57 protein-coding genes (2 of these 57 only partly in view) are annotated in these 57671 nt (G+C 48.0%); 19 read left to right on the top strand and 38 right to left on the bottom strand.

Annotation, left to right across the window (positions count from 1 at the left end; genetic code table 11):
- Nucleotides 1–885, bottom strand: the 5' portion of a protein-coding gene (locus BLW68_RS10425; RefSeq protein ID WP_092793017.1) for a cation efflux transmembrane domain-containing protein. It extends 12 nt beyond the left edge of the window; the window shows 885 of its 897 coding nt (coding positions 1–885); the start codon lies at nt 883–885; the stop codon falls past the left edge of the window.
- Nucleotides 886–980: 95 nt separating this feature from the next.
- Here BLW68_RS10425 and cadR (BLW68_RS10420) point away from each other — a divergent pair, with 95 nt between their 5' ends.
- Nucleotides 981–1388: a Cd(II)/Pb(II)-responsive transcriptional regulator gene (gene cadR, locus BLW68_RS10420; protein WP_004364961.1), complete on the top strand. Its 408-nt coding sequence runs from the start codon at nt 981–983 to the stop codon at nt 1386–1388.
- Nucleotides 1389–1469: 81 nt separating this feature from the next.
- Here the strand turns inward: cadR (BLW68_RS10420) and BLW68_RS10415 are convergent, their stop codons facing one another.
- From BLW68_RS10415 to BLW68_RS10380, 8 genes are all read right to left on the bottom strand, one after another.
- Nucleotides 1470–1727 (bottom strand): hypothetical protein, encoded by a 258-nt coding sequence (locus BLW68_RS10415; RefSeq protein ID WP_046556414.1) that lies wholly within the window; start codon nt 1725–1727, stop codon nt 1470–1472.
- Between the two features lie 121 nt (nt 1728–1848).
- Complete coding sequence (locus BLW68_RS21395) at nt 1849–2937, bottom strand: hypothetical protein (RefSeq protein ID WP_233079389.1); 1089 nt, start codon at nt 2935–2937, stop codon at nt 1849–1851.
- 22 nt (nt 2938–2959) lie between these two features.
- Nucleotides 2960–5935, bottom strand: a complete 2976-nt coding sequence (locus tag BLW68_RS10405; protein WP_092793015.1) for a Tn3 family transposase — start codon at nt 5933–5935, stop codon at nt 2960–2962.
- Nucleotides 5936–6076: 141 nt separating this feature from the next.
- Complete coding sequence (locus tag BLW68_RS10400) at nt 6077–6757, bottom strand: hypothetical protein (RefSeq protein WP_218141349.1); 681 nt, start codon at nt 6755–6757, stop codon at nt 6077–6079.
- A 61-nt stretch (nt 6758–6818) separates the two neighbouring features.
- Nucleotides 6819–7364, bottom strand: coding sequence for a hypothetical protein (locus BLW68_RS10395; RefSeq protein WP_046556411.1), 546 nt, complete (start codon nt 7362–7364; stop codon nt 6819–6821).
- Between the two features lie 9 nt (nt 7365–7373).
- The gene (locus BLW68_RS10390; RefSeq protein ID WP_092793012.1) at nt 7374–8624 is read right to left on the bottom strand and encodes a site-specific integrase; all 1251 of its coding nucleotides are present in this window, start codon (nt 8622–8624) and stop codon (nt 7374–7376) included.
- A 15-nt stretch (nt 8625–8639) separates the two neighbouring features.
- Complete coding sequence (locus tag BLW68_RS10385) at nt 8640–9158, bottom strand: GNAT family protein (RefSeq protein WP_092793010.1); 519 nt, start codon at nt 9156–9158, stop codon at nt 8640–8642.
- Nucleotides 9159–9434: a type II toxin-antitoxin system TacA family antitoxin gene (locus BLW68_RS10380; protein WP_046556408.1), complete on the bottom strand. Its 276-nt coding sequence runs from the start codon at nt 9432–9434 to the stop codon at nt 9159–9161.
- A gap of 267 nt (nt 9435–9701) precedes the next feature.
- On the opposite strand from BLW68_RS10380, the gene BLW68_RS10375 reads away from it, so the two are divergent.
- Nucleotides 9702–10877 carry a DNA-binding protein gene (locus BLW68_RS10375; protein WP_046556407.1) on the top strand — a complete coding sequence of 392 codons (1176 nt, stop codon included), beginning with the start codon at nt 9702–9704 and terminating at the stop codon, nt 10875–10877.
- Nucleotides 10878–10928: 51 nt separating this feature from the next.
- On the opposite strand, the gene BLW68_RS10370 is transcribed toward BLW68_RS10375, so the two are convergent.
- Nucleotides 10929–11486 (bottom strand): hypothetical protein, encoded by a 558-nt coding sequence (locus tag BLW68_RS10370; protein ID WP_052748956.1) that lies wholly within the window; start codon nt 11484–11486, stop codon nt 10929–10931.
- A complete protein-coding gene (locus tag BLW68_RS10365) occupies nt 11483–12205 on the bottom strand; it encodes an AHH domain-containing protein (protein ID WP_046556406.1) in 723 nt (240 codons plus the stop codon). Before BLW68_RS10365 ends, BLW68_RS10370 begins: the two co-directional genes overlap by 4 nt.
- Nucleotides 12206–12709: 504 nt before the next feature.
- Between BLW68_RS10365 and BLW68_RS21640 the strand changes: the two genes are divergently transcribed.
- From BLW68_RS21640 to BLW68_RS21385, 9 genes are all read left to right on the top strand, one after another.
- A complete protein-coding gene (locus tag BLW68_RS21640) occupies nt 12710–13078 on the top strand; it encodes a four-helix bundle copper-binding protein (RefSeq protein ID WP_324292073.1) in 369 nt (122 codons plus the stop codon).
- A gap of 602 nt (nt 13079–13680) precedes the next feature.
- On the top strand, nt 13681–14085 hold the full coding sequence (locus BLW68_RS20940) for a hypothetical protein (RefSeq protein ID WP_143039945.1): 405 nt from the start codon (nt 13681–13683) through the stop codon (nt 14083–14085).
- 108 nt (nt 14086–14193) lie between these two features.
- Complete coding sequence (locus BLW68_RS10350) at nt 14194–14508, top strand: hypothetical protein (protein ID WP_143039944.1); 315 nt, start codon at nt 14194–14196, stop codon at nt 14506–14508.
- A 56-nt stretch (nt 14509–14564) separates the two neighbouring features.
- Entirely contained in the window at nt 14565–15935 is a 1371-nt protein-coding gene (locus BLW68_RS10345; protein WP_177172208.1) for a TolC family protein, read from the top strand.
- Nucleotides 15936–15944: 9 nt separating this feature from the next.
- On the top strand, nt 15945–17360 hold the full coding sequence (locus BLW68_RS10340) for a multicopper oxidase family protein (protein ID WP_092793002.1): 1416 nt from the start codon (nt 15945–15947) through the stop codon (nt 17358–17360).
- A 16-nt stretch (nt 17361–17376) separates the two neighbouring features.
- Nucleotides 17377–17733, top strand: a complete 357-nt coding sequence (locus tag BLW68_RS10335; protein WP_092792999.1) for a copper-binding protein — start codon at nt 17377–17379, stop codon at nt 17731–17733.
- 12 nt (nt 17734–17745) lie between these two features.
- Nucleotides 17746–18540, top strand: coding sequence for a copper resistance protein CopC (locus tag BLW68_RS10330; RefSeq protein ID WP_052748954.1), 795 nt, complete (start codon nt 17746–17748; stop codon nt 18538–18540).
- A 241-nt stretch (nt 18541–18781) separates the two neighbouring features.
- Nucleotides 18782–19447 carry a CopD family protein gene (locus BLW68_RS10325; RefSeq protein ID WP_177172207.1) on the top strand — a complete coding sequence of 222 codons (666 nt, stop codon included), beginning with the start codon at nt 18782–18784 and terminating at the stop codon, nt 19445–19447.
- A gap of 386 nt (nt 19448–19833) precedes the next feature.
- Complete coding sequence (locus BLW68_RS21385; protein WP_324292075.1) at nt 19834–20124, top strand: DUF3703 domain-containing protein; 291 nt, start codon at nt 19834–19836, stop codon at nt 20122–20124.
- A 65-nt stretch (nt 20125–20189) separates the two neighbouring features.
- Here the strand turns inward: BLW68_RS21385 and BLW68_RS10315 are convergent, their stop codons facing one another.
- The 5 genes from BLW68_RS10315 to BLW68_RS10295 form a co-directional block, all read right to left on the bottom strand.
- Entirely contained in the window at nt 20190–23312 is a 3123-nt protein-coding gene (locus BLW68_RS10315) for an efflux RND transporter permease subunit (RefSeq protein WP_092792995.1), read from the bottom strand.
- 9 nt (nt 23313–23321) lie between these two features.
- Nucleotides 23322–24341 (bottom strand): efflux RND transporter periplasmic adaptor subunit, encoded by a 1020-nt coding sequence (locus BLW68_RS10310; RefSeq protein WP_092792993.1) that lies wholly within the window; start codon nt 24339–24341, stop codon nt 23322–23324.
- Between the two features lie 78 nt (nt 24342–24419).
- Complete coding sequence (locus BLW68_RS10305) at nt 24420–25664, bottom strand: TolC family protein (protein ID WP_092792992.1); 1245 nt, start codon at nt 25662–25664, stop codon at nt 24420–24422.
- 50 nt (nt 25665–25714) lie between these two features.
- Complete coding sequence (locus tag BLW68_RS10300; protein WP_092792990.1) at nt 25715–26080, bottom strand: cobalt transporter; 366 nt, start codon at nt 26078–26080, stop codon at nt 25715–25717.
- A gap of 53 nt (nt 26081–26133) precedes the next feature.
- Nucleotides 26134–27039: a cation efflux transmembrane domain-containing protein gene (locus tag BLW68_RS10295; RefSeq protein WP_092792988.1), complete on the bottom strand. Its 906-nt coding sequence runs from the start codon at nt 27037–27039 to the stop codon at nt 26134–26136.
- A gap of 76 nt (nt 27040–27115) precedes the next feature.
- Between BLW68_RS10295 and cadR (BLW68_RS10290) the strand changes: the two genes are divergently transcribed.
- Genes cadR (BLW68_RS10290) through BLW68_RS10280 form a run of 3 tightly spaced genes read left to right on the top strand, consistent with a single transcriptional unit; the run spans nt 27116 to nt 28794 of the window.
- Nucleotides 27116–27526: a Cd(II)/Pb(II)-responsive transcriptional regulator gene (cadR, locus tag BLW68_RS10290; RefSeq protein ID WP_425438500.1), complete on the top strand. Its 411-nt coding sequence runs from the start codon at nt 27116–27118 to the stop codon at nt 27524–27526.
- Nucleotides 27527–27557: 31 nt separating this feature from the next.
- Nucleotides 27558–28466, top strand: coding sequence for a cation diffusion facilitator family transporter (locus BLW68_RS10285; RefSeq protein ID WP_092792984.1), 909 nt, complete (start codon nt 27558–27560; stop codon nt 28464–28466).
- Nucleotides 28441–28794, top strand: coding sequence for a YnfA family protein (locus BLW68_RS10280; protein ID WP_049766853.1), 354 nt, complete (start codon nt 28441–28443; stop codon nt 28792–28794). The genes BLW68_RS10285 and BLW68_RS10280 overlap by 26 nt, the downstream gene beginning before the upstream one ends.
- On the opposite strand, the gene BLW68_RS10275 is transcribed toward BLW68_RS10280, so the two are convergent.
- The gene (locus BLW68_RS10275; protein ID WP_092792982.1) at nt 28775–29260 is read right to left on the bottom strand and encodes a peptidogalycan biosysnthesis protein; all 486 of its coding nucleotides are present in this window, start codon (nt 29258–29260) and stop codon (nt 28775–28777) included. The two genes, BLW68_RS10280 and BLW68_RS10275, sit on opposite strands and share 20 nt — an antisense overlap.
- A 147-nt stretch (nt 29261–29407) precedes the next feature.
- On the opposite strand from BLW68_RS10275, the gene yghU reads away from it, so the two are divergent.
- Complete coding sequence (gene yghU, locus BLW68_RS10270) at nt 29408–30247, top strand: glutathione-dependent disulfide-bond oxidoreductase (protein WP_092792981.1); 840 nt, start codon at nt 29408–29410, stop codon at nt 30245–30247.
- A gap of 61 nt (nt 30248–30308) precedes the next feature.
- Here the strand turns inward: yghU and BLW68_RS10265 are convergent, their stop codons facing one another.
- The 14 genes from BLW68_RS10265 to zwf form a co-directional block, all read right to left on the bottom strand.
- Nucleotides 30309–31130, bottom strand: a complete 822-nt coding sequence (locus BLW68_RS10265) for a MipA/OmpV family protein (protein ID WP_092792980.1) — start codon at nt 31128–31130, stop codon at nt 30309–30311.
- A gap of 67 nt (nt 31131–31197) precedes the next feature.
- Complete coding sequence (locus tag BLW68_RS10260; protein WP_092792979.1) at nt 31198–32496, bottom strand: ribonuclease J; 1299 nt, start codon at nt 32494–32496, stop codon at nt 31198–31200.
- Between the two features lie 202 nt (nt 32497–32698).
- On the bottom strand, nt 32699–33265 hold the full coding sequence (locus BLW68_RS10255; RefSeq protein ID WP_092792977.1) for a type 1 glutamine amidotransferase domain-containing protein: 567 nt from the start codon (nt 33263–33265) through the stop codon (nt 32699–32701).
- An 86-nt stretch (nt 33266–33351) separates the two neighbouring features.
- A complete protein-coding gene (locus tag BLW68_RS10250; RefSeq protein WP_143039942.1) occupies nt 33352–33810 on the bottom strand; it encodes an ATPase in 459 nt (152 codons plus the stop codon).
- A 93-nt stretch (nt 33811–33903) separates the two neighbouring features.
- Nucleotides 33904–35763 (bottom strand): DUF885 domain-containing protein, encoded by a 1860-nt coding sequence (locus BLW68_RS10245; protein ID WP_092792974.1) that lies wholly within the window; start codon nt 35761–35763, stop codon nt 33904–33906.
- Nucleotides 35764–35857: 94 nt separating this feature from the next.
- A complete protein-coding gene (locus BLW68_RS10240) occupies nt 35858–37552 on the bottom strand; it encodes an NAD-dependent malic enzyme (RefSeq protein ID WP_092792972.1) in 1695 nt (564 codons plus the stop codon).
- Nucleotides 37553–37608: 56 nt separating this feature from the next.
- Nucleotides 37609–38454, bottom strand: coding sequence for an HDOD domain-containing protein (locus BLW68_RS10235; RefSeq protein ID WP_092792970.1), 846 nt, complete (start codon nt 38452–38454; stop codon nt 37609–37611).
- Nucleotides 38455–38645: 191 nt separating this feature from the next.
- On the bottom strand, nt 38646–39113 hold the full coding sequence (locus BLW68_RS10230; RefSeq protein WP_092792968.1) for a Dps family protein: 468 nt from the start codon (nt 39111–39113) through the stop codon (nt 38646–38648).
- 188 nt (nt 39114–39301) lie between these two features.
- Nucleotides 39302–40894, bottom strand: coding sequence for an ABC-F family ATPase (locus BLW68_RS10225; RefSeq protein WP_092792966.1), 1593 nt, complete (start codon nt 40892–40894; stop codon nt 39302–39304).
- 161 nt (nt 40895–41055) lie between these two features.
- Nucleotides 41056–41703: a bifunctional 4-hydroxy-2-oxoglutarate aldolase/2-dehydro-3-deoxy-phosphogluconate aldolase gene (locus BLW68_RS10220; RefSeq protein ID WP_092792963.1), complete on the bottom strand. Its 648-nt coding sequence runs from the start codon at nt 41701–41703 to the stop codon at nt 41056–41058.
- Between the two features lies 1 nt (nt 41704).
- Complete coding sequence (locus tag BLW68_RS10215; protein WP_092792961.1) at nt 41705–42679, bottom strand: glucokinase; 975 nt, start codon at nt 42677–42679, stop codon at nt 41705–41707.
- On the bottom strand, nt 42672–44504 hold the full coding sequence (edd, locus tag BLW68_RS10210; protein ID WP_092792959.1) for a phosphogluconate dehydratase: 1833 nt from the start codon (nt 44502–44504) through the stop codon (nt 42672–42674). Before edd ends, BLW68_RS10215 begins: the two co-directional genes overlap by 8 nt.
- 9 nt (nt 44505–44513) lie before the next feature.
- The gene (gene pgl / locus BLW68_RS10205) at nt 44514–45206 is read right to left on the bottom strand and encodes a 6-phosphogluconolactonase (RefSeq protein WP_218141348.1); all 693 of its coding nucleotides are present in this window, start codon (nt 45204–45206) and stop codon (nt 44514–44516) included.
- Between the two features lie 3 nt (nt 45207–45209).
- Nucleotides 45210–46679, bottom strand: a complete 1470-nt coding sequence (gene zwf, locus BLW68_RS10200; RefSeq protein ID WP_092792955.1) for a glucose-6-phosphate dehydrogenase — start codon at nt 46677–46679, stop codon at nt 45210–45212.
- Between the two features lie 255 nt (nt 46680–46934).
- Between zwf and BLW68_RS10195 the strand changes: the two genes are divergently transcribed.
- Nucleotides 46935–47792, top strand: coding sequence for a MurR/RpiR family transcriptional regulator (locus BLW68_RS10195; RefSeq protein WP_068238042.1), 858 nt, complete (start codon nt 46935–46937; stop codon nt 47790–47792).
- Between the two features lie 134 nt (nt 47793–47926).
- Nucleotides 47927–49363, top strand: a complete 1437-nt coding sequence (gene pyk / locus BLW68_RS10190) for a pyruvate kinase (protein WP_092792953.1) — start codon at nt 47927–47929, stop codon at nt 49361–49363.
- A gap of 54 nt (nt 49364–49417) precedes the next feature.
- Here the strand turns inward: pyk and BLW68_RS10185 are convergent, their stop codons facing one another.
- Nucleotides 49418–50389: a DMT family transporter gene (locus tag BLW68_RS10185; protein ID WP_092792951.1), complete on the bottom strand. Its 972-nt coding sequence runs from the start codon at nt 50387–50389 to the stop codon at nt 49418–49420.
- 209 nt (nt 50390–50598) lie between these two features.
- Between BLW68_RS10185 and BLW68_RS10180 the strand changes: the two genes are divergently transcribed.
- Nucleotides 50599–51588: an ATP-dependent 6-phosphofructokinase gene (locus tag BLW68_RS10180; protein WP_092792949.1), complete on the top strand. Its 990-nt coding sequence runs from the start codon at nt 50599–50601 to the stop codon at nt 51586–51588.
- 20 nt (nt 51589–51608) lie between these two features.
- Here BLW68_RS10180 and BLW68_RS10175 read toward each other — a convergent pair whose 3' ends face one another.
- The 4 genes from BLW68_RS10175 to BLW68_RS10160 all read right to left on the bottom strand — a co-directional run bounded on the left by BLW68_RS10175 (nt 51609) and on the right by BLW68_RS10160 (nt 54561).
- Complete coding sequence (locus BLW68_RS10175; RefSeq protein ID WP_092792947.1) at nt 51609–52427, bottom strand: LytR/AlgR family response regulator transcription factor; 819 nt, start codon at nt 52425–52427, stop codon at nt 51609–51611.
- A complete protein-coding gene (locus tag BLW68_RS10170) occupies nt 52420–53502 on the bottom strand; it encodes a sensor histidine kinase (protein WP_092792944.1) in 1083 nt (360 codons plus the stop codon). The genes BLW68_RS10175 and BLW68_RS10170 overlap by 8 nt, the downstream gene beginning before the upstream one ends.
- A gap of 133 nt (nt 53503–53635) precedes the next feature.
- Nucleotides 53636–54034, bottom strand: coding sequence for an acyl-CoA thioesterase (locus tag BLW68_RS10165; RefSeq protein WP_092792941.1), 399 nt, complete (start codon nt 54032–54034; stop codon nt 53636–53638).
- A gap of 110 nt (nt 54035–54144) precedes the next feature.
- Nucleotides 54145–54561, bottom strand: a complete 417-nt coding sequence (locus BLW68_RS10160) for an HIT domain-containing protein (protein WP_425438499.1) — start codon at nt 54559–54561, stop codon at nt 54145–54147.
- Between the two features lie 35 nt (nt 54562–54596).
- Between BLW68_RS10160 and BLW68_RS10155 the strand changes: the two genes are divergently transcribed.
- Nucleotides 54597–56375, top strand: a complete 1779-nt coding sequence (locus tag BLW68_RS10155) for a M61 family metallopeptidase (protein ID WP_092792940.1) — start codon at nt 54597–54599, stop codon at nt 56373–56375.
- Here BLW68_RS10155 and BLW68_RS10150 read toward each other — a convergent pair.
- Nucleotides 56372–57184, bottom strand: coding sequence for a M23 family metallopeptidase (locus tag BLW68_RS10150; protein WP_092792938.1), 813 nt, complete (start codon nt 57182–57184; stop codon nt 56372–56374). The two genes, BLW68_RS10155 and BLW68_RS10150, sit on opposite strands and share 4 nt — an antisense overlap.
- Nucleotides 57147–57671 carry the 3' portion of a 6-carboxytetrahydropterin synthase gene (locus BLW68_RS10145; RefSeq protein ID WP_092792936.1) on the bottom strand. It continues 333 nt past the right edge of the window, so only the last 525 of its 858 coding nucleotides appear in the window; its start codon lies off the right edge, out of view — the gene reads right to left on this strand; it ends in the stop codon at nt 57147–57149. The genes BLW68_RS10150 and BLW68_RS10145 overlap by 38 nt, the downstream gene beginning before the upstream one ends.

The raw sequence follows: 57671 nt of genomic DNA, 5'->3' as shown, positions 1-57671 counted from the left end.
AGCCAGAATGCGTCTGGCACCGTTAAGTACAATGACCCCCGCGATGGTGCCGATAATTAGATCCGGATAATTGGAACCGGTCCACACGACCAGGGCGCCGGCGGTGATGACCCCCAGGTTGATCACCACGTCGTTGGCCGAAAATATCCAGCTTGCCTTCATATGAGCTCCGCCCCCTCGATGTTTGGATACCATCAGCAGACAGGCGGTATTGGCAATCAATGCGACGAATGCGATAGCCATCATCACCAGCGATTCAGGCTCACTACCGAATACAAAGCGCCTCACGACCTCTACGAGTACGCCAACAGCCAAAACCAGTTGGACCACACCAGCAACGTGCGCAACACGGACCTGCCTTTTCACGCTATGCCCAACCGCATAAAGAGCGAGTCCGTACACTGCCGCATCGGCAAAATTGTCCAGGGACTCTGCAATGAGGCCAGTTGACTGAGCCATCAGACCGGCAGTAATTTCCACCACGAACAGAAGTGCATTGATGCCGAGCAACCAGCGCAGGGTCCCGGATTCTTGCTCAGCAGAAGCTGCCGAAAACTCGGCGGCCTTGATGGTCTCCGGATTTGCAGCGACGGTTTCCTGAAGCGCGGCTCCTAGCCCCAAGGTCTTCAGTTTCGATGTGACGGGCTCGACCTCGCCGTCATGCACGACCTTCAGCCGGCGGTTCGACAAGTCGAAGGACAGTGCCCGAATCCCCTCAACGCCGTTCAGGGCCAGGCGAATCATGCGCTCTTCTGATGGACAGTCCATCTTCGGCACGGCATAAACACTGACCCATCTCCCTGGCGCCTCGGAGGAGGCCTGTATATCGGTATCCGCTGCGGACGTTGCATCACCGCCACAGGCGCCACCACAGGATTTGCTCATGATACGACTCCACTTGAACAATGTTGTGGTACCATTTTAAACTATAAAGCTACTATAAGGTCAATAGAGTAAAGAATCCGTTGGGGAGGAGGCTGATGCGCATTGGTCAGTTGGCGCAGTTGGTAGGGGTCGAAACACAGACGATCCGCTTCTATGAACAGCAGGGCTTGTTGCCGCCGCCTGATCGGCAGGACAACGGTTACCGTGTCTATACCGAGAAGCATGGTGAGGGGCTGGCCTTCATCCGTCGCTGCAGAATCCTGGGCCTGTCACTGGCTGAGATTCACGAACTACAGAGCTATCAGGACGACCCTCATCAGCCTTGTACCGCCGTCAACGCCTTGCTCGATGATCACATCTCTCATGTGCGGTCGCAGATAACCGCTCTGCAAGCGCTTGAGAAACAACTCGTTTCACTGAGAGCGAGTTGCAACGATGACCGGGAAGTTGAGGCGTGTGGGGTTCTTGCTGGAATTAGCGAAGGAAACATGCACCAGCAGTAGGTGAAGCATCAACCAGATAATCCGATGAGATGCCGGTCTGTCTCACTCTCATGCAAAGGTAAGATCAACCATTTAATCCGCTTACCCATGGTTTCTTGCTATAGTTACAAACTCTTTTATTACGGGATCCCAGTTATCCGGAGCGCCAAGCATTGTAGGAGTATCTAGCGCGTGCCGTCGTAACGCAGCCTCAAAAACTTTGATATCAAGTCCCGGACCAAAACGACTGTGCAAGTCATCCATGACACTGGCAAAGCGATTCTGATCCAGTTGGTGTCCGGTGTACCATGTTGGAATGCCTGCCCAAGGGGCTATTATGGCGTATACTTCATCTTCCATTTTTCTGTCCTTTTTGATTATTGCTATCACATAAATATATGACTATTAAGCTTTACATACTGTTTTAGCATATTTTATGTACTTAATCTTTGGTCGTTATTTTTCAGCCCAATTTACCGGATTAGCTAAAATAGCTGGCCATTGCCTCGAAGCCATGAATAACTTGGCAACCAAGCAGCTTTCCCAAATCAAGCTCTTCTGAGCTTATTAGATTTGCTAAGCGCCTGTCGGTTAGAAACACATCACAGATTGATAGCGCATCTGCTGCAACGGAAAAATCATTTAAATCCCCGCTTTTAAAGCGTCGGTTTGGATCTGTGCGTAGACTTCCATGCAAAGCACTCAACACTCGCAGTGTTGGAAAGGCTAAATAAAATGTATCCGACTGCCAGATTGCCATAATGTAACACGCCATTTCAGCCACAATTTTTGGTTCAATGGCCTGTCCTTCAATGTCTGCCCAGGCTTCAATACAGCCTTTTAGCTCCACAAAAATTGCCTGTTTTAGGGTGCCGACGTCGCCCTGATATTTGATTTTGGCTTCGTTGAGCGATGTAAGTCCGAGTTCATTATTCCATTTTTCGTCAGGTGCCGTCGCTGCCACTTTCAACTGCGCGGACATGGGCAATTCCGTCATCGCATCAAACCACGCCTTGTTAAAAGTGTTCTGGTCGATACTGGCAGTGACAAATGCAGGAAGCGTGGGGTAAGACAATTCCATCAGTTCCAGTGGACTGCATAAATAATCAGATGCGGCCTTGTGCACGTTCCATTGAGCTGAGGTGAGCTGCACCAGTTCTTCCCGGATCCGTTCATGTTGATGGACAATACAAAACCCGCTTGAGAACTCATCGACAAGGTCATTTAATAACGCTCGTGTTTCAGGGATGACCAGCGCATCTAACTCTACAAAGGTCGGAAAGGCGATGGGAAAGACATACTGACCCGAATGCGCTTTAGCGAAGAATGTCTCTGCGAACATGATCATGGCATCGGTCAATTTTGGTTTTTTGAGTTTATAATCAGCCAGGCATTTCCAGGCAAGTGTGTCGAGATACACCAGTTTTTTTCCTGAAATCATGTTGGCTTTTTGCTCTTGTATATACCGAATGTGTTTAGCAAGCGTTACATCCGGCGTCTGACGATGTTTCTCAATATGGTCTTGGAGCCGCTTAGACGCAAGCCGATGAAGTTCATGAAGTTCTGTCACTATTTTCACCTTCGCCAAACGTCTACTCAATGACTTTGACAGTAAAATCCAATGGTTCGGTTTTCCGGTTAATATCGATGTGATAATCCCCGTACCGATTAATATGAGATGTCCGGTAAGGTGACAAACCGGCCAACGTTTCTGGCGTAACCTCATGACCTGCTTCAGCCAGTTTCTTGAGGAGTTTTGTCATCTTTTCCGTGTTATACAGGATCACCATATTGGCAACAAGTTGATTATATTTCACTATTTTTTGCTGCTCGTGCCTAATATTCTCAGCAATGATCCCATCGTTGCCAAAAAATAACCATTTGGTGAAGTTATTGAAGGCTTCCGATTTGTTGGTTTCAGCATGGATGAGCTGACGAAGCTCGTGGTTATCAATGTAATTGAGCAAAAACATGGTTCTAATCAACCGTCCCAGCTCCCGAAACGCAAAGTACAACTTGTTCTTCCGGCTGAACGTCCCTAAGCGTTTGAGCAGTGTCGACGGTGTGATTCTGCCGAGTTTGATGGAGACAACTACCCGCAGCATATCTGGCAACCTGGCCTGGATCAGATCGAAATCAATAGAGCCTTTGAACAAGGCATCAATGTGCTGGTATTTCGTGTCTTTGCTTGGCCGGTATAAACTCAAATCCTGAATGTTTCGGATCCGGGGCATCAGTTTTATCCCCAATAAATGCGCCAATCCAAACACTGTGTAACTCTGGGATTGTGTATCACCATGCAGCGTATCCGGTTGAATGTCTGAATCGTTTTTCTGCACGATGTCCAGGATATGAACCCCTTCATAGGTACCACAAGGAATAAAATGGCTGAATAATGCAATGTAGGTGTCCGACACGTGATAATAACCTATACCGCCATAACCACCGTATCGGATATGAAATTCTGACATCAAATTCTGCTCATACAGCTCCCATTTAGTCCCATCTGCAGAGGCGTGTTTACCAGAGCCCCAATACTTCGGTAAATCAAACTGGTTGTATGCGTTGACGACTTTGGTCAACGCTTTTTCTAAGCGTTCTTCAGTGACATGGCGCAAGTTAAGCCAGGCAACTTGCTTCTGTGTAAAGCCTTTAACCGAGCGGGAAGTTTGAGCCGGCCCTAAATTACAACCGTAGCAAAACAGTGTGGTTAAAAAACGCTGCTCCGGAAATTCAATTTTCACTTGGTTGCCGGCAGCTGTGTGTATCAACTTGTGCAGTTCAAGCCAGTGCTCGCAGTCGGTCAGAATATCGACAATGCTCGAGGGCTCCATCCCATCGACAATCGCGGTGTCTAAGCGTTGGACGGCTGCGACAGGTCGTGCAGTATTGCTTTTCTTTAAACTAAGGCGTCCATCGATAAATTGGGCATGGCTATTACCAGGGAATGTGAGATCCACCGTCGTGGCCAACTCACTGAGCTCCTGCTGCAGTTCGGTGACAAATCGCTCAGCGTCATTAACGGGCTGTTCAACTTCCTGCGCATAGCGATCAATTTCCTGTTGGTACTCCTCCCAACTGACCAAATCCTCTCGGTAATCGTCATATTCCCTGGCGTGTACCACATGCAAATCCCCTGATTGAAGTTCTCGCCGGATCATAGAAAAGCACGCCAGTTCATATAGTTTGCGGTGATACAGTGCATTTCCTGCCACGTCACGTCTGATAATGTTTTGCCATTGCGGAGACAGAAGTGTAAGCAGATCGAGTTCATCCGATTGCAGTTGCGATACTGGCAGCATTTCTTTGTGACTGTTCCGCAGTGACTGTAGGTTGGCAATGAGTGAAATGGTGCTCTGATCGGTTGAGGTACTGCGAAGCTCCATGGCTTCCAGACACAAAAACAGCAAGGACCGTTTCTGATGATAAGGCTGCAGCATAAATGGTAAAAAACCATGGGCTACTGCCGCCAGATATTCCTGACACTTCGCCATTTGGGTGGTCAAGTCCGGTGAAAATGTTTTCTGAATAGCGTCAATTCGCTCTTCCGCGGTGCCTTCGCTACCAAACGCCGCCATGGCGTCAAAGTAACCACGAACGAGCGCTTCGCTTTCCTTTTGCCGGTTCAAAATATGCTGGTCGTAATTCTTTTTTGCGACACTCTCCAGTCCCCGCAGAATACGGATCATGATGTCTGCTACATCATCCAGTGCTTTCCCATGCTGACCCCGGATAAGGAGCACCGCTAACGCATAACGCTTTAGGGGCTTGAGTTCCCGCATATCTTTGGCGTCCAATGCACGGGCCTCCAGCATGAACTGACTCAGTTTGGTCGCGGGGAGGCGTATTTGTGGCATTTGCTCACTGAGCGATTTTAGCCAGGTCACATGCTGAATGTAGGAACGGATCTCTCTGGCGCTCGGCTTTTTGGGTTCTCGCTTTAACCGCTGCCAGGCGCTGTAACTTTCATTGACATCTTTGATCAGGAGTTGGTCCAACTCAGCTCTGGATTCCGGTCGCAACTCATCGTAAATGGCCCGGTAGTATTCAGTGTTCACCTCATTTCTGGCAGTTCTGGCTAAGCGCAGTAGACGAGTAAACCCCGGCAGCTCAAACCGGTGGTGGATCAGCTCCTCCAGCGAGACGTTGAGGATGTCATTAACGGCGTCTTTAACCAGTGCGGCACGCCTTGCCACCGTTTTCAACCATGCCCAATCAGCTTCCTGCAGCAATTTGACACCGACAAATTCGCGTATCTGCGCAAGATGTTTGGTTCTGGCTGTCGATTTAATATAGGCTGCCCAGTCCTTCGCAGAAGGCAGCGTAGTGATGCCTGTTAATTTTGCAAGGTATTTGATTAAGGTGTCTGGGCAGTCAAGGGGGGACACTACATACCCGAGCCGTTGCAGCGTTTTCAGTTGCACCAGAAACCCCAGTCGTTGGATGGGTTTTCTGATAGTACTGAGCCATTCCAGTTCGTAGTTGGTTGGTTGATACTGTTTGTTTAAGAGCTTGAGAGAAAAATTCGCCGGTAAGGTCGGGTATGCGGTTTGAGCAACTGTCGCCATTGATCATCCTTCACATCGTGCATCTCTTTTGGTGTCCAGAACAACATACCAGCGTATTAATTTCAATAGCGATTTCTTTGTTTATTTCAGTACATTAAATGAAATTAAATAGATGAAACTTAAATGGATGGCTACGTTGGATTATGGTTCATCTGCTGATACTCCTGCTCCAATACAGCCGTTTTCGAAGTTAACTTTGTCTATTGCTGAACATCTGTCTGCATTGGCTCTGAACAATTTGAAAAGGTCGTCTGCACTTAGAGCAAACTCTTGAATGGCAAAACGACCGTCAGACTGGAGCACATGAAAACGAACCTTCGTAGATGGCCCCGGTTTGTTTTGAGTGATATACGACATCATTTCAAGCGAGTGCTGATAAGAGCCTTGCTCATCTAAGAGCGGAATAATATCAAAGACGAGTAATTTATGCCCAGGTACCAGCAAGGCATCGTCGTCATTTCTCAGTTTCACTTTAGTGGCACCTGCTAATAAATCACTGCTGACCCATGCTCGGATCAGTGATGCAGGCGCGTCTCCCGTGTTTACAGCAGTCACACGAAGGGTCGTCCCATCAATAGAAGGCATAGTGAGTGAAGCCTCAGACTGAGGGGTATGAAAAATGCCATACAGTGATGGGATCACAATCCCAATAACAGAGATAAGTGCAGTGAGAAGCGCAAGTATCGTGCTAGAAAATGGGATAAAACTGAAGCAGTTTTGGTAAGAGCTGCATATCGAGCAAATTCGTGCGCCATGAGGGATTGGGTGACAGCAATGCTTACAGAGTACCTGTGATTTCTGCGTTGTTTCAGGATCAGTCATATTTTACCTCAGTCTTATGAAACGATTACCCTCTGAAAATGGATCGTCCTTGGCACCATGCTTACTTCTTGGTTTCTTCCGGCATGGACCACATTCCACCAGCAAAAGCCACAGAATCCTTAATCAGTAAAATCAGCTCTTTGCGATAGTTCGTTCCATCCAAATCAGCATATCGCAGTGTGATTTTCAATCGGGAATTGTATTTCCAAAACGATTGTTGATTCACTCCAGTAAACCCAAATGAATTCGACACAGACTTGCCGTTCAGCAACACCGGGATCTCGGCGTCCTCCTGAAAACATTTTTTGACATGAGTCCATGTGGACCCCGGCTTTTTCCCTGCATGGGGCCCAGGCTGAATGCATTGTTCAAGATCGGAGTCCTCGCAGTAAAGCCGCACATTCACCGCTGGCCGGTTGCCGGTGTTCACCACAATCAGATTATAGGCAATGAACGCTTCATCTTGAGCTGTCGCTGTTTCTATGCATGCGACCACTATTGGGCAATTACTGCGCAGCCAATTTCGATGAGATATCCAGAGCGCTAAGCAGGATATGCCAAAAGCCGCGCTCGAAAGACCAACCTTACCAACGTCCATCCAATCCATATTCACCTCTTAATCCCATTGCTGCCCAGTAGCTTGCTCTTTCAGTGTAATTTCGACCATGCATTGATGCGCTCTGGCGGCATCATGGAGCTGTAGTAACAGGTCATCCACTATGCCATCCAGTTCCTCGTGATCCCGCGCCTGCATCGTCAACAAATAACTCTCTTGCTGGCTTCCTTTACTCATGGCGTAAGGTTTCAGACAGTACCGTTCTATATGCTGTCGAGCGGCCGAGCTTCGTCCACGTTGATGGTAAGGCTGAAGGTGAAGCCGTAATTCCAGGACATGTGTCTTTAACTGATTTTGCACTTGGCTCGGTGCGGGTAGCGCCAAAGCTTGGTCAATTGCCTGTTGAGAGAAAGGATCGTTTGATTCCAGATAGCGCATCGCAGACTTTACATCGCGCCATCCGACGTGTTCCATGAGTTGCTTCAGGGACCACCCTTGTTGGTTAGCCCAGTTTGCAAAGCCCCGGCGCAGCGAATGGCTGCTATACAGTGCCGCGTCGTCCACCTGAGCTTGTTGCAAAAGGTGTCGAAGTAACGGAATGATGCTATCGGCGCGTAGGGACGACTCAGAGACCATGCCCCAGCGATTGACTGCGCGAAACAAAGGGCCGGCCGCTTGTTGCAGTAACACCAAATACTGCCGGCAGGCGTCGACCGGGCATAGCCGCTGCAACTCAGGTAATCGAAAAGCCTGGCCTTGATTGGTCCGGTCAGTCTTACTTCGCGGCAGATAGGCGATCATCCCTTCACCTGGCACGAACTCCAGATGTTCGATGTGAAGACGACTGAGCTCGTCACTGCGAAAGGCACGCCAGAATCCCATCAGCACCAAGGCTTTATCACGAACGGCTCTCAAGTGCTTGGCATAGTTTTCCGTCTGCTGGGCCTGCAGTGCTTGCTGATCCAGATAGCCAATTATCTGCTCAAGCACATTGAGTTGTAACGGTTTAGCTTGTTTGGCTTTATCCGGATGCAGTTCTCGGATCCCTTTTAAGACCTGACGAACCAACGGAGCTTTGGTGGGGTCGGCAAAGCCTTGGGCCTGATGCCAACTGGATAGCGCGGCCAGCCGCTGCTTTAAGGTCGTGATAGCCAGTGTATCGGCGTAATGCGCCAGGTAGCGGGCCAACTCCGTGGCGGTGGTCGGCAACACGCCCCCCCAGGCAACTTCAAAATGTTCGACCGCCGATTGATAACTACGCCGGGTATGTTCGCGTGTGGCAGCCTGTAAATAACGATCAACTTTACTCACCAGGCCACCTCCGTACTAAGACAGTTGTCGAATAGTGCCCATCGGCACAAACAATCGTTGCGGTTGGTCGGTCAGCGGCATAAACATGCCCATGTGCTGATAAAATCGTAGGGCCGCATCATCCAACACATCCAAGACTACGCCCAGGGCCGGTAAGCCCCGATCGGCCAGTTCAAGAGCTGTCCTCAGTGCCTGCACCAGTGTTTTAGCTCCTAGTTGCTGCCCCTGATAGTGAAAAGACACGCCCAGTCGAGCCAGCAGCACGACCGGCACCGGATACGCCGGCAGTGATTTATTCTGCGCAGGCAGCTCTTCCCGTGCCACCGTACTACTGGCCAGAGTATAATAGGCAGCGATCGGTAGTTTACCGTGTTCGGCCTGTTCGGTCAGTACCCAGGTCCGGCTCAAACCCAAACCGCTATTGCGCACTGCGTACCGGCTCAGGTAGTCATTAAGACTTGCTTTGCCACAATCAAACCCTTTTAAATCATGCAGGGCTGCATCCAGCAGCACAAATTCCGCTGCCAAGGCCAATTAAAACCCCTCATGGTCAAGTCGGGCTGCCGCCGCCTTTAAGCGAGCATGCGGCGTGGGTGGCGCTTCACATACCTGCATAAACTGATCAAACTGGGCTGACGTCAATTCAATGGCTGCCTGAGCCTGCAGGATCTGTGGGGCATTGTCACGAATAAGACGAACCATAAACTCCGTCAGGGATGCGCAGCCTGAAGCAGCTGCAGCGCGTTCTGCCAATTGCTTGGTTTCTGCATCCACCCGCATTTCGATCCGCTCTCGAAGTACTGTTGCCATGATATCCCCTCTGTACAAAAAAAGACCTGCACAGTATAGACCTGTACGGCATATTGCCGCAAGAAAAAGCGTGATAATGCCGGCTGTGTTTTGCCCGGTACCGCACGCCATTATGTATGGCCGAAAGGCTATTTGGAGCTCTGATCTGCCATTACCCCTGATAATGCCCTATTATCAGGAGTTAGATTAAGCTGGTTATTTGCAATTTGCGGATATCGTAATATTATGTAATTACACATTACGTAATATTACGATTAAGGGTAAACCATGGCCAGAGACGGGATCACCAAGCATCAGGTTCAGCAGGTTCGGAACGAGCTCATTGCGCAAGGACGCCACCCATCTGTCGAACTGGTCCGGTCGGAGTTAGGCACCGGGTCGAATACCACGATTTTGAAGTACTTGCGAGAGCTTGAAGTCGATGAGAAAGGACGTCTTGACAACCTTTCAGCGCTAAGTGACGAATTAGGCCAGTTCGTGGGGCATTTAGCACAGCGCCTCCAGGAAGAGGCCATGCAGCGCATTCAGACTACGGAAGAGCGGCATAACCTCGTCGTCGCAGAGCGCCAACGACAACTTGACGTGCTACGACAGGAATTGATGGCCATCAGTGAACATCGGGATAAATTGGAACACCAACACCGCGAAGCCTTAGCGCAGATAGAAGAACTGAAACATGCCCGTCATCAGGATGCGTTGCAGTTATCTTCTATTACTGCGGAAAATCGCCATCTAAGCGGCACAATCCAGGATAAAGACAAGCATATTCAGTCGCTGGAAGAGAAGCATACTCATGCCCGTCAGGCGCTTGAGCATTATCGTGAGTCTGTGAAAACGCAACGGGAACAAGAGCAGCACCGGCATGATCATCAGGTACAACAACTACAGGCTGAGTTACGATTAAGCCACCAAGCGTTGAGCGTTAAACAACAGGAATGTACAACCTTAAAAGCTCAAACACAGCAACAGTCGGCGGAGTTGCAACACGCCACACAGTCTGTCAGTAAGATTGAGCAACAATTATTGGGGATCCAGAACAGCCAACAACAAACGGAGCAAAAACTCTATCGTAAAGATACCGAGCTAAACAGATTGCAAAAGCAACACGAAGACTTGCAGCAACAGTATGCGGAAGCGGCGGCTAAAGTTGCCAGTTTGCAAGAAAAAGAGCAAACCTGGCTGCAGGAAAAAGCAGCCTTATCCGCTTCGCTCATTACCCAGCAGCAACTCTGGCAGACATTCTCCACCGTCAACGCCATTTCGACGCCGCCCCGATATGCCAAGGGTGAAGACGTCATTGTGATCGATGCTGAACATGCCTTATATGACCGCATTGGCCAGGTTGAGCGTTGCGTAAAAAAGAGGGACGGCTCTGTGAAATACTCAGTGAGTTTTGACGGCGAAACTTATACTTTACCAGACCGGATCCTGAGACTGGCATAATCTGACATTATCATTGCAACTGGCCGATAATGGCCAGCTGTAAATAATGCATCACAACACTAAAAACTGTTCAACCAAATTGGTATTAAAATTTACCCCACACACAGGCAGCTGAGTCATCGCTATCTTCAGACGGTCATCACAAAAAAGCGTTTTACATCCTTCCAGTGCAGATTTAAAAATGAACTTGTCAGCCAGCTTACTCTCATCAAAAACCAATTTCTCTAACTCAGTTTCATGAGAAATACACTCAGCCAAAGACTCTGCGCCAAGCGCTAAACAGTTAAATAACCACCAATCTTTACCATTCAAGTCAATAGGTAAAAACTCACCGTGCGACGATAACTCTGAGGATAACGACTCATAAGCCAAGGGACTCAACAGCAAGAAACTCCCCCAAAGCGAAACATCGCTGGGTTCATTTTTACTCTTGTATTTTTTATTGAAGCCACAACTGGGCTTCACCCATCTGTCCGCAATGCTCACGTTGGCGTTTGAAAGCCGTCTCACCAACTTGAAGTCTTTATCGCCAAGCATTTCAGCCATGCTCAGCACATCATAATCGATAACCTCGTGCGTGTTTTTAGGCGCTTCAATTCGGAATATCATGAATCACCTCCGGGCGTCGTCTCATCCACCGAAAAAACACCATACCTTAATTGCCGTTTTACGTCTTTTAGCCAGCCGACAAAAACATGATCAGGTACGTTATCATTCATAAATTTCCGTGATATCCAGCGCTCATACTCAGTGCAATGCAGTGATCTGTGGCCAGAGGCTTCAGGCGTAGCCCAATCATCAGGTTTGTTTTTTTCATAATTTCTCAACCACATACCGTTTAGCGGATCATGAATGCCAATGCCATACGAGTGCAGATTGAGACGACAAATCATCATTTGATACTGCAAGTATCGTCCTTTGCCTGGAATGATATGGTGGGCTTCATGGATCGGGCTGGGTTTGGGCTCACCGGCAGCAAACAGGTTTTTTCTCAATGTCTTTGTGGGGTGATGCTTTTCTCTGGCCAATTCTTCCTGAGACATCGTTGCACATGCGTCTCTATATGCCTGTAAATGTTCATGCAGTTTGACCTGAGCGCCAATTTTTCTGCGTTCTATACGCAGGTGCTGCTGGTCTCTTTCACATTTGGCAATCCGGGCTTTCTTTGCCTTTTCACATTCATTAGCGGGAGTGACTTTATTTCGTTCAATGTGAAATGCCCGAGCCTTAAGCTCATAATTATAAATAACCATTTCAAGGGGGCTTGGGTTCAAAGGGCGCTGCGGCATAGGCAAAGCCCGGAAATAGTGTGTGGTGGTCGGTTTCATCCTGAAGTTCACTCCCTCATATATTTCAACGATTATCGGTATTCTAATTTTAGACGGCTGCCATATCAATCATTTGTAAATTTATTCTTTACGTATATTTCACTTATTTCGGCAGATCATGGATAATAGGCACTTTCCAGTGCTGCCGGCTGGCAAATTTTCAATTAATGGACGATTGGTGATGGGCGATGTAATAACCGATGACTTTCAGTCTAATCGGTTCCACGTTTACGTATGAACTTATAAGATCCACAATGAAAATCTTACATATGCAGGTAATTTCTGCCAGCATTAAAACCGTTCTCTGGAGTATAAAACTGATCTTTCGGCGAGCTCGCTCTTTTTAACCGTCGCTTTATACGGGTAAAGGCAGAGCGGTATGCTACTTGCTTAAATTTCGTTCTACAAGAAAACGAGAGTTTGTTGTAGGAATTCACGGGCATTGGGTGCCGATATATTTACGCAAAGCGTTATTAAGGAGCTACTGAGAATCCCCGTGAATTGATGAAAAGTTATGTTTTGACTATTTTAAGGAGAAAACTCATGTCTCATGAAAAATACCGTAGTTGTATCGAAGCCTGCAACCGTTGCGCTGACGCCTGTGACCACTGTTCGACAGCTTGTCTCAAAGAGAGTAACGTAGCACAAATGGAGCGCTGCATACGTCTGGATATTGATTGTGCCGCGTTATGTCGGTTTGCCGCAGCCGCAATGGCTCGAGGCAGCGAATACGCCAGCGATATTTGTAGATTATGTGCGGAGCTTTGTGATGCCTGTGGCGAGGAATGCGGTAAACACGAAGCAAACCACTGCCAGGAGTGCGCTCAAGCTTGTCGTGATTGCGCAGAGGCTTGCCGAACAATGGCCGCGTAAGCTGTTGACTAGCCTTACCATGTCGTGGCTATAGTGATGTATCTAAAACGTATCTGTTATAAAGAAAAGGCTTCACAGTCTGAGAGGTTCCCGCAAGTTTTGTCCCAGCATAAAAGATACACTGCGGTTTTCAGCTTGAAGTAAGAGTACCGGATAACCTATTTTTTAAGGTTATCCGGAGTTCGCTCTGGTGAATTAACCTTGCCGCGATGTAACAGTTGCTGATTAGTCGGCGGAGCTTGATTGTTATAACTTAGAAGCTTAACCATCCCGCTTGCTCTGCCGCCGTGCCAATTAAATTCATGGCAAAAAAGCTAATGTGCCAATGAGCTAGTCGCGCGGCCAAGCTGGTTAATGATTGACCTGCTTAAATGTACTGCAGTTTTCACCTTGGCGTTAAGCACTTGTCGACGCTGCCCTAATTATTTCTCTTCCACTCTTACTGAGACAGATGTTCGATAGCACTAAATAGACAACAAGCTATGGATCTGTAATGTTAATTTACTTCTGATGGTTGACTGTTGATCCACTTGACTTAATCCGGTGTTTGAACTTTTATGCAAACTGACTTATCATATGTTAACTACAATTCTGGATTACGTATGCGCTCAGGTAATTTATTTATCATAGTACTTTGCTTGCTGTTTCTCCTTAAGGGAACTGGCCTGTATGCTATGGTTCATTGCCAAAGCCAGCAACATCACCAAAGCGCAATAACGTCAGATGCAATGACTGTTCAGGAGTCATTTGCCAATCATCACCACTCTTCACCAGATGCTAACAACACATCGCCAAACATGTCCGTAGATAACACCGTCGGTAATATATATGTAACCAGTGCCGAGCTTTGCGAAGCCTGTGACCATTGCTGCTCAATCCATTGCGTGTCGTTACCAGGGGTATCCGCAGCAGCTGAAGTACCTTGCCATGACAAAGTACTGCAAAACACCTATTTTCATACTACCGGTATTGTTTTACCACAAGAACGCCCACCAAAGACCGTGTAACCCTCTTAGTTCGACCTGGAATTACCGATGTAATGCTTGGCAAGCATGTTGGTTCGCTGACATTTTTCACCTATGCATCATGTAGTTAAATTTATTGAGGATATTTATATGTATAAGAGCATTGCCACCAAAGGGTTGGCGGTCGCTGGGCTTTGGCTATTCAGCATTTTTGCTACGAATAATGTGATAGCAAACGAGCCAACAATACCGGCGCCACTGCAAAATGATGACATGCAGACAGTATCACCTTATATGCCGGTTGCACCGCAGCAAATGAAGGTCCCGGTTGTCAGTAATTGGGCAGAAGTTAATCAACGTGTCCACGAAATTGGTGGCTGGATGTTTTATGCCTCTGAGGGGGCGATGGACCACGAGCATCATAAGCAGCCTGAGCCAAAAACTAACCATCACGAGGGCCACTGATTATGTCAATGCCTTCAAGAAAGCTCGCTAATACATCCTTAGTGAAGCTGGCTGTCGTGACAGCCATATTAGCCAGTTTAACAGCGTGTGCGGTTAATCCAGGCGACCCGATAAATACGGTGCAGGCTGAAATTGCTGCTATTAACCCAACGCCGTTGCAACGCATTGAAAATGACGAGCAACAGCAACAAATACAACAGCGGGTACAAGGGTTACTACTGCACCCTTTAACATTAGATACTGCGGTGGAAATCGCCGTACTTAATAACAAATCGTTGCAGGCGGAATTATTTGCCCTGGGGGTATCGGCTTCACAACTGCAACAAGCGTCACAACTACCCAACCCTGCCATTATGCTTACCCGCAATGTGTCTGATGGAAATTATTCAACCGAATTAGAGTTTGGTTTTAATATCCTGTCGCTGCTAACACTACCTAAAGTGCGCCAGTTAGAAACGAACCGATTTGAACAGGCACGTTTACTAAGCGCGCAGCGTATTGCCGGTATAATTGCGGATACCCGCCACGCCTATTGGAATGCCGTGGCCGCACAAGAGGTACTGCGTTATCTCGAGCAGGTGTATACCACTACGGAAGCCGGGGCTGAACTGGCAAAACGGATGCTGCAAGCTGGCAATTTCAGTAAATTAGATTACTTGCGTGAACAAGGTTTACTGACTGAAGCGACCTTGAATTTAGTCAAAGCACGACAGTTAGCTTACAACAGCAAGGCAACGCTACAACAACAGTTAGGGTTGTGGCAGGAGTCAGAGCGTTTGATCCTACCCGATCGTTTACCTGAAATTCCAGCAGAGCTGACCGAATGGCGCAGTGTAATCCAGGGAGGATTAGACCAACGGTTGGATATCAGACTCGCAAAATTAAAGCTGGAGCTTGTTGCGCAAAGTGCGGGCCTGACCAAAGCAACCCGGTTTATCAATGCGTTTGAATTAGAGGTAGGTGGCAATTTGCAGGATAGCTCTGAAAGAAGCTATAAAGCCGTGCTGGAGTTGCCTCTGTTCGATTGGGGAACCTATCGGGTAAAAAAAGCAGAGTATCAATATAAACAAGCCTTTAACGAAGCTTTTGCTACTGGCGTGTCGGCACGTTCAGAATTAACAACAAGCTATCACAACTACGCCTCAAGCCATGAGTTGGCGCGGCATTACAAGAATGCCATGTTGCCCATTCAGCAGCAAATCGCGGAGGAAAATCAGCTGCGTTACAACGGTATGTTTATCAGCGTGTTTGAGCTAATTGCTGATGCACGCAATCAAATTAACGCGGTTACTGGTTATGTCAATGCCACCCGGGATTATTGGTTGGCAAAGTCGCAATTAGATATGGTCATGATTGGTGTATCTGTCACCAAACAAGAGAGTACCGAACAGCAATCTGTTAGCACTGCGGCTGACGCCAGCCATTAAGGAGTCATTATGTTTTCTCGTCGTGAATTATTAAAAAGCATCGGAGCTCTTACGGCAGGCGTGGGTGTTGCTGCTGTCAGTCGAGCTGCATTGGCAGGGATCCCTGAAGTGGTCAGCCAGCACTCTGCCGATACGATGGCGCCCTTGTTACCGGCGTCTGGCCGGCCTTATAACCCTGTAGTTACGCTTAATGGCTGGACATTGCCCTGGCGGATGAACAATGGTGTTAAAGAGTTTCATCTGGTGGCTGAACCTGTAGTCAGGGAAATTGCGCCTGGGATGAAAGCGCATTTATGGGGTTACAACGGTCAATCACCAGGGCCGACCATTGAAGTGGTTGAAGGTGATAGAGTGAGGATTTTTGTCACCAATAAGCTGCCTGAGCATACCTCCATTCATTGGCATGGCCAGCGTTTACCGAATGGCATGGACGGCGTGGCGGGATTAAATCAACCCACTATTCCGGTGGGTAAAACCTATGTTTATGAGTTTATTGCCCGGCGCCCCGGCACCTTTATGTATCACCCTCATGCTGATGAAATGGTACAGATGGCCATGGGTATGATGGGATTCTGGGTAACTCATCCAAAAGATGCGCATCCACATATTGAAGAAGTGGACCGTGACTTTGTGTTTCTGCTCAATGCTTACGATATAGAACCCGGCGCCTATACGCCAAAAATCATGACTATGTTGGATTTTAACCTGTGGACCTTTAACAGCCGCGCCTTTCCGGGTATTGACCCATTGGTGGTGCGTAAAAACGACAAAGTGCGCATTCGCGTGGGTAACCTGACCATGACTAACCATCCTATTCACCTACATGGCCATGAGTTTACGGTAACTGGTACTGATGGCGGGCCAACGCCACCGGGTAGCCGTTGGCCGGAAGTCACCACCGATATTGCGGTTGGCCAAATGCGTCAAATTGAATTTATTGCTGATGAAGTGGGTGATTGGGCGTTTCACTGTCATAAGTCACATCATACGATGAACGCGATGGGCCACGATGTACCAACCATGATAGGCGTTGACCATCGCGGTATAACCAAAAAAATCCAGACTTTAGTGCCTGACTATATGGTAATGGGCGAACGCGGCATGGCCGACATGGCGGAAATGACCATGCCGTTACCTGACAACACTTTACCGATGATGACCGGTGACGGCCCTTTTGGCTCGGTAGAAATGGGCGGTATGTTCAGTGTACTTAAAGTGCGGGAAGATCAGGCGCCAAACGATTATTCAGACCCGGGTTGGTTTAAACATCCCGAGGGGACTGTTGCCCGGGAATGGACCGGCGATATTGCTAAGCCCAAGCGCTCTAAAGAGCATGGTGGCCAGCTAATGCCGCTGGAGCAACCCCAGGCGAAAGAGCTGGAAGTAAAAGTGCGTAAACCTCAAACCCATAACGGGCATAAATAGCAACGACAGGTGAATTATGAAATTAACAAAAATTAGTATGGTAATAGTATTAGCAGCATTAGCAGCATTAGCAATGCAATCTGCGGCGGCGCAGGAAACTCATTCTCATCAGCATAAAAGCGAAGAAGCTGCATCTGATGAGATGACGACAGCCACTATTCGTAAACTGGATATTGAATACGGCAAAATCACTCTAAAACATCAGACCATTAAAAACCTCGGCATGCCCCCTATGACCATGGTTTTTCAGATTGAAGATAAAACAATGTTGGAAGGCTTGGCTGAAGGCGACAGCGTGCGCTTTAAAGTGGAGAAAAAAGGTACTGCGTTGGTTATAACTACTATTGAAAAAATGCAGCACAGCGGACACTAAGGATATTAAATAATGAGAAATATTAGTTTCGCCAACAGCAGCATGATATTTTTTGCTGCACTATTGGCTTTAGTTATGCCCACAACAGGCTGGGCACATACCAGCCTGAAATCATCTGCTCCGGCGAATGGACAGACAGTTGCTGACCTAAGCCAGCTCAGCCTGGAGTTTGGTGCACCACTGCGCTTGATGAGTGTTTCGTTAACTGACGCTGCAGGTAAAAATATTGCACTGGAGTTTAAACGTTCAGTTACGGCTCAACCCCGTTTTGTAATACCCCTTAAAGCTACGTTGGCAGCGTCAACTTATAAGGTCACATGGATGGGCATGGGAGATGACGGTCATAAAATAGAGGAAGACTTTAGTTTTGTTGTCGACCCCAATTCCGCTTCCGGGGCAACAACTCAACCCGATGAACCAGCGGTCGTTCAGTTTAGCGGGTTGGAGCACCCCGCGGCTAAAGTGGTACAGGATTTCCATGCTGCACTAAAAGCCGGTGATACCGACGCGGTAGCACGGTTACTGGCCAGTGATGTGGTCATTTTTGAAGGGGGTGGCGTTGAGCGCTCAAGAGCCGAATATCAGAGCCATCATATGGCGGCAGATATGGCGTTTTTAAAAGAAATGTCAATTGAACCGCTGGAGCATCATGTGCAGGTGCAGGGTGACAGCGCCTTGTCGCTGGCACGATCAAAAGTCAGCGGCCAGTTTAAAGGAAAGACTATAGCTCATACCGGCATGGAAACTATTACCTTGCAGCATCGTAACGGTAGCTGGCGGATCACTCATATTCATTGGTCGAATTAAGTTATTGAACACAGGAGGGTAAAGCCCTCCTTAAGGGTAGAGTGTGGAGATCACTAATCTTATAAGCTGGCTAGCCAGAGTGTTAACTTACGTTGCCACTGCTGGTGTGATGGGGGGCTTGTTCATTTGGCGATTAACGCGGCTTTATGAAACCGGGTCGCACTGGTTGCGGCGTTATATTACGGTTTGCGCCGCGTTAGGTATTGCTGCCGTCTTGCTTACATTCTCAAGCCAGTTATTGATGTTTAGTGGTCAAGGCTTTGCTAGTTTTTACGACTGGGAACTCTACGCCATGCTGCTGTCGGGTAAACCGGGTTTAAGTTGGGGTATAGCGTTAGGCGGTTTTGGCAGTTGTCTATTTGCAGTCATAATTTACTGGCGGAGCCAATTTTATACTCCGTTACTGCTACTTAGTGTTGCTGCTATTTTGGTGTCATTTACCTTTACCGGGCATATGGTTAGCACCCCCTGGTATGGCAAGCTGGCACTGTTGTTACATCTGTTGACGATATCGCTGTGGATGGGTTCATTGTTGCCCCTGTGGCAGCTAACCCGAATAGCTGAAACCAAAACGCTAGCAAGCGTTATGGATAATTTTGGTAAGCTGGCGATGGTTTTTGTTGGTGTATTATTGGTTATGGGTGTTGTTATGCTGCAAATGTTGCTGGGAGATTTACGTCTGTTGTGGCAAACAGCCTACGGTCAAACGTTGCTAATAAAGTTAACCCTGGTTACGTTGCTGCTTGGGCTCGGTGCCTCGAATAAACTATTACTGGTACCGCAATTGGCCAAGCCGAACGCAGTAAAACGCCTCAGAGCGGTTATTGGTATTGAAATATTTACCGGCATGTTGGTACTGGGTATCACAGCCTGGGCAACGGTGGTAGTAGGTTTGGAAGTGGGATAAGAATGTGGACAATTTTTATTGCTCATAAACCACAATTATTTAAACTAAATTGCCCAGCTTTTTTAAGGTCATATCTTCTCCAGTTGGAAGATATTATATCAAGAATAACCGATTAAACGCGTTCCAAAATCCTTTTGAAACAATCTTCGGGTAAGTGCGGCTTGTATCTTAAAGTCTGATTTTGGATTGGGTTAGCAGTAACTACCTATATAAATAAGCTGGATAATATACTTTCTGTGAAAAAAATTAAGGATCTCGTCTGGCCATATATTTGCAAGGCACAGCAGCAAGCAATGACAGAGAGTTAACCAGTTACGTGTTCAATTTCGAGAGTGCCGGCAGCGCTCTGGTAAACGGTTTATCAAAAGTTGTCCGTTTTCGAAGCTATGTGGTCACTAGGCCATATAGCGACGCACTGGCAGATGTTGCGGATTGGGCTCAAACGCAATGATAATCGCGAGGTTATTGGTCAGATCGTCCGTTTGATAGCAACGGTTCCGGGTTTTATATTTGGTTGGGTTCCAAGGGGAAATCCTGGAGGCGCGAATATCTCTGCTTTAAAGCCAGTGCCCTTGCCAGCTGACTTGCAACCCTTGCTAGCTGACAGCCCCATTTGGCGGGACGTCTTAATCCGCCTGACTATTTACGCGGTTATCGTTTTAATCGTATTAGCATAAACACCCATACTATTGCCAAAACGTTCTTCGCTGCAGCCCAATGCTGCAGCGAAGCAGGTTAATGATTATTCCGTTTGCTGTTTGCGGTTATCGTTTTTGTGCACCCAATGATATAACACGGGCAATACCAACAATGTCAGCAAGGTTGACGAAATAATACCGCCAATCACCACTGTCGCCAGCGGGCGCTGCACTTCAGCACCGGTGCCAATATTAATCGCCATCGGCACAAAACCGAGGCTCGCGACCAAAGCGGTCATTAGCACAGGGCGCAACCGGGTAAGCGCGCCTTCCGTTATCGCTAACAGCAAGTCACCTTTCTCACGCCAGAGATCGCGAATAAAGCTCAGCATCACCAGACCGTTCAACACCGCTACGCCTGATAAGGCGATAAAGCCAATGCCAGCAGAGATTGATAAAGGCATACCCCTCAAATACAAGGCCAACACACCACCGGTGAGCGCCAACGGCACACCGCTGAAGATAATCAACGCATCTTTAAATGACGCAAAAGCCATCACCAGAATACCTAAAATCAGCAGCAACGTAACAGGCACCACGATGCTAAGGCGCTGACTGGCGGACTCCAGCTGCTCAAAAGTACCACCATAGTCCAGCCAGTAACCGGCTGGTAATGTAACGTCACGGTTGATTTGGGCCTTTACCTCTTCTACAAAACTACCAAGGTCTCGCCCGCGCACATTCGCGGTTACCACTACCCGGCGTTTGCCATTTTCACGACTAATTTGCGCCGGCGCAGGCGACACATCTAAGGTAGCCACTTCCTGTAACGGTACAAAGTCCCCATTTGGTAATGGCACCGGCAACACCGCCAGTTTGTCCAGATCGCGACGCAGGGTTTCCGGCAAGCGCACAATCAGCTCAAAGCGTCTGTCGCCTTCATACAGAATACCGGCCGACGTACCACCAATTGCCGCCGATACCCAGTCCTGTAGTTCAACCACATTCAAGCCATAACGGGCAAGCGCGGTTCGGTTGGGGATCACCGACAAGGTTGGCAAACCAGTGACTTGTTCCACTTTAGTATCCGCAGCACCTTGCACCTTGTTGACCGCTTGCAGAATTTGATTAGCGCTTGTAACCAGCTGATCTAAATCATCACCAAATACCTTAATACCCAGATCTGCCCGTACACCGGAAATCAGTTCATTAAAACGCATCTGAATAGGTTGGGTAAATTCATAGTTATTGCCAGGCAATGTCGCCAAAGCAGCTTCCATTTCAGTGACCAATTGGGCTTTGGTTTTATCCGGATTGGGCCATTCACTGCGCGGTTTTAATATCACAAAGTTGTCAGCTACATTGGGTGGCATAGGATCGGTCGCCACTTCTGCTGTACCAATTCTGGCAAACACTTTATCAACCTCAGCAAAGGTTTTGATCTTCTGCTCCAGAATTTCCTGCATTGCAACGGCTTGTTCTAAGCCGGTGCCCGGAATACGCATGGCATGTAAAGCGATATCGCCCTCATCAAGCTGAGGCACAAACTCTGCCCCCAACGTGGTCGCCAACCACAGACACACACCAACCAGAGCACTGGCCAAACCAATCACCAGCCAGCGAAATTTGAGTGCCAGCGCTAATAGCGGTGCGTACAGGGTTTTAGCGCCTCTTATGACCGCACTTTCTTTTTCACTGATTTTACCATTTAAGAACACCGCCACAGCGGCAGGCACAATGGTCAGCGACAACACCATAGCGGATAACAGGGCCATCACCACAGTCGCTGCCATAGGATGAAACATTTTACCTTCGACACCGGTCAGCGAAAAAATAGGAATATACACGATAGTAATAATGGCCACACCGAACAAACTGGGCCGGATAACCTCTGCAGTTGCCAGATACACCGTATTTAAGCGCTCTTTTAGCGGTTGGATACGGCCGTTGTGCTGTGCCTGCGCCAGGCGGCGAACCGCATTCTCGACAATAATCACCGTGCCATCAACAATTAAGCCAAAATCCAGCGCACCCAGGCTCATCAGGTTGGCAGAAACGCCGGCTTGTACCATGCCGGTAATGGTCATCAGCATTGATAGCGGGATCACCGCCGCAGTGATTAACGCCGCCCGCAGGTTACCCAGCAGGATAAACAACACTACGATCACCAATAATGCGCCTTCCAGCAGGTTTTTACTGACGGTTGCAATGGCTTTATCCACTAAGGTGGTGCGGTCATATACTGCTTCAGCAATAACACCCTCTGGCAGAGAGCTTTTGATCTGCTCCAGCTTTTGCGCCACATCCCGTGCCACTGTGCGTGAGTTTTCACCAATTAACATCATGGCTGTACCCAGCACCGCTTCTTTGCCATCCTGAGTTGCCGCACCGGTTCGCAGCTCTTTGCCAATGGCAACGTCGGCAACGTCACTCAGCTTTACCGGTATTGTGCCGTATTGCGTAATAATGACATTGGCAATGTCATCCAGTGAGGTTAACTGACCGGGCGAGCGTACCAGCAGTTGCATGCCTTCACGTTCAATATAACCAGCGCCTCTGTTGTCATTGTTGGCTTGCAGGGCCAGTTCAACATCCTTAATACTCAGGCCATAATTAAGCAGTTTCAGTGGGTCGGGTAACACATGGTATTGCTTGTTGTAGCCACCAATACTGTTTACCTCCACCACACCTTTAACCTGTGCCAGCTGAGGTTTTATTATCCAGTCCTGGATTTCCCGCAGTGCCATGGCATCGTAAGGTGAACCATTTTGTTGCAGCGCGCCCGGCTTGGCCTGCACCGTATACATAAAGATTTCACCAAGACCGGTTGAAATAGGGCCCATTTCAGGCTCTATGCCCTCAGGCAACATATCCTTGATAGCGCTTAACCGGGTGTTGATTAAATTGCGGGCAAAGTAGATGTCCGTGCCTTCTTCAAACACCACCGTTACCTGTGACAAGCCATAGCGTGACAATGAGCGGGTATAACTTAAATTGGGTAAGCCATACAGGGCAGTTTCTACCGGATAGGTAATACGCTGCTCTGCTTCAAGTGGCGAATAACCCGGTGCCGCCGTGTTTATTTGTACCTGAACGTTAGTAATATCCGGCACTGCATCAATCGGTAACTGTTGGTAGCTCCAGCTACCAATGGCAATAATCAACAATGTCAGCATTAAAAATAGATACCGCCTCGCAATAGCCAGGCGCAACATGGATTCAATCATAGTGCCCCCTTAATGATCATGCTCGGCTTCAGATTTTTCAATATCCGCTTTTAACAGATAGCTGTTTGTAGTGACATACAACTGGCCGGGCTTTAAACCGGCAATCACTTCGACATAATCCATGTCGCTACGGCCAAGCTGCAATGGGGAAAAGACATATTCGCTATTATTTTTCACGAAGACACCGCTTTTATTGTCCAGTATTTGAATGGCCGATTTTTTAACGGCAAGCTCAACGTTGAATTCACCGCTTATCACAGCACCTTCGATCAATTGCCCGGACGACAGTTTACCGTCACGGTTATCCAGCTTAACTCTGGCCAGTTGATAGGGCTGGGTTAATGATGGGATGATATGCGCAATTACGCCGTTAATCTCAGTGTCAGCGGCCATAATGACCACTTTTTGTCCTGTCGCGACAGCATCTTGTTGTGACGGGTACAGGCGAAAATCTGCCCACAGGCCGCCAAAATCAGCAATGCTAAACAGCGTCTGCTGCTGTGCGACTTCACCAACATTGGCGCTGCGCTGAATAATAACGCCGTCAATTGGCGCTTTAATGGTATAGGTATTTAAGCTCTCATTTGACTCGACAACGGCCAGTACATCGCCTGCTTTTACGCTGTCACCCAGCGAGAATTTCACCGAGGTAAGAATACCGGGAAAACGGGCATTAACATGGCTGATGCGGTTTGGATCAGCGCTAAGCTTGCCATAAACAACCTGATGTTGGCGTAATCGCTGGCTGTCAGCACGGTCTGTGACAATATTAACCGCCGTAGCCATATCATCACTAATGCGGCTGCTTAGGGTTTCGTTGTGTTCATGCTCGTCGTTTTCGTCGTGCCCTTCATGCTCATTGTGTTCTTCATGTTCTTCGTGCTCTTCATTTTTCTTAGTGTCAGATTGCGGCTTTACCGCTTGTTCTTTGGCATGGACGTGAGCTTGTTCTTGCTCATTGGCAGCCATTACTTGCATCGGCATCAGCCAGGCTGCAATAAACATTGCCAGTGTTACATGTGGTTTCATAATGCTATCTTCCTGTATGTTCTGTTTGCCACGTCGCACAGTTAATGAAGTGCGGCAGCGGGGCAATAATCTTGTCAGTTACTGCGTTACCGGCTCGGCGGTAAGCTGTTCAATCGTCGCCTGGCTCAATAGCACCGCAGTGGCGGTTTCCAGTATTTGTCTTTTTGCCTGCAACAATTCTTGCTGGGCATTAAGCCAATCCTGATAATTTGAGCGCCCGCGCTGGTATGCATCACGCGTAAGATCCAGCGCTTGTTCCAGGTTGGGGATCACGTACTGCGCCAACTGTTGGTGACTGGTAATGAATTGCTGCCGTTGCGAGTAGGCATCAAACAAGCGTTCATGCAGGATCAGTAAGCTATCCTGCTGCCGATACTCGACATTGTTTCGCTCTGCCAGCGCAGCTTCGATGGCTGCACTATTGCGACGTTCAGCAAATAATGGCACTGAGATACCAAAGGTAAGGCCTGTATCGTCACTGGCCTGATAGCGTCTTACCCCTACTTGCCAACTCAGATCTGCGCGGTTTTGGCTTTGCGCCAGTCGCACTTCAGCGTCTTTTAACCGACGTTCAGAGGCAAAAATGGTTAACGCCGGCGATTGTTGCAGCCGCTGATACAGCTCGGCAAAAGGGCGGCTTTGACCAAAAGCAAACAAATTACCTGCCACAACGTTAAAGTTGGCGCTGGTATCACCCCAAAAACGTGCTATGGCTATTTTTTGCCGCTCAATGCGCTGCAACAGGGCGTCCCGCCCGATCTGAACCTGAGCCAGTTGCGCCTTTGCCCGCATGATTTCAGCATCTGACAAGGCACCGCTGGCGGCACGTTTTTCTGCGCTTTGCAGCAGGGCTTCTGAGAGCTCTACTGCCTCTTCTGTCAGTGTCAATTCCTGCTGGCTGGCCAATAGATTAATATAATTGCGGGTAAGTTCGGCCAGCACATCGAGGGTTTGCGCTTGTTGCTGCCAATCAAGAGTATTGAGCCTGGCGTCTACTACCGCAGCGCGCCACTGAGCTTTGTTATCCAGCTCTATCACGGAAGATAAGGCGACTGTCAGCTCAGCACCGGCCAGCCCTCTGGCCTCTCCGGTGCCCGCAACATTCTCAAGCTCTACACCGAGTTGATAACCGGGTTTAAGGCTTTGCAAATCACGCTCTGCAAACAGACGCTGTTGCGTAAATTTAAACTGATGCAGCTGAGGGTTGTGTTGCAGCGTTTTATCTATTGCCTGTTGTAATGTCAGTGCTTGCGGCTCTGCACGTAGCGGAAGCGCGCAAAATACCGCCGCCAGTATTGCTGGCAGCATTAGTGTCATACGCATGGGTATGCTCCTGAAAGTTAATCGTTAATAAAAAGGATAAACAAGCAGGATCAGATATTTGGCGGCGGCACCGGTGGGCGATAGCTAATGAGGTTTAACCCTGGTTGGGTAGCGGCTATAACGCTGTCACGGAAGTTAAGCACCTCCATGCCCTGAAAAAAAGCGATATAGCAGGTGACATGAGCATGATTACTGTGTTCGTCGGTATCATGCTCAGAGTTATGTTCAACGTTATGTGCAGTGACTTGCTCACTGCTTACGTCGAAAAGGGTATCTGAGTGGCAGTGTTCATGTTGCAGGTCAGTGTAGGTATGGGCATGATCGGGCAAATGCATAACTAACGCATCACAGGCCATCACGGCATGATTCATCATAATCAGCAACAGTAATAATAAGCCTGATGTACGACCTAACATAAATCCCTCAGTAAGTTAGCGCTATGGTAGCGCTATTGCGACTTAATAACAAGCTACGCTTTTAGCTGTAAAATCCTGCGCGCACCATTGAGTACAACTAATCCAATGATGAACCCTATTACCAGATCCGGATAGCGTGACCCGGTCCAGGTGACTAATAATCCGGCCAAAATCACCCCTGCATTTGCGATAACGTCATTTGCAGAAAAAATCCAACTGGCTTTCATATGCGCGCCGCTTTCTTTTTGTTGATGAATTAACGAAAGACAGATCACATTAGCAACCAAAGCAATAGCGCCCATAATTAACATCAACGTCGACACAGGCTCGTTACCAAACAGGTAGCGCCGTATCACCTCACTGATCACCCCAAAAGCTAAAATTAATTGCAGCCAGCCGGCAAGCTGTGCGGCGTTTAATTGAACCTTGCTACTACGCCCGACTGCGTATAGCGCAACCCCGTATACCGCTGCATCGGCAAACATATCCAAAGAGTCGGCTATTAACCCGGTTGATTGAGCCAGCCAACCGGTCACAAACTCTACTGCAAACATCACCGCGTTAATGCCCAGCAACCACTTTAAAATTAACCCCTCACGCTGCGAACCTGATGCTGTGGATTGTCTGGCCTGCGTTACCTCTTCGTGTTTCACCGGCCCGGTCTTTGTCAGCGATGCGCCCAGCCCTAAGCTGTGCATTTTTGGTGTAATTTCATTGGCATTAACTGTGTGAAAAACGTGAACCTGCCTTTGTGGGATATCAAACTGTAGCAGAACACCAGGCTCAACTGTTTCCAGCGCCATACGGATCAAACGCTCTTCGGCAGGGCAGTCCATTTTAGTCACCCTGAATTCACTAAGGTAGGCATATTTTGCATGCTTATCAGGTGCATCAACGGCGCTATTTTCACTGTTGCCCGTTTCGCTACACTTATCATTGGAACAGCATTTTGCATTCATAACCGATAAACCTTGGGTTGATATGAAACCTAGTTTAAACTCTGTAGTTACTATAGAGTCAATAGGCAGTATCGAGATGATCAAGATTGGAGAGCTGGCAAAAATCTCTGGCTGTTCTGTGCAAACCATCCGTCACTATGAAAAGGAACAGCTTCTTGCTGCGAAATTACGTAGCGATGGTAATTTCCGCCTCTACGATCACGCTGATATCGAGCGGTTGCTATTCATTAAACACTGCCGGAGTTTAGATCTGAGTTTGGCAGAAATTCGTCAGTTACTGACACTGCATCACTCGCCTATGTTGCAGTGTGATGATGTCAATCAGATGATTGAACAGCATATCGAGCAGGTAGAACGTCGCATAGCGGATTTAACGCAGCTTAATAAACAACTAAAGGCTTTACGTCTTAGCTGCAACTCGAAGCGCACGGTAGAGCACTGTGGTATTTTAAAACAACTGAATGAAGCCGTTAGTCAAACCAACTAAGTTGTTATCAGCAATAAATAGGTGAGTCTTAATGCACCAGCACAACCATTCCCAGCAAAAAGATGAAAGTGACAGTCGCATCGCTATGGCGTTTTTTCTTAATTTAGTGTTTACCCTAATTGAGTTTATCGGAGGTTGGTTAACCAACAGCACGGCAATTATGGCAGATGCGGTACATGATTTGGGTGACTGCTTGTCAATTGGCAGTTCTTGGTTATTAAACCGACTTGGTCGTAAGTCTGCGAATCATAAATTTACTTATGGTTATCGCCGGCTGTCATTGTTGGGTGCGTTAATAAACAGCTTGGTTCTTATTGGCGGATCGGTATGGGTTCTGACTGAGGCAATACCGCGACTGGCTAACCCGGTAATGCCAATGACCGAGGGAATGCTGGCTTTAGCTGTGCTGGGTGTTGCAGTCAATGGCTTTGCCGCTTACCGCTTGAGTAAAGGAAATACACTGAATGAAAAAGTGCTGAATTGGCATTTGCTTGAAGACGTTCTTGGGTGGGTTGCAGTTTTGGTTGTGGCTATTGTGCTGCAATTTGTGGATTGGCCTATCCTTGACCCTTTGCTTTCTATTGGTTTCACCTTATTTATTTTGGTTAATGTTTTACGAAACCTCAGCACAACTGCGCGTTTATTTCTGCAAGCCGCGCCAGATAGCAAATTGCAAAATGAAATCCAAGATACTTTGCTGAAAATTGATGAGTTAGACAGCATTCATCACCTGCATCTCTGGTCGCTTGATGGTGAACATCATGTACTCACCGCACATGTGGTAACCAACGCCAGCAAGGCATTTACTGCAAACCATTATGCCGATATTAAGCTGCGTATTGCTAACGCATTGGAGCAGTTTGATTTAGCACATACCACGATAGAACTGGAGTTAACACAAGAACATTGTCGGGATGAAGTCCCGGATAAGGTGCAGTGAAGTGACCGTCATTACAACGTTAGGTTTATTTATCATTACTGCAATAGCAGAAATTGTCGGTTGCTATTTGCCTTACTTGTGGCTGAAAAAAGGAGCTTCAGCCTGGGTGCTGTTACCTGCTGCAATCAGTCTGGCATTATTTGCCTGGTTGTTAACGCTTCACCCAACGGCTGCTGGACGTGTTTACGCGGCTTATGGCGGAGTATACGTAACAATAGCAATAGTCTGGTTGTGGGGAGTAGATGGCATTCAACCACACCGCTGGGATCTGGCTGGCGTGGGGCTAATGCTCGCAGGCATGGCAGTGATCATGTTTGCTCCCAGATGAAGCAGACTGTACTCGGAGCATCGGTTTGAAAGTGAGTAAATGGCGAAATAATGAATTTCATAAAAAACATATTCTTAGTCATCATTATATGAGAAATTTCCCGAATCCCGGCTAACCCTCGAATAGCGGCTATCCATTTGGGGTAATAAGCCAGCTGGTGCTGTTGATACGCCTCAGCAATTTGCCAGTCGAACAGGTATTCGCCATAGGAGTGGCTTTTAATATAGCCGGGTACAGCAGCCAGCAAAATGTTGTCCTGCCATAGCGTAAGATGCTGGCTATACCAGCCGCTATGCCGCTTGGCGCCGGTGCTGTTGACACTATCTACACTGCCACCCTGCTCCAGCGCCAGTAAAAAAGCATGCCGGCAAAAAAGATTAGTGTCGTGTAGTTTATCGTTGGTAAACAGCGCATCCCACTGTTGGGCAGTTACCTGTGCTAGTGAACTAAGCCATTTAAGCTGCATAGTGATTAGTCGGTTTGGTTATCAGGTAGAACAAAGTGGTATGCATGTTGTTTATCAGCCCCTTGAGATGTTTTGCCTGCGTAACTATATCTTGTATAAGCCTATTCATCGTAAATATATTTTATCCGCCCAGCTTAAGGAGACATTATGAGCCAACAGTATACCCCACCCAAAGTCTGGCAGTGGCACTCCGAAAATGGCGGCCAGTTTGCCAGTATTAACCGCCCTGTTTCCGGTGCTACCCACGATAAAGTGTTACCCAAAGGTAAACACCCTTTGCAGCTGTACTCACTGGCTACACCCAACGGCGTTAAAGTAAACATTATGCTGGAAGAACTGCTGGCGGCTGGCCACAGCGGCGCTGAATACGACGCCTGGCTTATCAGCATTAAAGATGGCGACCAGTTTGGTAGTGGTTTTGTTGAGGTAAACCCCAATTCAAAAATTCCGGCGCTGCTGGATACCAGCAACGGTACCAGAGTCTTTGAATCCGGTTCTATTTTGTTGTATCTGGCAGAAAAATTCGGCGCTTTTTTACCCAAAGACAGCGCCAAGCGCACTGAGGTACTGAACTGGCTATTCTGGCAAATGGGCAGTGCACCTTTTGTCGGTGGCGGTTTTGGCCATTTTTATGCTTACGCACCGGAAAAGTACGAGTACCCGATAAACCGCTATGCCATGGAAACCAAGCGGCAGTTGGATGTACTGGACAAACAGCTGGCACAGCATGAATTTATTGCCGGTGATGAATATGGCATTGCTGATATGGCAATATGGCCGTGGTATGGCGGTATAGCGCTAAACCGTGCTTACAATGCCGCAGAGTTTTTAGATACCCAAAGCTATAAACACCTGATGCGCTGGGCAAAGCAACTTGATGAGCGCCCTGCTGTTAAACGTGGTTATATTGTAAACCGCAACTTTGGTGACGGCCCGCAGTTGCCAGAGCGCCACAGCAGCGAAGATTTTGCGCAGTTTAATCTCTGAGTATACTCTGAGCATAAGCTGATGCAGCCTGCTGAATACCGGCAGGCCGCTTGGTTTATTTTTAATTCGTTACTTTACGTGCCGATTCTGCCCAGATGTAGGTGATACCGACACCAAACGACCAGCCCCCCGTTTGCACCAGCAACGGGCTGTTGGCATTTTTAGCGCCCTGTGTCCATTCATAGCGGGCAAAGCCGAAGCCGCGCCATTTATCAGAGAACTTTTTACCCACACTGGCCGAGCCTCTAAGGGCAATTAAACCGGCTTGAGCATCGTAAAACGGCCGCTGCGCAGTAACATCGGCTTCTGATACCTGATAAAAATAATCGTTTAACTTTTCGTTGCCAAACAGTGCACTAACTCCGAAGGAGTAAAACGTCTGAGCCGCAGTAATAAGATCGGCATTTAGCCCTGGTTCAAAGCTTACGCCGCTATAACGCAGGCTGTCGTCCAGATCAAACACCGCCCGTAATGGGAAATCAGCCCGTACTCTGGCACCGAAAAAATCCTCGCTTAATGTCCAGCGCAGGCGCGGTCCCGCTTCTACTAAAATGCCCAAGTCGTCCATACCTTCTCGTACGGTAATATCGTCATCGGACGAGCCCAGCGAGCCGGCAAACCCCATATCCAGTTCCAGAGAGTCGGTTTTAAATGCGCGCAAGCCAACATTATTACGATCTGCGCGCAGTATATCGCCGCGATAAATCAGATACGGCAATACAAAGTTGCGCCGCACCAGCTGATCTGAACCCGGATACGCCAACTGATTGACGTTAATACCGATTAAACCCGCTTCCCACAGCGGTAACGCGGGTTGGTCTGCCAACACCGGGCTGGCTAGGAGCAGGCTGGATATCAGAGCAGGAGAAAACTTAACTGTCATTTGTACCTCACGGTTTTTCAGGTAACCCAGCTACGCAGCTTTATTCAAGCTAGTTTGAATTCGATCTTCAACGTATTAACGCAATACGCCCGGCCTTAGTAAAACCCGGCCATAGGCGTGGTACTGGCGCCAGTACAAACAAATCGCCGTTTAAACCGGTAAGTTGCTGTGGTACGCCGGCGGCTTTGGCCACGTCGGCATTAGCGGCTAAATGCGCCGCTTCGCCGTGAACCGGCACGGCAATTTGTGGCTGCACCCAGCGGTAGAGTAAATCCAGCTCGCCTCTGTTTGGATGACCGGACACATGAATAGGCAGCTCGGTATCATGGCTTTGCAGAGTTTGAATATTACGGGCGTTAAATTTCTCTACCAGGCGGCTAATCAGCATTTCATTGCCGGGAATAATAATAGAGCTGAAAATCACCAGATCCCCCTGCTCCAGCAACAACAACGGATGATTATCATCGGCAAGGCGGTTAAGTGCGGCGCGCGGTTCACCCTGTGAGCCGGTAGCAATAACCAGCACTTCTTCTTTTGGCAGATAACCAATATGGCCGGCGTCTACTATTGTTAACTCATCTGGCCAATAGCCGGTAGCGCGGGCTGCGCCCACCATATTATCCAGCGAGCGGCCAAGCAACGCCAGATACCGGCCGGTTTTAGCCGCTATGCGGGCCAGTGAAATCAGCCTGCCCACGTTAGAACTAAACCCCGTTACCACTACCCGGCCTGTTGCGGCTTTAACTACCTGTAACAAGGCATTATGGCAGTCGGTTTCAGACAGAGAAAACCCCTCTCTCAAGGCGTTGGTAGAGTCGCACACCATAGCCGTAATATTGTGCTGCGCCAGGCGCTTAAATGCGGCGCTTTTAAAGGCCCGGCCGGTGATGGGGCTGGCGTCCATTTTCCAGTCAGCGGTATGAAACACTGTACCGGCTGCAGTTTTGATCACTAAAGCATGGGGCTCAGGAATAGAATGAGTAATAGCCAGCCAATGCAAACAGAACGGGCCGATATTTATAGTGGCGCCGCTTAATACTTCAATTACGGGTACTTTGTCAGCTAAGCCAAGCCCACTTAACTTACGGCGTAGAATTTCAGCGGTAAAAGGCGTGGTATACACCGGACAGTTAAAACGCTGCCATAACTGCGGCAAAGCACCAATATGATCTTCGTGCGCGTGTGTGATGACAATACCACATAAGTTGTCTTTCTGCTGGCTGATAAAAGTTGGATCGGCCGCCAATATTTCTGCATTTGGTGAGCTGCCGGCATCACTGTATTGCGGTGATAAAGGGCTGTTAAAGGTTACACCACAATCTACCATTAGCCACTGGCCAGCATGGCCATACAGGTTAAGATTCATGCCAATTTCACCGGTGCCACCCAGCGGTAGAAACCACAGATCATTAATACCCGGTATTGCCGCAGCATGTTGCTTAGTTATAACCCGCTCCTTTTAGCAGCCTTTAACGTAATTGCCAGGCAGTTTGACAGCATCCTTGCTTGTTTGCCAGTCCTGGTATTACTACGCGTGGCTCATGGCTGGGTTAGGGTTAACTGCGAAGTTATACTGCGTGGCGCCCTTCACGTATTTCTTCCAGTAGTTTTTTGTTAAACGCATCTAAATCATCAGGCGTCCGGCTGGTTACCAGGCCATTGTCTACAACTACCTGCTCGTCCACCCAAATAGCGCCGGCGTTTTTCAAATCAGTCTTAATACTGTTATATGACGTAACTTTACGCCCTTTAAGTACGCCAGCTTCTGCCAACAACCAGGGGCCGTGGCAAATGGCCGCCACAGGCTTATTGGCGCTATCGCTAAAAAAGGCCTGAATAAAGCGGATCGCTTGTTCGTCCTGGCGCAAGGTGTCGGGGTTTATCAAGCCACCTGGCAACACTAAACCGTCATAGTCCGCTGCTTTAGCATGTTGCAGGGTTTTATCCACGGCTACAGTGTCAGCCCAGTCTTTACCCGACCAGCCTCTGATGCTGCCGTCTTTCTGTGAAATAATATGTACTGTCGCACCCGCAGCAATCAGAGTATCGCGGGGGGATGTAAGCTCGCTGAACTCAAAACCATCAGTGGCAAGAATAGCAATTTTTTTACCTGCTAAAACCGGTTGAACGTTCATAATATGCCTCCAATATCATTCAATGTTACATGGTGTAATGTAAAGTTTACTTGGTACCCAAAAGCTGCTGGGTAACGGCTAAACAGCTAAATATCTTCCAGCCTGTTAGCGCCTTGCATCATTTGTTGGGCCTCGCTTTTTTCCAAATCATGTATCTCCACCAAAAGTTGCTGCATTTGCGGCGGATGAGAGCGGCCCAGAAGGTTCTGATAGAGCAAAATTAGCTGTTGGTGCAGGTTTTCTACTTCAGTAATAATTTCAGCATTTGTCATTGCAGCAAATGCCTTGTCATCCACGGTGTTATCAAGCAGCGGATGCTGATCTAAATGCTCTGTGCACCAGGTGCTTAGCGCGTTGTCGGCAGCAATTTCTTTAAAACCACTCACGGTGTCTGACAGCTGTATTTCTTTATCAGCCAGATGATCAAGCAGCATTTTACTTCGCTCGTCTGAATGGTGTTTGGCACTGCGAGCCAGACAATGGGATAAATGTTGATGATAACCGGATGTCCAGTTTAGTAGATCACGGAAAGATTCAATCCGCATAAGTCCTCCTGTTATGTTGGATGAGTTAATAACAGGCAAAAAACAGGCCGCAATTGCGGCCTGTTGACTTTATATAGCTTAACGTTAAGCTGACTACCCCGCTTTTACCGTGTTAATCCAGTTATTAACCCGTTTTTCTAACACGCTAAGTGGCAAGGCGCCACCGCCAAGTACGGTATCGTGAAAGGCGCGGATATCAAATTTATCACCGAGCTCTTTCTGTGCGTTGCTACGCAGTTCAAGAATTTTAATCATACCGATTTTATATGCTGTCGCTTGCCCGGGCCAAACGATATAACGACGCACTTCAGAGATCACCGCACCTTGGGCAATCGGTGTTTTTTCCAGAAAGTAATCTATCGCCTGTTGTTCATTCCAGCCTTTGCTATGCAGGCCGGTGTCTACCACCAACCTTACGGCGCGCCACATTTCGGTAATCAGGCGGCCAAAATCTGAGTACGGGTTCTGGTAAGCGCCCATTTCTTTTGCCAGTTGCTCAGAATAAAGCGCCCAACCTTCAGAATAAGCAGTAAATCTTGCCTGTGTTCTGAACACCGGTACTGTGGTTAGCTCTTGTGCGATAGAAATCTGCATATGATGGCCTGGGTTGCCTTCGTGATAGGCAATGGCTTCCATTTCATTTTTTGGCATTGAGCGCATGTCTGATAAATGCGCATAATAAATGCCTGGCCGCGCGCCATCCGGGGTGCCGGGGAAATAATGCTGTGCAGCACCTGGTTGTTCACGAAATGGCTCTACCCGTTTCACTGTCAGCTCGGCTTTGGGTAAAATACCAAAGTACTCCGGTAGTTTCTCATTGATAAAAGCCAGATACTGTCTTGAGTCTTCCAGATAGCCTTCACGGCCTTCATCAGTGTCTGGGTAGTAAAACTGATCATCATCTTTGATAAACTTAAAGAAAGCCTGTAAATCGCCCTGAAAACCCACTTTGTCTTTAATAGCGATCATTTCTTTGGTTAAGCGCTCAACTTCATCCAGGCCAATCTGATGGATCTGATCTGCGGTTAAATCGGTGGTAGTAGACACTTTTAACCGGTAGTTATAAAAGTCGGTGCCGCCAGGTTGCTTGCCTACACCGGTGGCAATTTCATCAGTAAACTGTATGTCCTGTTGCAACCATTGTTTCAACGCTGTGTAAGCCGGTAAGAAATGCGTTTGCAGGGCACTTTTTGTGTCATCAGCTAATTGTTTTGCTTGCTCATCGGTCAGTTTGTCGGCTGCAACCATTGCAGCAATTTTGCCTTTGGCATCGGCCCACAGTGGTATGTCCTGCTCAGCCTCGGTAAATGGCGCCCCGCTTATCAGGTTATTAATTTGCTCTATAACGCCATCATAGGCAAAGCGTGGCGGCCTTACATCATGCCCGGCATTGGCTTGCGCCCGCTCCAGCAGTTGTGTCAGAGCCCGGCTGATACCTTCAATCCGTGTGATATAGGCTTGCATATCTTCTGCAGTATCAACTTTATGAAAGTTGATCATAATTTGCGGCAGCATGGCGTGAATACCCTGCATCTGGGTAAACACATAACCATTTTTACGAAAGGCTACGCCCTCTTTGGCTTGTTCATACTGATAAACCCAAATGTCATAAGACGTTTGCGCTTCAATATCCAGCTTGCTGTAATCGAAACTGGTTTTAAGCTCTTCCACTGTTGCTGCCAGCCAGGCCAGTTGTTTGTCTTCTGCAGCAATTGAGGTATCGTCTATTTGATCGTACTTGTCTTTGCGGCCCAAAAAGGTCATTTGTAGCGGGCTTTGTTGCAGCTGTTGCTCGTATTTAACTTCAAACCACTGATTAAGCCGCTCGGTTTCTGATTGCTGCTTTTGTGCTGCAACAACATCAGTTGTCGCTCTGGATGTGTTGTTTTGCGGTGCCGGGCCGCAGCCGGCAAGAATACCGGCCACAGCAAGGGCAATAAGAGACTTATGCATTAGAGGGTTCCTTATAGTTTTGGTTATACCAAAACACAGCCTACCCTCAAGCTAATGATTAGTCTAAAACTAATTGTAAGCAGCTTTGTCAGATTCAGGCACTGACGCGCTTATAATGGCGATATTGCGGCAACCAGAAATTATCCTCAATTTTCTGCTGCAACATGGCATCGTCCAGCTCAAGCGCAAGGCCTTGCTGCATCGCTACTTTAGCGACGTTAAACGCAATTTGCTTACTCAGTGCAGACAATTCAGTAAAGGCAGGCAGCAAACCGCCCTCGCCGTTGTTTGCTTTTGGCGATGCAGCCGCCAGTGTTTTACTGGCTTCGCGCAACATTTCATCGCTGATAAGCCGGGCTTTACTGGCAATAACACCAAGGCCAATGCCAGGGAAAATATAGCTGTTATTACACTGTGCTATCGGGTAAAGCCTGCCGTTATACGCCACAGGTGCAAATGGGCTGCCGGTGGCAATAATAACATCGCCTTCGGTCCAGTTAATTACTTGCTCTGGTGTAGCTTCTACCTGGCGTGATGGGTTGCTAAGCGGGAAAATGATCGGCATAGCGCAGCCTTTTTTCATCGCCCGCACTACCGGCTCGGTAAATAAACCGGCCTGGCCTGATACACCAATTAAAATACCAGGCTGGGCACAGTTCATTACATCCAGTAAGCTTGGAAACTCGCTGCTGTAGCTCCAATCTGTAATTGCAGCTGATGACTGCGCCAAAGCTTGCTGGAAATCGCGCAGGCCCGGTGTGGTATCGGTAAGTAAGCCAAAGCGGTCAATCATATAGATTTGGCTACGTGCCTGCGCTTCACTTATGCCTTCAGCCACCATCTGGCTGATAACCTGTTCAGCAATACCGCAACCAGCTGAGCCTGCGCCAACAAACACCACTTTTTGCTCAGACAACTTGGCGTTTTTACTGCGACACGCCGCCAATAAAGTACCGACCGTTACCGCAGCCGTGCCTTGTATATCGTCGTTAAAACAGCATATTTTGTCGCGATACCGTTGTAGCAAAGGCATGGCGTTGGGCTGGGCAAAGTCTTCAAACTGAATAATGGCATCAGGCCAGCGCCGTTTCACCGCCTGGATAAATAAGTCAACAAACTCATCATACTCTGCCTGGTTAACCCGCTTTTGCCGCAGCCCCATGTACATTGGGTCGTTCAGTAGTTTTTCATTATTGGTGCCTACATCCAGCATTACCGGTAATGCATAAGCCGGGCTGATACCACCGCAGGCGGTATACAACGACAATTTGCCGATAGAAATGCCCATACCGCCAATACCCTGATCGCCAAGCCCCAATACCCGCTCGCCATCGGTTACTACAATCACCTTCACTTTGCGTTTGGTGGCGTTACGCAATACATCGTCCAGTTGATGCCGGTCCTGATAACTGATAAATAAGCCTCGGGCACTGCGATAAATATCAGAAAACTGCTCACAGGCATCACCTACTGTTGGCGTGTAAATGATGGGGATCATTTCTTCCAGGTGTTGTTGCAGCAGGCGGTAAAACAAAGTTTCGTTGTTATCCTGAATCGCGCGCAGATAGATATGCTTGTTAATCGCAGTATCAAAACTTTTATACTGCATATAAGCGCGGCTTACCTGTTCTTCTATTGTTTCATAGCGTGGTGGTAACAAACCGGCAAGGTTAAACGCCAGGCGCTCGTCTGCAGTGAAAGCACTGCCTTTATTTAGTAATGGCGTTTCCAGTAATGCTGAGCCTGAATAGGCGGTATACAACGGAGATTTTTTGCTTGAACTGCTCATGAACGGCTTCCAGATAACTGTTCCGGCAAACCTGAGGTTGTACCGGACAGAAAATATTAATAAATAGTGCTGATCCTGGGGTTTAATACGGACAAAATAAACAGGCCTTCAGTGTTGCAGAAGTCGATGGCGCGAATAATGTCTGGCTGAGTTAAGTTTAATAACTCCAGTACGAAAGGGTCAACAAGTTGCTTAGTGGAATACATCTCGGGATGTTGATTTGCCAATGCTAAACGCACGGCCAGATAAATAATCAGTTGGGCTTTGTTTTTTTGATCAAAGCGGGTGCTATGTTGCAGCGCTACCGGCTCGACAATGCTGTCGGGTAAATGCCACAAATGCAGCAACTCTGCGCCACACTCTGCGTAAGTAAATCCCAGGGTATTTAGCTGAAGCTGCCAGGGGCGTTGTTCTGCAGTGTATTCCTGACAGCTGTGCGCTTGGCCGGCATCATTCTGTAATACCGCCAGCTCGCCAATATTGTGCAGTAAACCTGCAACATAAAAGCGATCTGTTGGTTTAATCTCGCAGCACTGCGCCAGGTGTTTGGCAATAAGTGCTGCATTGATGCTTTGCTCCCAGAAACGCTCAAGATCAATGGCTGATGTGTCAACTTTACTGCAGGCCGACGCAATGCCGATACTCAGCACCAGATTATATACCTGTGTTTTGCCCAGCACTAATAGTGCTTTACTAACGCTTTCAACCTGATAAGGCAAACTATAAATTGCACTGTTAGCCAGTTTAAGCAATTTTGAAGTGAGTACCGGGTCGAGCAAAATAACATCCGCCACTTCATCCAGACTGGCGGTGTCAGAGTCCATCAGTTCTTTAACCCTCAGATAGCCTTCAGGCAGGGCAAACAGATCGGATACATTCTGGGCATACTGCAACGCTTTCATTGGGTGACTCTCCTCCAGCTGACACCGATGTACTACAGCCAGCTATAAGTGTTACTGCTGCCAGCGATTTTACAAGCTTTGGCCAGAAAATCTTAGTTTTTTTTACCGGGAGGATTAGTTTCTGTACCAGATAGTGCAGAAATCAGCCAAATAAGGCACTGGCCCGATCACTTCGGGCCAGTACACCTTTCTCAGGCGACCAGACTACGCAGCATCCAGGCCGTTTTTTCATGCACTGTCATGCGCTGAGTCAGCAGATCAAGAGTTACCTCGTCAGAGGCTTCATCGGCCACCGGTACAATAGAACGTGCCGTTTTTGCTATAGCTTCCTGGCCTTTAACCAGATCTTTAATCATCTCTTCGGCAGATGGAATACCATCGGCTTCTTTAATGCTGGTTAGCTTGGCATATTCTTTGTAAGAACCCGGGGCAAACTCACCCAGGGCACGAATACGTTCAGCAATGTCATCCACCGCCAGTGCTAATTCATTGTACTGGGTTTCAAACAGCGTATGCAGCGTTTGAAACATTGGCCCGGTGACGTTCCAGTGGTAGTTGTGCGTTTTTAAATAAAGGGTATAGGTGTCGGCCAGCAGTACAGATAAACCACCGGCAATAGCTTTACGTTGTTCTTCATTAATACCAATATTAATTTTCATAGCGCTTCCTCTTAAATGAGCTCGGAGACAGCCTTAACATAGCATAAAAACAGTAGCCTAATTCTAGCCTAGCCAGTTAAAACAGTATCTTACCGGGCGTGAATGAATATACCTGCAGAAGACATGGGGATAAATGACAAAAAAATCAAGGTATAAAAAAAGCCGGTCAATATAACCGGCTTTTTACGTTACACGGCAGTTTGCGCCGCCAGATATTCTTCATAGGTACCGACGAAGTTACGGATATCTTTGTCAGTAATTTCGATAATACGGCTGGCAAGGCTGGAAACAAACTCACGGTCATGGCTGACAAACAGTAAGGTGCCTTTGTAATGCTCCAATGCCAGGTTCAGCGACTCGATAGATTCCATATCAAGGTGGTTGGTGGGTTCATCCATTACCAGTATATTTGGCCGTTGCAGCATTAATTTGCCAAATAACATACGCCCTTTTTCACCACCGGATAGCACTTTAACCGATTTTTTTATCTCGTCTTGTGAAAACAACAACCGGCCAAGAATACCGCGTATTGCCTGCTCGTCATCTGACGGCTGTTTCCACTGGCTCATCCAGTCAAACAACGTCATCGCTTCACTGAATTCGTGGGCATGATCTTGCGCATAGTAACCAATTTTGGCATTTTCCGACCATTTCACCATGCCAGATTCTGGCGTTAAATCGCCTACCAAACATTTAAGCAAGGTGGTTTTACCAATACCGTTGGCGCCTAAAATGGCTACTTTTTCGCCTACTTCAATGGTCAGGCCTAAGTTTTTCAGCAAGGAAAGCTCGCCAAAACTCTTGTTCAGACCCTCTACTTCTAAAGCCAGCCGGTATAACTGCTTTTGTTGCTCAAAACGGATAAAAGGGTTAACCCGGCTGGACGCTTTTACTTCTTCCAGCTGAATTTTATCAATTTGCTTGGCGCGTGACGTGGCCTGCTTGGCTTTTGACGCGTTGGCAGAGAAGCGGCTAACAAAGGTTTGCAACTCGGCTATCTGGGCTTTCTTTTTCGCGTTATCTGACAATAAACGCTCGCGGGCCTGAGTAGCGGCAAACATATATTCATCGTAATTGCCCGGATACAGGCGCAGCTCGCCGTAATCTAAATCAGCCATGTGGGTACAGACACTGTTTAAAAAGTGACGGTCGTGCGAAATAATCACCATGGTGCTGTTACGTTCGGCCAGCACATTTTCCAGCCAGCGAATGGTATTGATATCCAGGTTGTTGGTGGGTTCGTCCAGCAGCATAATTTCCGGATCGGCAAATAGCACCTGGGCCAGTAACACCCGCAGTTTAAAACCGGGGGCTATGGCCGACATCGGGCCAAAGTGTTGCTCAACCGGAATGCCTACACCAATTAATAACTCACCGGCACGCGATTCTGCTGTGTAACCGTCCATTTCGCCAAAGGCTACTTCAAGATCGGCCACTTTCATGCCGTCTTCTTCGCTCATTTCGGCACTGCTATAAATGCGGTCACGCTCTTCTTTCACTGCCCACAGTTCTGAGTGGCCCATGATCACAGTGTCAATAACCGAATATTGCTCAAAAGCAAACTGATCCTGATGCAGCTTGGCAACCCGGTGGTTTGGTTCAACAAACACATTACCGGCGCTTGGCTCCAGTTCACGGCTTAAAATCTTCATAAATGTTGATTTACCGCAACCGTTGGCACCGATTAAACCATAGCGATTACCTTCGCCAAATTTAATCGAAATATTTTCAAACAACGGCTTGGCGCCAAATTGCATCGTAATGTTAGCAGTTGATATCACAGTGTGTTCCAGAACAAGTTAAGACAAATAGCCAAAGCAGCTAAGGGTAACAGGCGACTAAGAATAAAAGTGCGATACTATACGCGTTTTTACCGTTAAACTCAAAAACAAACGCCCGGTATTTACCGGGCGTAAGCTAAGCCTTTTACATAAACCATTTATTACCGGGCAGCTTGCTCTACTGCTGCTTTACACAACTGTGTAATGCGGGGCCAGTCTTTGGCCGCAACCGCATCATCAGGTACTATCCAGGAACCACCAACACATTTTACATTTGGCAGTGCCAGATATTCGAGGAAGTTTTTCTCGTTAATACCACCGGTTGGGCAAAAACGAATATCGGCGAAAGGACCGTAAATCGACTTTAACGTCTTTACACCACCAGCAGCTTCCGCCGGAAAAAACTTAAAGTGGCTGTAGCCTAAACCGGTACCTTCCATCAGCTCAGAAATACTGGCGATGCCGGGTATTAAAGGAATAACGGCATCTTTACCTGCCTGCAATAGCTCACGCGTTAAGCCCGGGCTGATAGCAAATTTAGCCCCGGCATCCACCACCTGTTGCAGCTGAGCTGCGGTAGTAACCGTTCCGGCACCAACAATGGCGTCGGGCACTTCTGCCGCCAGCAAACGGATGGCATCAAGTGCTACCGGCGTACGCAGAGTAACTTCCAGTACCTTAATGCCACCGGCCAGCAAAGCTTTTGCCATAGGCACAGCGTCTGCTAAATCTTTAATAACTATTACCGGTACCACTGGGCCCTGGTCAAACAAAGTGCCAGGTTGCAACTGCCAGTTTTCAAATGCCATATTAATTACTCGCCAAAAATTGTTTCAGGTAGACTGCGGCGCCAACCAAACCAGGCTGTTCTGCAGTAACGACATAGGTGGCGATCTGGCGATTAAAAGCGCTAAACCGGCCTTTTGCTTCAAAACGGGCTCTGAACTCGCTATCAGCAAGCAGAGGTAATAATTTCGGGGCTATACCGCCAGCAATATAAACACCACCAAAGGTGCTGAGCGTCAGCGCCAGATCACCGGCTACACTGCCTAAACTGGCAAAAAACTGCAGCACCGTATCGCGGGCTAATGCACATTCGCCTGTCAGGGCTTGTTTGGCAATCTCAGCGGCACTGAGTGGCTCAGTAACCTGTTGGCGATACAAAGCCAGTGCTTTATAAATGGCTTCCAACCCCGGGCCGGATAACAATCGTTCGGGTGACACATGGCCATATTCTTTGGCCAGCATTTGCTGAATAAACCATTCCTGCTCGGTTTGAGCAGCCCAATCTACATGGCCGCCCTCGCCTGGCAACGGAATAAACTGATCATTTACCGGCAGCAAATGTGCAACACCCAGGCCGGTACCTGCGCCGAGCACAGCCATAGGTTTACCGTGCTGAATTTCGCCGGGGCCTATTTTCACTCTTTGTGCCGCTGTTAACGCCGGCAAACACATGGCCACAGCGGTAAAGTCATTCATTACCTGCAGCGCTTCAAGACCCAGCTGCTGCTGCATGGCTTTAACGGAAAAGCGCCAGTGAAAATTGGTCATACTGATCTGATCACTGGTTACCGGGCAAGCTATAGCAATAGCCACGTGCTTAATGTCCGTTAAACCTTGTTGCTGCTGATAATGTATTAATGCATCAGCCAAAGTCGCAAATTCTGCACAGGGATAAACAGCAACCTTGTCCAGCACCAGGCTGGCAAGCTCAACCCGGCTAAAACGGGCGTTGGTGCCACCGATATCAGCAACAATAGCGTGGGTAGGCAACTTAGCCATGCAGGTGCTCCTCGGTGGTAAACAAGCTGCAGGCGCCCTGCTCTGCGCCGGTTAACTGACTGCGCAGCGCACCGAACATTTCACGGCCCATGCCGTAGTAACTGTCAGCCATATCCATAGTGGCAACGTCACGGGCAGCCAGCTCGGCATCGGATACCAGCACTTCAAGCCGGCCAGTGTTGCCGTCTACCAGCATCATATCGCCGGTTTTAATACGGGCGATATTGCCGCCATCAACCGCCTCTGGTGTCACATGAATAGCGGCAGGTACTTTACCCGATGCACCTGACATACGGCCATCGGTTACCAATGCCACTTTAAAGCCGCGATCCTGTAACACTCCCAGTGGAGGTGTCAGCTTATGCAGCTCTGGCATACCACAGGCTTTAGGCCCCTGAAACCGTACAACAACTATACAATCTTTGTTTAAGTCACCGGCTTTAAAGGCTGCATCCAGCTCGTGCTGGCTGGAAAATACCACCGCAGGCGCTTTAACAATCTCGGTACCTTCACGCAGTGCAGAGGTTTTAATCACGCCACGGCCAACATTGCCAGATAACACTTCAAGGCCACCATGAGCTTTAAAGGGTTTTTTCACTGTTGCCAATACATCCGGATCAAGCGATGTTTGCGGTGCATCCACCCATACCAGCTTGCCGTCTTGCATCACAGGTTGCTGGGTATAACGGCGTAACCCGGGGCCTGCAACAGTTTGCACATCTTCGTGCAATAAACCGGCGTCCAGTAATTCGCGGATTAACAGTGCCATACCACCAGCATGCTGGAAGTGGTTAATATCGGCCTGGCCATTGGGGTAAATACGGGTTAGCAATGGTGTTGCCGCAGATAGCTCGGCAAAATCATCCCAATTGACGATAAAACCCGCCGCTCGTGCCATAGCAATTAAATGCATAGTGTGATTAGTTGAACCACCGGTAGCCAACAGGCCGACAATACCGTTCACTATAGCTTTGGCGTCGACCAATTTACCTACTGGCAGGTAATCTGTGCCTAAGTCTGTTAAGCGGGTAACCTGCCGTGCCGCAGCCTTGGTTAACTCGTCACGCAGTTCTGTGCCCGGATTGACAAAAGACGCACCCGGTAGGTGCAGGCCCATAATTTCAACCACTAACTGATTGGAGTTAGCGGTGCCATAGAAAGTACAGGTACCGGCAGAGTGATAAGAGGCCGATTCAGCCGCCAGCAACTCTTCTTTACCGACTTTACCTTCAGCATATAACTGGCGTATGCGGGCTTTTTCTTTGTTCGGAATACCTGAAGGCATAGGGCCTGCTGGTACAAATACAAACGGCAGGTGGCCAAAGCTCAGGGCAGCCATAAATAAGCCTGGTACAATTTTATCGCAAATGCCCAGCATCAAACCGCCGTCAAACATATTGTGCGATAAGCCTACTGCTGCTGACATTGCAATAATGTCACGGCTTAACAGGCTAAGCTCCATACCCGGCTGGCCCTGGGTTACGCCATCACACATTGCCGGCACGCCACCGGCAAATTGCGCCACGCTGCCAACCTCTTTTACCGCCTGTTTAATAATTGCCGGATAATGTTCATACGGCTGGTGCGCCGACAGCATGTCGTTGTAAGACGATACAATACCAATGTTTGCTTTGGTCAGGCTGCGTAAATCGCCTTTTTCCTGCTTATCGCAGGCAGCAAAACCATGTGCGAGGTTACCACAGCTTAATACCCCCCGGTGCGGGCCTTTTAAGCGGGCTTTTTCCAGCCGTTGCAGATAAATATCGCGGCTGCGTGTACTGCGGGCAATAATTCTGTCCGTTACTTTCTGAATCACAGGATCCATGACTATCCCCTAGTTTTCGGTGTACATCACCGTAACTTGCGCTACAGGATGGTGTAAAAAGGCACGGATCGGCATGGCAAGCACATCCTGCTCTGCCATAGCCTTGTTCAGTACCGCGAGTTTATTGCTGCCAACCAGATGCAAAAAGATATTACGGCTGTTTAGCAGCCGTGGCAGGCTTAACGACATACGCTGATAAGGCGCGGTTTGCGGTTGCACCGCTAATACCGCAGGGGCGTTGTCAGCCAGGCCATGCTTAATTTGTTCACTGCACGGGAATAATGATGCAGTATGGCCATCCTCCCCCATACCAAGTATTACGGCATCAAAGGTTGGCAACGGCGTAATACGTGGCAGCACCTGGGCAACACCGTCAAACGCTGATGCTACATTGGCATATAAGCTGATGAAACGGGCTGCCTTAGCGTTATTTTGTAACAATGTGGCCTTAACCAAACGCTCGTTAGAATCCGTTTGATGAGCATCCAGCCAGCGATCGTCGGCCAGTAGCACCGTAACCTTGTCCCAGGCTAAATCAACCTGGCTTAAGGTATTAAACAGTGCCTGAGGCGTTTTGCCGCCGGATACCACTAAATACGCTTCGCCGCGCTCAGCAATAGCCTGCTGTAAAATGCTGACTAACCGGCTGGCGAAAGCGTCATTAAGGGCACTGGTATTGCTAAATTGTGTTAGTTGCATCATGGCTTATTCTTCCCAGTTGCGCTCGTCACGGGCTAGCATAGAAATAGCTGCAACCGGCCCCCAACTGCCTGCCTGATACGTTTTTGGCGGCTCATTGCTGGTTTTCCACGCATTAAGAATACCATCGACCCATTTCCAGGCATGTTCAACTTCATCGCGGCGTACAAACAAATACTGGTTACCCAGCATGGCTTCCAGTAACAACCGCTCATAAGCATCGGCAATGCGCTGCGATTTAAAGGTTTCGTCAAAGCTTAAATCAAGTTTACTTTCCTGCAGGCGCATATTTTCGCCCAGGCCAGGTATTTTATTCAGTACCTGAATTTCCACGCCTTCGTCCGGCTGCAAACGAATAATCAGTTTATTAGCCGGTAACTGGTTGTAAGTAGCATGAAAAATATTATGCGGCTGCGGTTTAAAGCAAATCACCACTTCACTTAACTTAGATGCCATACGCTTACCGGTACGCAGGTAGAACGGCACCCCAGCCCAACGCCAGTTATCAATATCTACCTTAATAGCAACAAAGGTTTCGGTTTTACTGTTTGGCCTGGCGCCCTCTTCTTCCAGATAACCGGGCGCTGCTTTACCGGCAACAAAGCCACTGCCGTACTGGCCGCGCACAGTTTTTTCCTGAATATTACTGATATCAATGCGGCGTAGTGCTTTAAGTACTTTTAGCTTTTCGTCACGAATACTGTCGGCGTCCAAACGGGCCGGCGGCTCCATCGCTATCAATGTCAGTACCTGTAACAGGTGGTTCTGTACCATGTCGCGCATTTGCCCTGCATCGTCGTAGTAGCTCCAGCGCCCTTCTACACCGACTTCTTCTGCAACCGTTATTTGCACATGATCAATAGAATTATGATCCCAGTTACCGGCAAAAATAGCGTTAGCAAAACGCAGCGCTAACAGGTTAAGTACGGTTTCTTTGCCCAGATAATGGTCAATACGATAAATTTGGCTTTCTTTATAAAACTCAGCTACCTGATCATTGATCACTTTAGAAGAGGCTAAGTCGTGGCCGATGGGTTTTTCCAGCACCACACGTGCGGGCTCTTCTGCCAGCCCTGCTACTGCTAAGCCTTTACAGATAGAGCCAAATAACGACGGTGGCGTAGCGAAGTAACTTACCGGGACCCGCTTATTTATGTCAGTAACCGCTGAGAGCTTTTTGTAGTCTTGCTCGTTTGCCAGATCTAACTGCACGTATACCAGTTTTTGCTGCAAACGCTGCCATATTTCATTGTCCAGCGGTTCTTTGAGGAATTTGTTCAGATTGGTTAACACCAGCTCAGCATAAGCTTCTGTCGACATTTCATCACGGGCAACGCCGATAATGCGTGATTCAGGGCAGAGTAAATCAGCTTTTTCTAACTGATACATTGCCGGTAACAGCTTACGCCGCGCCAAATCACCTTTAGTGCCAAACAGAATTAAATCACACGCTGAATTTTGTGCTGTTGCCGTCATAACTGACCCTTGATTTAGATGTAATTTTACAACACTTCGGCCATACTAGCGCAGCATAACGGGGTTGTAAACCAGATATCTTGTAATTAAATTACAGATTACGTAATGTTTTGACTATTCTTATATAATAAGGCAGCCTTAGCAACGGATCTGTGGTTTTGTAGTAAATTTAGTACTATTTTGACCACCGCCCTGACGGGCTACACCCTGTATTACAAACCTGTATCAGCCTAATTATAAGCCAGGAATTGCCGGATGAACGTGCTGGAAAAAATAGTCAATAGCGTAAACAGTTTTAGTAAATCGGAACGTAAAGTAGCCGATGTAATTCTGGCTAACCCACAAACAACTATACATAGTAGTATAGCGGCCTTGGCTAAAATGGCTGATGTCAGCGAACCCACTGTTAACCGTTTTTGTCGCAGGCTGGACACCAAGGGCTTTCCTGATTTTAAACTGCATTTAGCCCAAAGCCTGGCCAATGGCACACCTTATGTAAACCGCCATGTAGAAGAAGAAGACGGCCCTGAAGCTTATACCGCTAAAATCTTTGAATCTACTATGGCTGCACTGGATACAGCAAGGCAACGTGTTGATATTAACACAATAAACCGTGCGGTTGATGTGCTGACACAGGCAAAGAAAATTTCTTTTTTCGGTTTAGGCGCTTCTGCCTCTGTAGCGCATGACGCGCAGAATAAATTCTTCCGCTTTAATGTGCCAGTAGTGTGTTTTGACGACATTGTGATGCAGCGAATGAGTGCTATAAACAGTGCTGAAGGTGATGTTGTGGTATGCATCAGCCATACAGGCCGCACGAAAAACCTGTGTGATATTGCTGCTATAGCACGTGAAAATGACGCTACTGTTATTGGTGTTACCGCTTATGACAGCCCGCTGGCAAAAGAATGTACGCTTGTATTATCGCTGGACGTGCCGGAAGATACCGATATGTATATGCCCATGGCGTCACGCGTAGCGCAGTTGGTGCTAATAGACATTCTGGCCACCGGCTTTACGCTGCGCCGCGGTAGTAAATTCCGTGAGAACCTGAAAAAAGTCAAAGACAGCTTGCGTGGCTCCCGCTTCGACAAAAAAGATTTCAACAACTGACAATCCGGTGCAGTTGTGTCGGCAACTGCACCAACCTGTAATTTTTCTTCATTGCTTTGCTGTATTCTGTAATTAAATTACATTAAACTAACAGCAAGCTATTACACCCTCTTTGCAACAAGCAGGAAATAACCATGCACAGAAGAACTAAAATCGTCGCGACGCTAGGCCCCGCCACCAATACACAGCTATCTATTGAAAAACTGATCAAGGCTGGTGCAACCGTATTCCGTCTGAACTTCTCGCATGGCAGTGCTGATGATCACCGCGAACGTGCCAGTATGGTGCGTGCCGCAGCTGAAGCGCTGGGCGCACACGTTGCTATTTTAGGCGATTTACAGGGCCCTAAAATTCGCGTTTCTACCTTTAAAAATGGTGCGGTAATACTTGAAGAAGGCATGCCGTATATATTGGATGCAGAATTGCCTAAAGGCGAAGGTGATGAGCATCAGGTAGGTATCGACTATAAAGAGTTACCGCAGGATGTAAAAGCCGGTGATTTACTGCTGTTAGACGATGGCCGCATTCAGTTAGCAGTAGACAGAGTGGAAGGCGCTAAAGTTTATACTACCGTCACTGTTGGTGGTAAGTTAAGTAACAATAAAGGTATTAACCGCCAGGGCGGTGGTTTAACAGCCCCTGCTCTGACCGATAAAGACAAACGCGATATTATTACCGCAGCAGAAATTGACGTTGATTATCTGGCGGTATCTTTCCCACGCTGTGGCGATGACTTACGCTTAGCCCGTGATTTAGCGCTGGCAGCGGGTTCTGAAGCCCGTATTATGGCAAAAATAGAACGCGCTGAAGCGGTAGCTGATAATGAAACGCTGGATGACATTATCCGCGCTTCTGATGCGGTAATGGTTGCCCGGGGTGATTTGGGTGTTGAAATTGGCGATGCTGAGCTGGTTGGCCAGCAAAAACGTATTATTGCCCGTTCGCGTCAGTTAAATCGTGTGGTGATCACTGCAACCCAGATGATGGAAAGCATGATTGAAAGCCCAATGCCAACCCGTGCTGAAGTAATGGACGTAGCTAACGCTGTGCTGGATGGTACAGATGCTGTTATGTTGTCAGCTGAAACGGCGGCCGGTAAATACCCGACTGAAACCGTGCGGGCGATGGCCCGGGTATGTGACGGTGCGGAAAAACACCCAAGCGTACAAATTTCCAAGCATCGTATGGATGTGACCTTCACTGAAATAAGCGAAACCATTGCACTGTCTGCTATGTATGCTGCCAACCACCTCGAAGGCATTAAAGCCATTATTACGCTGACAGAGTCTGGCTATACTGCCAAGCTGATGTCACGTATTACTTCGCCACAACCTATTTACGCTTTGTCGCGCCATACCAAAACGCTGAACAAAATGGCGTTGTACCGCGGTGTTTATCCGGCGTTTTTTGACAGCACAGCGTTACAAGGGCAATCACTGGCCGATGCGGCCATTGAAGCGGTAAAAGTCAAAGCAGGTTTAAAAAGTGGCGACTTGGTTATCATGACACACGGTGATGTTATGGAAACTATCGGTGCCTCTAATACCTGCAGAATTGTGCAGGTAAAATAGTACGTGCGCCACTAATACGAAGGGCTCATTCGAGCCCTTTTTGCTGCCAGCTATTTAAAACACATCGCGTTGCAGCTTACGTATTTTACGTGCGCTATGATATTGCACAAATTGCGGTGCCAGCGCGGTTAATGCTGAGCCCACTACCACCAGCGCTGCGCCAAGCCAGGACCAAAAGTTAAGTTGTTGTGCTGCTAAATAGGCAGGAAACAGCCAGCCCACAATATTCGCAAACAAAATAGTAAACAGGGGTGTTACGGCCAATACTGCACTGACTTTAGACGCCTCCCAGTGATGCAAGGCTTCAGCAAAAGCACCGTAGGCCACTACGGTATTTAAACAGCAAAAGATAAGCAGCAGCCAGTGCAGGCCTGTCATCGTTAACAGCGGTGTAAAATCGGATACCGGCATAAAAGCAATAGTGCCGGCTACATAGAGTAAATACATAATTTGCTTTGAAGTGTAATGCACCAGTAATTGTTTTTGTGCCAGAGCATAGGCCGCCCAGGTTACCGCTGCAGCAATCACCAGCAACACGCCAAGCGTTTCGGTGCCCGCTTGCAATATCAGTTGCACCAGGCGCTCATTAAAAAACAGCAGCAAACCCGCAACCAGAATAACCGCACCGGCTTTTTGCCACAGTAACAAACGCTCTTTAAATATAAAGACGCCGCCTATCATCATTAAAAATGGTGCCAGCTGAATAACCACTTGCGCGGTTTCTGCACTGAGGTAATTCAGGCCACTTAAATACATAATGTAGTTAGACAGCAAACCCACTACAGCAATCAGCATCAGTTTTGCTATATTGGGCCTAAGGAGTAAAGCGGCTTTGGGCAACTTGCCCCGCGCGCCCAGCCAAATACCAACGATAACAGCAGCGGCCAAAAAACGGATTAGCGTTATGGTATTCGCTGTTAACACATCGAGCAAAATCTTTAATGCGATAGGCAAAATGCCCCATAAAACAGCAGTGGTTAAGGCTAACAATAACCCAACCAGGCTTTTACCTGTAATTTGATGCATGATGCAGATCCAATGTAATAAACAAAGTGGCAGGCGTTGCAGAGTATATCTGCGCAGAGAGGCGCTATTTTCGCTTATTTTACCTGTTGCTGTCTTTAGCCTGGTACTGTTATATCGACTAACACACTAACTATTGCGCTATATCAAACACGGTCCGGACTTTAACACCCTATACTGAGCAACATGTTAGCTGCAAACAGAGATAAACGATGATTAAACGTGTTGGTGTATTAACCTCCGGTGGCGATGCGCCGGGGATGAATGCTGCAATCCGCGCTATTGTTCTCACCGGCGCGGCATACAATATCGATATTATTGGTTTTCGTCATGGATTTAATGGTTTACTTGACGATGATTACCAAACACTGCTGCCGCAGCATGTACAGAATATTATTCAGCATGGCGGTACCATCTTAAAAAGCGCCCGCTGCAAAGCATTACATACCCCGGAAGGTGCAAAACAAGCCGCAGAGGCATTACAACGTTTGCAACTGGATGCGCTGGTGGTTATCGGTGGTGATGGCAGTTTTCGTGGCGCATTAGCCATAGCGGAGCATTATCATGGCCAAATCATCGGCGTGCCTGGCACGATTGATAATGATGTAGATGGCACCGATTACACCATTGGTTTTGCTACCGCTATAGATACTGCACTAGATGCAATAGATAAAATCCGCGATACCGCCGATGCATTTGAGCGGATATTTTTGGTTGAGCTGATGGGCCGACACTCTGGCTATATTACCTTGTCTGCGGGTATCGCCGGGGGAGCTGAACAGATAATTTGCCCGGAGTTCGGCGCCCTGCAACCTGAAGATTTAAAAACGCTGATAGCGCCGGTGCAGCGCGCACAACTACTACGTGGCAAAAGCAGTTATATTATTGTTGTTGCAGAAAACAGTTACCCAGGCGGCACCACCGCACTGGCAGAAGCGCTTAGCACTGCTTTGGGCATTGAATGCCGGGCTTGTATTCTTGGCCATATCCAGCGCGGAGGCTCACCTGTGGGGGCAGACAGAATTCTGGCAACTAAACTGGGAGCTTATGCCATAGAGCAACTGGTGTTGGGGGCTAATTTAATGATGGCAGGTGAAATAAACCAACAGGCGGTGTTATACCCTATGGCTCAAACCGGTGCGAAGAAAAAGCAGATAGACCCTTATCTGGTGCGCTGGCAACAAACTATTGCCAGCGATTAAGCATGCCAGATAACAACGTACTACTGATTAAAAACCTGTTTTACCCGGTCTTTATAGCTACGGCTTACTTTAACGGCCTGGCCGTTGGTTAACATTAACTGATGCTCACCATTGGCCAGCATCTGTAATTTGGCAATGGTGTGCACGTTTACGATAGCAGAGCGATGTACCCGTACAAACAACTTGGGATCCAGTTCCTGCTCAAGCTCTTTCATGGTACGGCGTAAAATATGCGTTTGCCCGTCACGGGTATGAATACACATGTAGTCGCCGGCAGCGTCAACCCACTCAATGGCAGCTACCGGCACCCGGGTAATTTCGCCGCTGTCTTTAATGCTGATCGCATCCGGGAAACGGTCATTTACCACCGGCTGAGCATTATCCAGCCGTTGCAGGATATTACCGGTGTCGTCTCCGGTAAGTTTTGCTACAGCCTCTGCCAACTGACCTTTATGTCTTTGCGTGTCCTGTGCCTGATATATTTTCAGGACCTTTTCTACTGCCTGTTTTAAACGCTCAGGTTCAACCGGCTTTAACACATAGTCCAGCGCACTGACTTCAAAAGCGCTGTAAGCATAGTGGTCATACGCTGTAACAAAAACAATGTAAGGTAAAACCGCATTTTGCGCCTGTAATTGCTTCAGCACTGCAAAACCGTCCATGCCTGGCATTTCAACGTCCAGAAAAACCAGATCCGGCGTTAGCTGACTGATACTGTCAATGGCTTGCTGGCCATTGGTACATTCGGCGATAACTTCCAGCTCAGGAAACTCCCGTAACCGCACCATCATTCCCTTGCGGGCTAAAGGTTCATCATCAACTACTATTACCTTAAGCATGTTCCTGTTCCGTTTTTTCTAGTTGTAATGGAATTCTGATATTTACTTTTAAGCCCTGTGGCTGATTATGCGTTAAAACCAGAGCAAAGTTATTGTCGTACAGTGCAGATAAACGCTCTTTGGTGTTCACCAGACCAACCCCACTGTCACTGCTTTTGGGCAAACCATTGGTAATGGTCATACCCGGCCCGTTATCAGCTACTTCCAGCAATAAATCATGGCCAAACTTTTTCGCCGTAATGGCTATTTCACCGCCATTAATTTGGCTGGCTACCGCATACTTAATAGCATTTTCAATTAGCGGCTGCAAAATTAAACTGGGTACCAGCGCTTTCTCTGTCCCTGGCTCAAGATCGAATATAACAGACAAACGCTCGGAGAAGCGCACCTTTTCAATCTCAAGATACAAACGAGCGGCATATACCTCTTGCTCCAGCGGTACCTTGTTAATAGGATCTTTGTACAATGAATAGCGCAAAAAGTCACTAAGCCTGGTCACCATTTTATTGGCAGTATCGGCTTCATTAATTAACACCAGTGTTGAGATAGCATTGAGGGTATTAAACAAAAAATGCGGATTAAGCTGATAACGCAGCATTTTCAGCTGTGCTTCATGCGCTTTGTTGGTTGCTGTCAGTGACTTTTGTTTCTCTTGCTGTAATGTTTGATAGTACTTAATACCGAAATACAAACCACTCCAGCTTAACATGACATAAAACGCCACCGGTGTATCACGGATATACTTTAGCCAGTCGTCTGGCCGCGCGCCGTGGCGATATATTTCCCAATAGTTAAAGTTACGCACCGTAGTCCATATTGCGGCAACAAAAAATGCCAGCAGCAATACGGTTATGATCATTTTCCAGGGCGTCCAGAACCAGGCGCGTTGATAAGCGTAGCGCAGAGGTATGGTAATTAACCAGCCAATATAAGAGTCCAGCGCAACGATAATCAGGTAAGCATCGCGCGTTTCCTGGATCAGAGAGCCGAGATAATTGACGATGGCAAAACCCAGCCAGCCTAATGTATGCAGTATCCAGAACTGGCGGGTACGATCTTCAAATAACTTATACAAAACAATAACCCGCAGGCCAAGAAGGTAATAGCCCGATTATAACTAAATGGTAGCCAAAATCCCCGTTCACTGGCCGTGTTTGCATATGTATTAATCGCATTATATTAGCCATTTAGCCAGGCAACCTGGCGATTCAGCCCAGCACCGGTGTGGGTTTGCGATCCGGCCCTAAAGCAACAAAAGTAAAGTTGCCGGAAATCGCTTTATGCTGATCATCGTTATACATATGCTCCACAAAAATATCGACATGTACACGAATACTGGTACGGCCAATGTGCTCAACCCGGGCAACCAGTTCAATAATAGTGCCGGCCGGAATAGACTCTTTAAAATCTACCCGGTCTGAGCTGACAGTAACCAGAGGTTTGCGACAAAAGCGTGTGGCCGCAATAAAAGCCGCTTCATCCATCCAGGCCAGCGCTTCGCCGCCAAATAAGGTGTTATGGTGATTAGTCCGGCCGGGAAATACTGTTTTAGTGACCCTTGTTACCGCATGTTCCATCCGTTTGGCAATTAACGCTTCGTTACTCATAGCAATACTCAGTTATAGCAGTGAAAGACGCGGCGATTCTATAAGAGCCACACCCAATTGCAACAGTATCGCACACAAATACGTATCCGGCTGCCCGCTTACTGCTTTAGCTACCGGCTTAACATTGGGCCAAGTGCCCTGCCGCCAACCAGGTGCAAATGAATATGATAAACCTCCTGCCCGCCATGGGCGTTACAGTTCATAATCAGCCGGTAGCCTTTGTCAGCAATACCATGCTCTGCAGCCAGTTTACGTGCTACGGTAAACAGCCGGCCAAGCGCAGCTTCATGCTTTGGTTCAACATCATTAACGGTTGGAATAAGCTGGTTAGGTACTAATAAAATATGCACCGGTGCACGCGGGCGGATATCGCGAAATGCGGTAACCAGCTCGTCCTGATACAAAATATCGGCTTGTGCCTCGCGGCGAATAATTTTACTGAATACCGTTTCTGTTGCCATGTCATTTTCCTTATTCGGTTTTAGCGGCATAATAGTCAGCTTAATACGCCACAACGCTGTAGGCAAAGGGTAAACCTTTTACCTACAAAAAGAGTAATACTATGAAATCTGTGAAGTACCAGCTTGATATAACCGATGTCAGCGCGCATCTGATATCTGTAACGCTCAGTTTTACTCCCAGCTCACCGGTACATGAACTGATGCTTCCTGCCTGGATCCCCGGCAGCTATATGATTCGTGATTTTGCCCGCAATATTGTCGCAATAACAGCCCGCGATAAATCCGGCGTACTACAGCTGCGACAACTGGATAAACAGCGCTGGCAATTACAGTGTAACGACAGCCCAGTGACGGTTAGTTATCAGCTCTATGCTTACGATTTATCCGTCCGGGCCGCTTACATTGATGATGAAGTAGCGGTGTTAAACCCGGCCAGCCTGTGTTTAAGCGTCAATACGCTGGAAGCCTTGCCGCATCGGGTTAATATCAGTAAACCCCAGTCACGCGTTATTGAGGACTGGCAGGTAGCTACCGGTTTAAGCCGGAGCCAGGGCACAGATTTTCTTGGTTTTGGTGAATATAGCGCGGCTAATTATCAGGTGCTTATCGACAGCCCCATTCTGCTGGGTAAATTTACCCTTACCGAGTTTGTCATTGAGGGGATCAGCCATTATCTGGTCGTTACCGGTGATAACCTGACCAACCTTGGCCGCTTTACCGCCGATTTAACCCGGATTTGCCAGCAGCAGGTTAACGTATTTGGCAGTTTGCCGGCAGATTTAACCAGCTACTGGTTTTTGCTGTGGGTAACAGAAGATGGTTACGGTGGCTTGGAACATCTGAACTCTACTTTACTACTGTGCAGCCGTTTTGATTTGCCAGCACCGGAACAACCCCAGGTAGATGAAAACTACCAGAACCTGCTGGCACTTTGCAGCCATGAATACTTTCATACCTGGTGGGTTAAGCGCTTAAAACCTGCTGTTTTTCAGCAGTATCAGCTAACAGCAGAGCAATACACCCGCCAACTTTGGCTATATGAAGGGTTTACCTCTTATTATGATGATTTAGCGTTAGTACGTGCCGGCTTAATTGACAGCAAAACCTATATTAAAACGCTGGAAAAAGCCATTTCAAGAGTTACACGTAACCCAAGCGACAGCCAGCAAAGCCTTATAGACAGCAGCTTTACTGCCTGGACCAAGTTTTATAAGCAAGATGAGAACGCAGTAAATGCCGTAGTCAGTTATTATGCCAAAGGGGCCTTACTGGCTTTATGTCTGGATGCCAGTCTGCGCAGCTGCAATAGCTCACTGGATGACGTTGTGCGCCAGTTATGGCAACGCTATCTGGTGTCAGGTACGCCAGATAATGCGCTGCACAAAGTTTTGACAGAGCTTGGCTTTGCTGAACTTGCCACAGAAAGTGATAAATGGCTGACACAAGCTGCAGCACTGCCCCTTGCAGAATTATTGCCGACACTTGGCCTGACGTTAACAATACGGCCGATGCAACATGGTGATGATTTCGGAGGTGAAGCCAGTGTTGAAAATTTACCCTTTATTGGCGCCCAAACTAAACCGCTAAATGGCCTGTTGCAATTAACCCAGGTTTACCATGGCGGCAGCGCGCATCAGGCCGGTTTAATGAGCGGAGATCAGCTGCTAGCCCTGGATAACCGTAAAATCAGCCCTACCAGCTTGCCACAGCTGTTAAAGCGTTACCCTGAGGGCAGCACGTTAACTCTGCATTTTTATCGGAAAGATCGTTTACTGCAAAGCCAACTGACGTTAAATGCCGCGCAACAACAGGTTGCGGTGCTTACTGTGGCTGAGCAAGCGCAGTGCGATAGTTGGCTGCAGCAAGCGCTGCCTGGTTAAGGTAACTTCAAACCTGGCAGCAGCGCAGGGTCCAGCCGTTCCTGCTGCCAGTTAATCCGCCAATCCAGGTGCGGGCCGGTTACTCTCCCGGTCGCCCCTACTTCAGCAATTTTTTGCCCTTGCTCAATATTATCGCCAACTGCAACGTCAAAGCGGCTTAAATGCATAAAGGTAGAACTGATGCCAAAACCATGATCAATGATCAGTGTTAAGCCTGAATAGTATAAGTCTGCAGCTAACAATACTTTACCACTTAACGGCGCGACAACAGGCGCACCAACAGGTGCTGCAACATCAAGGCCGTAATGCGGATTTCGCGGCTCACCGTTAAATACACGCTGGCTGCCATAAACACCGGAAATGCGGCCTTTGGCCGGCATTATAGGAGTATCAAAGATAAACGGCAGGCCGGATACCGTTTCACGTACGGCACGCACCTGCTGGTTGTCACGGCGGATCCGTTCGGTTACCTCTGCAGGTGGTGTAACGTACTTTTGTGCCACACCGTTAACATGCTGAATATCATACTGGCGCGCAGTAAAGGTTAACGGCTTGATATACTTTTCGCCATTGAGCTGCACGGTAAGCTGATGCTTAAGAGGTGCATCCCGGCCAATACCAAACACAAAACGACCATCGCTGCTTAGTGGCAGTTCAATGTCATTAAAAAATACTTTACTCCCTACCGCAGCCTTACCACGCAGCAAACTGCCCTGAGTTAACTGCCCTTCCAGCTCTATAGCGGGCTGAGCGAACAATGCAAAGCTGACACTAGCTAACAGCGATAGCGCCTTTACCCACACCTTCATAAGCTACGACCTTATATTGCCTGGTGTTATCCAGTTGCTTTAATTCTGCTGCGATATACTCTGCCAGACATTCTACAGTAGTATCACAGGGTACAATTTCACAATGGGCTTTGGGTATGGTCAGCTCAAACCAACCTTGCGCAGCCTGATAACAGAAACTATAGTCATCCGCACCGGCAGTAAGATGCTGTAAAACATCTGCATTACATAAGTCTTCCGCAGACCCAAGATAAATATCCTGCCAGCGCTCGCACCAGTATTTATTCAGCCGCGGTGTTAACATACCGTCAGCATATATCTGAATGGTTGAGCGATGCCCATGGGCAATACGCTGGCAATTGCCATCGTGCTTCTTTAAACCATGGCTGTAATGATAGAAAAAGCCACTGACAGTTTCTGCTCGCAAGGTAAATATTAGTTTATCAATATTTGCCGGTAACAGTGGCTTAATACTGTGCTGTAAGAACTCAGTTACGGTTTGCAGGTT

Source organism: Rheinheimera pacifica (assembly GCF_900108485.1).
GTDB lineage: Bacteria > Pseudomonadota > Gammaproteobacteria > Enterobacterales > Alteromonadaceae > Alishewanella > Alishewanella pacifica.
Note: the sequence above shows the minus strand (reverse complement) of the source record. Positions and strands in the feature narration are given on the sequence as shown.

Coding starts and splice junctions, on each gene's coding strand:
- BLW68_RS10255 (WP_092792977.1), bottom strand. CDS start 33,265: ATGAACGTTCAACCGGTTTTAGCAGGTAAAAAAATTGCTATTCTTGCC.
- BLW68_RS10405 (WP_092793015.1), bottom strand. CDS start 5,935: ATGGCGACAGTTGCTCAAACCGCATACCCGACCTTACCGGCGAATTTT.
- BLW68_RS10335 (WP_092792999.1), top strand. CDS start 17,377: ATGAAATTAACAAAAATTAGTATGGTAATAGTATTAGCAGCATTAGCA.
- BLW68_RS10250 (WP_143039942.1), bottom strand. CDS start 33,810: ATGCGGATTGAATCTTTCCGTGATCTACTAAACTGGACATCCGGTTAT.
- BLW68_RS10180 (WP_092792949.1), top strand. CDS start 50,599: ATGATTAAACGTGTTGGTGTATTAACCTCCGGTGGCGATGCGCCGGGG.
- BLW68_RS20940 (WP_143039945.1), top strand. CDS start 13,681: ATGCGCTCAGGTAATTTATTTATCATAGTACTTTGCTTGCTGTTTCTC.
- BLW68_RS10370 (WP_052748956.1), bottom strand. CDS start 11,486: ATGATATTCCGAATTGAAGCGCCTAAAAACACGCACGAGGTTATCGAT.
- BLW68_RS10275 (WP_092792982.1), bottom strand. CDS start 29,260: ATGCAGCTTAAATGGCTTAGTTCACTAGCACAGGTAACTGCCCAACAG.
- pgl (WP_218141348.1), bottom strand. CDS start 45,206: ATGATGCAACTAACACAATTTAGCAATACCAGTGCCCTTAATGACGCT.
- BLW68_RS10395 (WP_046556411.1), bottom strand. CDS start 7,364: ATGGATTGGATGGACGTTGGTAAGGTTGGTCTTTCGAGCGCGGCTTTT.
- yghU (WP_092792981.1), top strand. CDS start 29,408: ATGAGCCAACAGTATACCCCACCCAAAGTCTGGCAGTGGCACTCCGAA.
- BLW68_RS10260 (WP_092792979.1), bottom strand. CDS start 32,496: ATGAATCTTAACCTGTATGGCCATGCTGGCCAGTGGCTAATGGTAGAT.
- BLW68_RS10230 (WP_092792968.1), bottom strand. CDS start 39,113: ATGAAAATTAATATTGGTATTAATGAAGAACAACGTAAAGCTATTGCC.
- BLW68_RS10165 (WP_092792941.1), bottom strand. CDS start 54,034: ATGAGTAACGAAGCGTTAATTGCCAAACGGATGGAACATGCGGTAACA.
- BLW68_RS10240 (WP_092792972.1), bottom strand. CDS start 37,552: ATGAGCAGTTCAAGCAAAAAATCTCCGTTGTATACCGCCTATTCAGGC.
- BLW68_RS10285 (WP_092792984.1), top strand. CDS start 27,558: ATGCACCAGCACAACCATTCCCAGCAAAAAGATGAAAGTGACAGTCGC.
- BLW68_RS10300 (WP_092792990.1), bottom strand. CDS start 26,080: ATGTTAGGTCGTACATCAGGCTTATTATTACTGTTGCTGATTATGATG.
- BLW68_RS10325 (WP_177172207.1), top strand. CDS start 18,782: ATGTTTAGTGGTCAAGGCTTTGCTAGTTTTTACGACTGGGAACTCTAC.
- BLW68_RS10175 (WP_092792947.1), bottom strand. CDS start 52,427: ATGCTTAAGGTAATAGTAGTTGATGATGAACCTTTAGCCCGCAAGGGA.
- zwf (WP_092792955.1), bottom strand. CDS start 46,679: ATGACGGCAACAGCACAAAATTCAGCGTGTGATTTAATTCTGTTTGGC.
- BLW68_RS10310 (WP_092792993.1), bottom strand. CDS start 24,341: ATGAAACCACATGTAACACTGGCAATGTTTATTGCAGCCTGGCTGATG.
- BLW68_RS10280 (WP_049766853.1), top strand. CDS start 28,441: ATGAAGTCCCGGATAAGGTGCAGTGAAGTGACCGTCATTACAACGTTA.
- BLW68_RS10330 (WP_052748954.1), top strand. CDS start 17,746: ATGAGAAATATTAGTTTCGCCAACAGCAGCATGATATTTTTTGCTGCA.
- BLW68_RS10305 (WP_092792992.1), bottom strand. CDS start 25,664: ATGCGTATGACACTAATGCTGCCAGCAATACTGGCGGCGGTATTTTGC.
- BLW68_RS10380 (WP_046556408.1), bottom strand. CDS start 9,434: ATGGCAACAGTACTTCGAGAGCGGATCGAAATGCGGGTGGATGCAGAA.
- BLW68_RS10155 (WP_092792940.1), top strand. CDS start 54,597: ATGAAATCTGTGAAGTACCAGCTTGATATAACCGATGTCAGCGCGCAT.
- BLW68_RS21640 (WP_324292073.1), top strand. CDS start 12,710: ATGAAAAGTTATGTTTTGACTATTTTAAGGAGAAAACTCATGTCTCAT.
- BLW68_RS10350 (WP_143039944.1), top strand. CDS start 14,194: ATGTATAAGAGCATTGCCACCAAAGGGTTGGCGGTCGCTGGGCTTTGG.
- BLW68_RS10245 (WP_092792974.1), bottom strand. CDS start 35,763: ATGCATAAGTCTCTTATTGCCCTTGCTGTGGCCGGTATTCTTGCCGGC.
- BLW68_RS10220 (WP_092792963.1), bottom strand. CDS start 41,703: ATGGCATTTGAAAACTGGCAGTTGCAACCTGGCACTTTGTTTGACCAG.
- cadR (WP_425438500.1), top strand. CDS start 27,116: ATGATCAAGATTGGAGAGCTGGCAAAAATCTCTGGCTGTTCTGTGCAA.
- BLW68_RS10315 (WP_092792995.1), bottom strand. CDS start 23,312: ATGATTGAATCCATGTTGCGCCTGGCTATTGCGAGGCGGTATCTATTT.
- BLW68_RS10365 (WP_046556406.1), bottom strand. CDS start 12,205: ATGAAACCGACCACCACACACTATTTCCGGGCTTTGCCTATGCCGCAG.
- cadR (WP_004364961.1), top strand. CDS start 981: ATGCGCATTGGTCAGTTGGCGCAGTTGGTAGGGGTCGAAACACAGACG.
- BLW68_RS10195 (WP_068238042.1), top strand. CDS start 46,935: ATGAACGTGCTGGAAAAAATAGTCAATAGCGTAAACAGTTTTAGTAAA.
- BLW68_RS10295 (WP_092792988.1), bottom strand. CDS start 27,039: ATGAATGCAAAATGCTGTTCCAATGATAAGTGTAGCGAAACGGGCAAC.
- BLW68_RS10150 (WP_092792938.1), bottom strand. CDS start 57,184: ATGAAGGTGTGGGTAAAGGCGCTATCGCTGTTAGCTAGTGTCAGCTTT.
- BLW68_RS10340 (WP_092793002.1), top strand. CDS start 15,945: ATGTTTTCTCGTCGTGAATTATTAAAAAGCATCGGAGCTCTTACGGCA.
- BLW68_RS21385 (WP_324292075.1), top strand. CDS start 19,834: ATGTGGTCACTAGGCCATATAGCGACGCACTGGCAGATGTTGCGGATT.
- BLW68_RS10400 (WP_218141349.1), bottom strand. CDS start 6,757: ATGACTGATCCTGAAACAACGCAGAAATCACAGGTACTCTGTAAGCAT.
- BLW68_RS10235 (WP_092792970.1), bottom strand. CDS start 38,454: ATGAAAGCGTTGCAGTATGCCCAGAATGTATCCGATCTGTTTGCCCTG.
- BLW68_RS10185 (WP_092792951.1), bottom strand. CDS start 50,389: ATGCATCAAATTACAGGTAAAAGCCTGGTTGGGTTATTGTTAGCCTTA.
- BLW68_RS10415 (WP_046556414.1), bottom strand. CDS start 1,727: ATGGAAGATGAAGTATACGCCATAATAGCCCCTTGGGCAGGCATTCCA.
- BLW68_RS10375 (WP_046556407.1), top strand. CDS start 9,702: ATGGCCAGAGACGGGATCACCAAGCATCAGGTTCAGCAGGTTCGGAAC.
- BLW68_RS10215 (WP_092792961.1), bottom strand. CDS start 42,679: ATGGCTAAGTTGCCTACCCACGCTATTGTTGCTGATATCGGTGGCACC.
- pyk (WP_092792953.1), top strand. CDS start 47,927: ATGCACAGAAGAACTAAAATCGTCGCGACGCTAGGCCCCGCCACCAAT.
- edd (WP_092792959.1), bottom strand. CDS start 44,504: ATGGATCCTGTGATTCAGAAAGTAACGGACAGAATTATTGCCCGCAGT.
- BLW68_RS10265 (WP_092792980.1), bottom strand. CDS start 31,130: ATGACAGTTAAGTTTTCTCCTGCTCTGATATCCAGCCTGCTCCTAGCC.